Annotated in this window: 45 protein-coding genes and 2 tRNA genes (1 of these 47 running past the window's edge); 32 read left to right on the plus strand and 15 right to left on the minus strand. The window is 71.2% G+C overall.

The annotated features are described in order from the left end of the window. Window positions 1–129: 129 nt before the first annotated feature. Window positions 130–1161 carry an aspartate-semialdehyde dehydrogenase gene (locus tag ACWC9R_RS18240; RefSeq protein WP_450732687.1) on the minus strand — a complete coding sequence of 344 codons (1032 nt, stop codon included), beginning with the start codon at window positions 1159–1161 and terminating at the stop codon, window positions 130–132. A 550-nt stretch (window positions 1162–1711) separates the two neighbouring features. Between ACWC9R_RS18240 and ACWC9R_RS18245 the strand changes: the two genes are divergently transcribed. Next, the gene (locus ACWC9R_RS18245; RefSeq protein WP_450732689.1) at window positions 1712–3451 is read left to right on the plus strand and encodes a TIGR03767 family metallophosphoesterase; all 1740 of its coding nucleotides are present in this window, start codon (window positions 1712–1714) and stop codon (window positions 3449–3451) included. Window positions 3452–3469: 18 nt separating this feature from the next. On the opposite strand, the gene ACWC9R_RS18250 is transcribed toward ACWC9R_RS18245, so the two are convergent. Together ACWC9R_RS18250 and pepN are read right to left on the minus strand one after the other, a co-directional pair. Next, window positions 3470–4492 carry a hypothetical protein gene (locus ACWC9R_RS18250; protein WP_450732691.1) on the minus strand — a complete coding sequence of 341 codons (1023 nt, stop codon included), beginning with the start codon at window positions 4490–4492 and terminating at the stop codon, window positions 3470–3472. A 124-nt stretch (window positions 4493–4616) separates the two neighbouring features. Further along, on the minus strand, window positions 4617–7205 hold the full coding sequence (pepN, locus tag ACWC9R_RS18255) for an aminopeptidase N (RefSeq protein ID WP_450732693.1): 2589 nt from the start codon (window positions 7203–7205) through the stop codon (window positions 4617–4619). A 123-nt stretch (window positions 7206–7328) separates the two neighbouring features. On the opposite strand from pepN, the gene ACWC9R_RS18260 reads away from it, so the two are divergent. Beyond that, window positions 7329–7964 (plus strand): mycothiol-dependent nitroreductase Rv2466c family protein, encoded by a 636-nt coding sequence (locus ACWC9R_RS18260; protein ID WP_450732694.1) that lies wholly within the window; start codon window positions 7329–7331, stop codon window positions 7962–7964. Between the two features lie 120 nt (window positions 7965–8084). Here ACWC9R_RS18260 and ACWC9R_RS18265 read toward each other — a convergent pair whose 3' ends face one another. From ACWC9R_RS18265 to ACWC9R_RS18275, 3 genes are all read right to left on the minus strand, one after another. After that, window positions 8085–8726 (minus strand): superoxide dismutase, encoded by a 642-nt coding sequence (locus ACWC9R_RS18265; RefSeq protein WP_109889760.1) that lies wholly within the window; start codon window positions 8724–8726, stop codon window positions 8085–8087. A 174-nt stretch (window positions 8727–8900) separates the two neighbouring features. Further along, the gene (locus tag ACWC9R_RS18270; protein ID WP_450732696.1) at window positions 8901–10343 is read right to left on the minus strand and encodes an amino acid permease; all 1443 of its coding nucleotides are present in this window, start codon (window positions 10341–10343) and stop codon (window positions 8901–8903) included. A 295-nt stretch (window positions 10344–10638) separates the two neighbouring features. Continuing rightward, a complete protein-coding gene (locus ACWC9R_RS18275; protein WP_450732697.1) occupies window positions 10639–12051 on the minus strand; it encodes an amino acid permease in 1413 nt (470 codons plus the stop codon). 326 nt (window positions 12052–12377) lie between these two features. Between ACWC9R_RS18275 and ACWC9R_RS18280 the strand changes: the two genes are divergently transcribed. Further along, window positions 12378–12974 carry a biotin transporter BioY gene (locus tag ACWC9R_RS18280; protein ID WP_450732699.1) on the plus strand — a complete coding sequence of 199 codons (597 nt, stop codon included), beginning with the start codon at window positions 12378–12380 and terminating at the stop codon, window positions 12972–12974. A gap of 73 nt (window positions 12975–13047) precedes the next feature. Here the strand turns inward: ACWC9R_RS18280 and ACWC9R_RS18285 are convergent, their stop codons facing one another. Then, window positions 13048–14502, minus strand: coding sequence for an amino acid permease (locus ACWC9R_RS18285; protein ID WP_450732700.1), 1455 nt, complete (start codon window positions 14500–14502; stop codon window positions 13048–13050). A 211-nt stretch (window positions 14503–14713) separates the two neighbouring features. On the opposite strand from ACWC9R_RS18285, the gene ACWC9R_RS18290 reads away from it, so the two are divergent. After that, on the plus strand, window positions 14714–15199 hold the full coding sequence (locus ACWC9R_RS18290) for a ribose-5-phosphate isomerase (protein ID WP_362606940.1): 486 nt from the start codon (window positions 14714–14716) through the stop codon (window positions 15197–15199). Window positions 15200–15270: 71 nt separating this feature from the next. Continuing rightward, complete coding sequence (locus ACWC9R_RS18295; protein ID WP_450732702.1) at window positions 15271–16092, plus strand: Fpg/Nei family DNA glycosylase; 822 nt, start codon at window positions 15271–15273, stop codon at window positions 16090–16092. 60 nt (window positions 16093–16152) lie between these two features. Here ACWC9R_RS18295 and ACWC9R_RS18300 read toward each other — a convergent pair whose 3' ends face one another. Further along, the gene (locus ACWC9R_RS18300) at window positions 16153–17382 is read right to left on the minus strand and encodes a GNAT family N-acetyltransferase (RefSeq protein ID WP_450732704.1); all 1230 of its coding nucleotides are present in this window, start codon (window positions 17380–17382) and stop codon (window positions 16153–16155) included. A 127-nt stretch (window positions 17383–17509) separates the two neighbouring features. Between ACWC9R_RS18300 and ACWC9R_RS18305 the strand changes: the two genes are divergently transcribed. Then, window positions 17510–18655, plus strand: coding sequence for a PP2C family protein-serine/threonine phosphatase (locus tag ACWC9R_RS18305; protein WP_450732706.1), 1146 nt, complete (start codon window positions 17510–17512; stop codon window positions 18653–18655). Between the two features lie 27 nt (window positions 18656–18682). Here the strand turns inward: ACWC9R_RS18305 and ACWC9R_RS18310 are convergent, their stop codons facing one another. Continuing rightward, window positions 18683–19846 carry an acyltransferase family protein gene (locus tag ACWC9R_RS18310; protein WP_450732708.1) on the minus strand — a complete coding sequence of 388 codons (1164 nt, stop codon included), beginning with the start codon at window positions 19844–19846 and terminating at the stop codon, window positions 18683–18685. Window positions 19847–20451: 605 nt separating this feature from the next. Here ACWC9R_RS18310 and ACWC9R_RS18315 point away from each other — a divergent pair. Continuing rightward, window positions 20452–20646 carry a hypothetical protein gene (locus tag ACWC9R_RS18315; RefSeq protein ID WP_159745942.1) on the plus strand — a complete coding sequence of 65 codons (195 nt, stop codon included), beginning with the start codon at window positions 20452–20454 and terminating at the stop codon, window positions 20644–20646. A gap of 37 nt (window positions 20647–20683) precedes the next feature. On the opposite strand, the gene ACWC9R_RS18320 is transcribed toward ACWC9R_RS18315, so the two are convergent. Together ACWC9R_RS18320 and ACWC9R_RS18325 are read right to left on the minus strand one after the other, a co-directional pair. Beyond that, window positions 20684–21061 (minus strand): arsenate reductase family protein, encoded by a 378-nt coding sequence (locus ACWC9R_RS18320; RefSeq protein ID WP_450732710.1) that lies wholly within the window; start codon window positions 21059–21061, stop codon window positions 20684–20686. A 108-nt stretch (window positions 21062–21169) separates the two neighbouring features. Beyond that, a tRNA-Gly gene (locus tag ACWC9R_RS18325) sits at window positions 21170–21240 on the minus strand. Between the two features lie 183 nt (window positions 21241–21423). On the opposite strand from ACWC9R_RS18325, the gene ACWC9R_RS18330 reads away from it, so the two are divergent. The 5 genes from ACWC9R_RS18330 to clpX all read left to right on the plus strand — a co-directional run bounded on the left by ACWC9R_RS18330 (window position 21424) and on the right by clpX (window position 26203). Further along, window positions 21424–21500 (plus strand) — tRNA-Pro (locus ACWC9R_RS18330). 228 nt (window positions 21501–21728) lie between these two features. Then, window positions 21729–23111, plus strand: coding sequence for a trigger factor (gene tig, locus ACWC9R_RS18335; protein WP_450732712.1), 1383 nt, complete (start codon window positions 21729–21731; stop codon window positions 23109–23111). A gap of 293 nt (window positions 23112–23404) precedes the next feature. Then, on the plus strand, window positions 23405–24007 hold the full coding sequence (locus tag ACWC9R_RS18340; protein ID WP_362606955.1) for an ATP-dependent Clp protease proteolytic subunit: 603 nt from the start codon (window positions 23405–23407) through the stop codon (window positions 24005–24007). Between the two features lie 65 nt (window positions 24008–24072). Then, window positions 24073–24750, plus strand: a complete 678-nt coding sequence (locus tag ACWC9R_RS18345; protein WP_328391389.1) for an ATP-dependent Clp protease proteolytic subunit — start codon at window positions 24073–24075, stop codon at window positions 24748–24750. A 169-nt stretch (window positions 24751–24919) separates the two neighbouring features. Further along, window positions 24920–26203: an ATP-dependent Clp protease ATP-binding subunit ClpX gene (gene clpX / locus ACWC9R_RS18350; RefSeq protein ID WP_450732714.1), complete on the plus strand. Its 1284-nt coding sequence runs from the start codon at window positions 24920–24922 to the stop codon at window positions 26201–26203. A gap of 81 nt (window positions 26204–26284) precedes the next feature. On the opposite strand, the gene ACWC9R_RS18355 is transcribed toward clpX, so the two are convergent. Next, the gene (locus ACWC9R_RS18355) at window positions 26285–26569 is read right to left on the minus strand and encodes a hypothetical protein (protein ID WP_450732715.1); all 285 of its coding nucleotides are present in this window, start codon (window positions 26567–26569) and stop codon (window positions 26285–26287) included. A gap of 131 nt (window positions 26570–26700) precedes the next feature. Beyond that, on the minus strand, window positions 26701–27657 hold the full coding sequence (locus ACWC9R_RS18360; protein WP_450732717.1) for a hypothetical protein: 957 nt from the start codon (window positions 27655–27657) through the stop codon (window positions 26701–26703). A 164-nt stretch (window positions 27658–27821) separates the two neighbouring features. Here ACWC9R_RS18360 and ACWC9R_RS18365 point away from each other — a divergent pair, with 164 nt between their 5' ends. The 10 genes from ACWC9R_RS18365 (at window position 27822) to rodA (ending at window position 41284) form a co-directional block, all read left to right on the plus strand. Beyond that, window positions 27822–30470 carry a valine--tRNA ligase gene (locus ACWC9R_RS18365; protein WP_450732718.1) on the plus strand — a complete coding sequence of 883 codons (2649 nt, stop codon included), beginning with the start codon at window positions 27822–27824 and terminating at the stop codon, window positions 30468–30470. A 199-nt stretch (window positions 30471–30669) separates the two neighbouring features. After that, window positions 30670–32124 (plus strand): peptidoglycan D,D-transpeptidase FtsI family protein, encoded by a 1455-nt coding sequence (locus tag ACWC9R_RS18370; protein ID WP_450732719.1) that lies wholly within the window; start codon window positions 30670–30672, stop codon window positions 32122–32124. Between the two features lie 133 nt (window positions 32125–32257). Next, the gene (gene folC, locus ACWC9R_RS18375) at window positions 32258–33772 is read left to right on the plus strand and encodes a bifunctional tetrahydrofolate synthase/dihydrofolate synthase (protein WP_450732721.1); all 1515 of its coding nucleotides are present in this window, start codon (window positions 32258–32260) and stop codon (window positions 33770–33772) included. Window positions 33773–33774: 2 nt separating this feature from the next. Continuing rightward, window positions 33775–34140: a DUF4233 domain-containing protein gene (locus ACWC9R_RS18380; protein ID WP_450732723.1), complete on the plus strand. Its 366-nt coding sequence runs from the start codon at window positions 33775–33777 to the stop codon at window positions 34138–34140. Between the two features lie 112 nt (window positions 34141–34252). Then, the gene (ndk, locus tag ACWC9R_RS18385; protein WP_450732724.1) at window positions 34253–34666 is read left to right on the plus strand and encodes a nucleoside-diphosphate kinase; all 414 of its coding nucleotides are present in this window, start codon (window positions 34253–34255) and stop codon (window positions 34664–34666) included. 294 nt (window positions 34667–34960) lie between these two features. Next, window positions 34961–35980, plus strand: a complete 1020-nt coding sequence (locus ACWC9R_RS18390) for a rod shape-determining protein (RefSeq protein WP_003985182.1) — start codon at window positions 34961–34963, stop codon at window positions 35978–35980. A gap of 244 nt (window positions 35981–36224) precedes the next feature. Then, on the plus strand, window positions 36225–37157 hold the full coding sequence (mreC, locus tag ACWC9R_RS18395) for a rod shape-determining protein MreC (protein ID WP_450732726.1): 933 nt from the start codon (window positions 36225–36227) through the stop codon (window positions 37155–37157). Window positions 37158–37160: 3 nt separating this feature from the next. Next, window positions 37161–37874: a rod shape-determining protein MreD gene (gene mreD / locus ACWC9R_RS18400; RefSeq protein WP_450732728.1), complete on the plus strand. Its 714-nt coding sequence runs from the start codon at window positions 37161–37163 to the stop codon at window positions 37872–37874. Window positions 37875–37922: 48 nt separating this feature from the next. Continuing rightward, entirely contained in the window at window positions 37923–40073 is a 2151-nt protein-coding gene (gene mrdA / locus ACWC9R_RS18405) for a penicillin-binding protein 2 (protein ID WP_450732730.1), read from the plus strand. Continuing rightward, complete coding sequence (rodA, locus tag ACWC9R_RS18410; RefSeq protein ID WP_450732732.1) at window positions 40070–41284, plus strand: rod shape-determining protein RodA; 1215 nt, start codon at window positions 40070–40072, stop codon at window positions 41282–41284. Before mrdA ends, rodA begins: the two co-directional genes overlap by 4 nt. 7 nt (window positions 41285–41291) lie before the next feature. On the opposite strand, the gene ACWC9R_RS18415 is transcribed toward rodA, so the two are convergent. Beyond that, on the minus strand, window positions 41292–41738 hold the full coding sequence (locus tag ACWC9R_RS18415) for an ATP-binding protein (protein ID WP_450732734.1): 447 nt from the start codon (window positions 41736–41738) through the stop codon (window positions 41292–41294). 180 nt (window positions 41739–41918) lie between these two features. Between ACWC9R_RS18415 and ACWC9R_RS18420 the strand changes: the two genes are divergently transcribed. The 9 genes from ACWC9R_RS18420 to obgE all read left to right on the plus strand — a co-directional run bounded on the left by ACWC9R_RS18420 (window position 41919) and on the right by obgE (window position 54922). Beyond that, the gene (locus tag ACWC9R_RS18420) at window positions 41919–43529 is read left to right on the plus strand and encodes a CYTH and CHAD domain-containing protein (protein WP_450732736.1); all 1611 of its coding nucleotides are present in this window, start codon (window positions 41919–41921) and stop codon (window positions 43527–43529) included. 157 nt (window positions 43530–43686) lie between these two features. Further along, entirely contained in the window at window positions 43687–45609 is a 1923-nt protein-coding gene (locus tag ACWC9R_RS18425; RefSeq protein WP_450732737.1) for a TIGR03960 family B12-binding radical SAM protein, read from the plus strand. 154 nt (window positions 45610–45763) lie between these two features. Beyond that, window positions 45764–46318 carry a GNAT family N-acetyltransferase gene (locus ACWC9R_RS18430; RefSeq protein WP_450732739.1) on the plus strand — a complete coding sequence of 185 codons (555 nt, stop codon included), beginning with the start codon at window positions 45764–45766 and terminating at the stop codon, window positions 46316–46318. Between the two features lie 48 nt (window positions 46319–46366). Further along, complete coding sequence (locus ACWC9R_RS18435) at window positions 46367–47593, plus strand: hypothetical protein (RefSeq protein WP_450732741.1); 1227 nt, start codon at window positions 46367–46369, stop codon at window positions 47591–47593. 48 nt (window positions 47594–47641) lie between these two features. Next, window positions 47642–48442: a TIGR03936 family radical SAM-associated protein gene (locus ACWC9R_RS18440; RefSeq protein WP_450732743.1), complete on the plus strand. Its 801-nt coding sequence runs from the start codon at window positions 47642–47644 to the stop codon at window positions 48440–48442. A gap of 217 nt (window positions 48443–48659) precedes the next feature. Further along, on the plus strand, window positions 48660–52427 hold the full coding sequence (locus tag ACWC9R_RS18445; RefSeq protein ID WP_450732745.1) for an Rne/Rng family ribonuclease: 3768 nt from the start codon (window positions 48660–48662) through the stop codon (window positions 52425–52427). A gap of 279 nt (window positions 52428–52706) precedes the next feature. After that, window positions 52707–53027, plus strand: coding sequence for a 50S ribosomal protein L21 (gene rplU, locus ACWC9R_RS18450; protein WP_006605648.1), 321 nt, complete (start codon window positions 52707–52709; stop codon window positions 53025–53027). A 14-nt stretch (window positions 53028–53041) separates the two neighbouring features. Continuing rightward, a complete protein-coding gene (gene rpmA / locus ACWC9R_RS18455; RefSeq protein ID WP_018088248.1) occupies window positions 53042–53299 on the plus strand; it encodes a 50S ribosomal protein L27 in 258 nt (85 codons plus the stop codon). Between the two features lie 186 nt (window positions 53300–53485). After that, the gene (gene obgE, locus ACWC9R_RS18460) at window positions 53486–54922 is read left to right on the plus strand and encodes a GTPase ObgE (protein ID WP_450732747.1); all 1437 of its coding nucleotides are present in this window, start codon (window positions 53486–53488) and stop codon (window positions 54920–54922) included. A 123-nt stretch (window positions 54923–55045) separates the two neighbouring features. On the opposite strand, the gene ACWC9R_RS18465 is transcribed toward obgE, so the two are convergent. Then, the gene (locus ACWC9R_RS18465) at window positions 55046–57133 is read right to left on the minus strand and encodes a hypothetical protein (RefSeq protein WP_450732749.1); all 2088 of its coding nucleotides are present in this window, start codon (window positions 57131–57133) and stop codon (window positions 55046–55048) included. A gap of 434 nt (window positions 57134–57567) precedes the next feature. Here ACWC9R_RS18465 and proB point away from each other — a divergent pair, with 434 nt between their 5' ends. Then, window positions 57568–57671, plus strand: the 5' portion of a protein-coding gene (gene proB, locus ACWC9R_RS18470; protein ID WP_450732751.1) for a glutamate 5-kinase. The gene runs 1015 nt beyond the window's last position; the window shows 104 of its 1119 coding nt (coding positions 1–104); the start codon lies at window positions 57568–57570; its stop codon lies off the right edge, out of view.

Below are 57671 nucleotides of genomic sequence, written 5' to 3' on the forward strand. Positions count from 1 at the left end.
GGGGGGGCGCTCGTGGGGGCGGGGGTTCCGGGGTGCTTCCTTTTCGCGCCCGGGCGGCCCTCACCCCCCAACGGGCGGGTGCCCGTACGGAGACTCCGTACGGGCACCCGCCGTTTCGCCGGGGTGCGGTCAGCCGCGCAGCTCGGCGGCGACCAGCTCCGCGATCTGGACGGCGTTCAGCGCCGCGCCCTTGCGGAGGTTGTCGTTGGAGACGAACAGCGCCAGGCCGTTCTCGGCGGTCTCGTCCTCGCGGATGCGGCCCACGAAGGACGCGTCCTGGCCGGCGGCCTGGAGCGGGGTGGGCACCTCGGAGAGGGTGACGCCGGGGGCGCCGGCCAGCAGCTCCTGGGCGCGCGCGGGGCTGAGCGGACGCGCGAAGCGGGCGTTGACCTGCAGCGAGTGGCCGGTGAAGACCGGGACGCGGACGCAGGTGCCGGACACCTTCAGGTCCGGGATCTCCAGGATCTTGCGGCTCTCGTTGCGGAGCTTCTGCTCCTCGTCGGTCTCGTTCAGCCCGTCGTCGACGATCGAGCCGGCCATCGCCAGCACGTTGAAGGCGATCGGGGCGACGTAGTTGTCCGGCTCCGGGAACTCCACGGAGGCGCCGGAGTGGGTCAGCTTGGTGGCGTCCTGCTCGATGACCTTGCGGACCTGGCTGTCCAGCTCCTCCACACCGGCCAGACCGCTGCCGGAGACCGCCTGGTAGGTGGCGACGACCAGCGAGACCAGGCCGGCCTCGTCGTGCAGCGGGCGCAGCACGGGCATCGCGGCCATGGTCGTGCAGTTCGGGTTGGCGATGATGCCCTTGGGCCGGTCGGTGATGGCCTGCGGGTTGACCTCGGAGACGACCAGCGGGACCTGGGGGTCACGGCGCCAGGCGGAGGAGTTGTCGATCACGACCGGACCGGCGGCGGCGACCTTCTCCGCCAGCGCCTTGGACGTGGCGCCACCCGCGGAGAAGATCACGATGTCCAGCCCCGAGTAGTCGGCGGTCGCCGCGTCCTCGACGGTGATCTCGGTGTCCTGCCACGGGAGGGTGCGCCCCGCGGACCGGGCCGAAGCGAACAGCCGCAGCTGCTCGACCGGGAAGTTCCGCTCGGCGAGAATGCCCCGCACCACGCCGCCGACCTGTCCGGTGGCTCCGACGATTCCGATCCTCATGGGACTCCTTCTTTCTGGCCTGGCTCGGGTGTCTGCTCGGAACACCTGCTCAGTACGGGCTCCATCATGTGTGTGATACCCGTCGCCTTGTCCAATCCGTTCCCTTCCGTGGAGCGTGCCGGGCGCCGGGCGGACGCCCCCGCGCGCGGCCTCCGGCCGGGTGTGCCGCTCCTCACGTCACCGGCCCGGCCCGGCCGCCGGAACATCCGGTTCCAGGGTACGGACCCATCTTTTCCCGATACATCCGCTTGCGCACGTGATAGCCGGTCTGTCCGGCGGGGTGCCACCCCGCCCCCGGGCCGCCGGCCACCTCGCCCCCGGCCGCCGCCCACCGCCCCCGCTGCCCCGCCGGATGAACTCCCGGTGACCGGCGTACGCCGCGGACCTCAGGGCGCGGTGACCGTCCGATGACGGGGAGATCCCTGTCCGGTGATGGGTTCTCCGCGTTGCGGTGGCGTTCACGCGGCGGTCACCCCCGGTGCCAACCATCCAGGGTGACAGGGCAGTTGTGCTGCCCGGCCGCCTTTGCGTTCACCCGGGGAGCCCGCGAATGTCCCGTATACGGTCCGCCGCCACTCTCGACCGCCGTACGTTCCTCGCCGCCACCGGAGCCGTCGGTGCCGCCACCGGACTCGGGCTGGCCTTCGGCCCGGACCGGACGGCCCAGGCCGCCACCGTCAGCCCCGGCCCGGCCCCGGCGGCGCCTGAACCGGTCGAGGCACCCGCCGTCCCCCGCGTCCCCTACACCCGGGGCACCACCCTCGCCGGGGTGTCGGCGCCGCGTGGCAGCGGAGGCTTCCGCCGGCTCGGCGACGGCCCCGCCTGGGACCGGGTGGTACGCGCCGAGCTGGCCGCCGCGCACGGCGGGCGGGACCGGCGGCGCACCGCGCTGGCCTCGTTCGTGCACTTCACCGACCTGCACCTGGTCGATGTGCAGAGCCCGCTGCGCTACGAGTACCTGCGCAGCGAGACCGCCAGCGCCTGGCGGCCGCAGGAGGCGCTGTCCGTGGCCGGGGTCGTCTCGCTGATCGAGCGGGTCAACGCACTGCCCGGCGGGCCCGCCACCGGCGCCCCGCTGTCCTTCGTGATGACCACCGGCGACAACACCGACAACAACTCCAAGCTGGAGCTGGAGTGGTTCCTGACCGCGATGAGCGGCGGCAGGATCACCCCCAACTCCGGCGACCGGCGCCGCTACGAGGGCGTCCAGGACAGCGGCCTGAAGCTCTTCTGGCAGCCGGACAGCCCGCTGCGCGACGCCGACAAGAAGCTGGGCTTCCCGGAGCTGGACGGCTTCCTGGACGCGGCGATCCGCACCGTCCACAGCCCCGGCCTGCGGATGCCCTGGTACTCGACGGTCGGCAACCACGACTCGCTGCCCGGCGGCTGCTACGCGCCCGGTGACCCCTTCTGGACCGAGATCGCCACCGGGGAGCGCAAGCTGGAGACGCTGCCCGCCGCCGAGGCCGCGAAGGTGTGGAAGGCGGTCAAGGACGGCCTCGACCCCAAGGGGGAGGACTTCAAGCGGCTGCTGAAGGGGCACGCCAAGCAGACCCGGCGGGTCACCCCCGACGAGCGGCGCGCCCCGTTCACCCGGGCCGAATACCTGCGCGCCCACCTGGACCCCGCGCACACCGGCCCCGGCCCACACGGCCACGGCTACACCGCCGCGCACCTCGACGGGAACCGCCTCTACTACACCTTCCGGATCTCCGACGACGTCCTCGGCATCAGCCTGGACACCACCGACCCCGGCGGCCACTACACCGGCTCGGTCGGCGACGCCCAGCTCCGCTGGCTGGAGCGGACCCTGAAGGAGAACGAGAAGGGCGACAAGGCGCATGTGCTGGTCTTCAGCCACCACACCGGCAAGACGATGAACAACACCCGCCCCGACCCGGCCCGGCCGCACGAGAAGCGGCACGGCGGCCCGGAGCTGATCGAGGTGCTGGCCGCGCACCCCGCCGTCGTCGGCTGGATCAACGGCCACAGCCACAAGAACGAGGTCATCCCGCACGGCGGCTTCTGGGAGATCTCCACCGCCTCGCACATCGACTTCCCGCAGCTGGCCCGGGTCATCGAGCTGGTGGACAACCACGACGGCACGCTGTCGCTGTTCACCACCCTGGTCGAGTCGGCCGCCCCGCACCGCACGGACTTCACCGACCTCTCGCAGACCGGCCTGGCCGCCCTCTACCGCGAGCTGTCCTTCAACGCCCCCGAGGCCCGCACCGACCTCGCGGGCACCGCCGGGGACCGCAACGTCGAGCTGCTGCTCAAGCGCCGCTGACGGCCGCGGGGCGTCCCGCTACCGCGGCAGCACCACCACGTACGCGCCCGGCTCCCGGTCCCCGGCCGCCATCAGGGCCGTACGCACTACGGCGGCCTGCTGCTCCGGGGACTGGCGCAGGGTGCGGGGCAGCACGCGGACCACGGTGATGCCCAGCCGCTCCAGATGCTCGCGCTTGTGGAAGAACGGGGACTGCAGCGGGTCCTCCTCGGCGCGCGGGGCCCGGGTGTCGATCTCCAGGGCCACCGAGTGCTCCGGCCAGAAGGCGTCCACACCGCCCAGCTGCGGCCCGCCCGGCAGTCGCAGATCGACGTTCCACAGCGGGTCCGGCAGCCCGTGCTCGCGCACCATGGCGTACAGCTGCTGCTCGGCCAGTGCCCGCCCCTCGGCGAGCAGGGTGTCCACCGCGTCGACCACGTGCGGCCGGGTCAGCAGCCGGGCCCGGCTCAGCTCCCGCACCACCGCGCTCGCCTCGCAGTGGCCGCCGCGCACCGCCTCGGTCAGCAGCCGGCGCACCGTCGCGGCGTCGGTGAGCGCGCCGATCGCGTCCGCCAGCGCCCGCGGCACCGGCGCGGCCGGCACCCCCGTGACGTCCTGCGCCACGGGCAGCTCCACCGCCCGCAGAATCCGCGCGAAGCCGGTGGAGCGCAGCCGCCGGGTGCGGGAGACCAGCACCTCGATACGGTCCAGGGCGGGCAGCGGCGGCGCCTCGGCGAAGCCGTGCAGGGCGAGCGCCGCCAGCCCGGTGATCATCGCCTCCGGGGCGTCCCCCGACGGACTGCTCTGCCGGGGGACGGTCGGCCCCCGGTGACTGGCGTACAGCAGCACCGCGTGCAGCCGCTCCTCGCTGGTGGCCGGACCCGGGTGCAGCAGGTAGATGCCCGGGAGCACCTGCTGCCAGCTGCCGCCGGGGCGGCAGCGTTCGGTGGTCTCCGCCGCGGGGACGCCGTGCTCGCGCAGCTGACGGGTGGTCATCACCCGGCGGCGGGAGGCGGAGAGGTGCTGGAGGGGGAGGGGGGAGAGCGGGGTGTCGTGGTTCATGCCGGGTCGATTCCCGCCCCCGCTCCACCCCCTAACCGCTGTTACACGCCCGTAGCGCAAACCGGACAACCCTGTACTAAAGTACGGGCGTTCGACTGCCGAATGGGGCTGGTCGTCACGGGGGTTACGGCCGCGCCCCGGCCGCCTCGTCACAAGCCTGTGCCCGCAGCGCACGGGCCAGGTCGTCCCGCTCCTCCAGCACCATCCGGCGCAGCGCCGGCGCCGCCCCCTCGTGCCCGGCCAGCCAGTGGTCCGCGGCGTCGAGCGTGGCCCGCTCCACCTGCCAGGAGGGGAACAGCCCGCGCACCACGTCCATGGCGATCTCGATGGACCGCTCCCGCCACACCCGCTCGATCTCCGCGAAGTAGCGCGCGGCGTAGGGGGCCAGCAGCTCCCGCTGCTGCGGCTGCGCGAACCCGGCGAGCGTCGCCTCCACCAGGGCGTTGGACAGCGCGTCGGACTCCACGACCGCCGCCCACGCCTGCGCCTTGACCCCGGCCGAGGGGCGGGCGGCCAGACAGCGCACCTGGTGGCGCTTGCCGGAGGCGGTGTCGTCACGGGCCAGTTCGGCGGCGAGCACCGCCTCGTCCGCGGCGCCGTGGGCGGCCAGCGGCTCCAGCAGCGTCCAGCGCAGCTCCTGGTCCACGTCCAGCCCGTCGATCTTCGCCGTGCCGTCCAGCAGGCCCTGGAGCAGCTGGAGATCGGCGGGGGTGGTGGCCAGGGCGGCGAAGTGCCGGGCCCAGGTGAGCTGATGGCCGCTGCCGGGTTCGGCCAGCCGCAGCTCGCGCAGCGCGCCCTCGGCGAGCTCCCGGGCAGCGGACTCCCGGCGGTCCGGCGCCGAGTAGTACTCCAGCGCCGTCAGCGCCTGCCCGTGCAGCGACTGCAGCACCCCGATGTCGCTCTCCCGGCCCGCGAACCGCCGCACCAGATCGAGGTAGTCACGGGCCGGCATCAGCCCGTCCCGGGTCAGCCCCCACAGCGCGGCCCAGCACAGCGCCCGCGCCATCGGGTCGGCCAGCTCGCCGAGCCGGTCCCGCAGGGTGGCCAGCGAGCCCTCGTCGAAACGGACCTTGCAGTACGTCAGGTCGTCGTCGTTGACCAGGACCAGCTCGGGCCGCTCGGCACCGGCCAGCTCCGGCACGGCCGTCCGCGGCCCGGAGACGTCCACCTCGGCGCGGGCGTAGCGCACCAGCGCCGGGTCCGCGCCCTCGCGCCGGTAGAGCCCCACCGCGACCCGGTGCGGGCGCAGCTCGGGCCGCTCGGCGTCCGCCTCCTGGAGGATGCTCAGCTCGGTGATCCGGTCCCGGGCGTCATAGGTGACCTGCGGGGTCAGGGAGTTGACGCCCGCGGTCTCCAGCCAGGCACGCGACCAGCTCGCCAGGTCCCGCCCGGACGTCTCCTCCAGTACGGCCAGCAGGTCGGTCAGCCGGGTGTTGCCGTAGGCGTGCCGCTTGAAGTAGCGCCGGGCGCCCTCCAGGAACGCGTCCTGCCCCACGTACGCCACCAGCTGCTTGAGGACCGCGGCGCCCTTGGCGTAGGTGATGCCGTCGAAGTTGAGCTTGGCGTCCTCCAGGTCACGGATGTCGGCGGTGACCGGGTGGGTGGAGGGCAGCTGGTCGGCGCGGTAGGCCCAGGACTTGCGGCGGTTGGCGAAGGTGATCCAGCCGTCCCGGAAGCGCGTCGCCTCCACCAGCGCGAAGGCGCCCATGAAGTCCGCGTAGGACTCCTTGAGCCACAGGTCGTCCCACCACTGCATGGTGACCAGGTCGCCGAACCACATGTGCGCCATCTCGTGCAGGATGACGTTGGCCCGGCGCTCGTAGGACGCCTCGGTCACCTTCCCGCGGAAGATGAACTCCTCGCGGAAGGTGACGCAGCCCGGGTTCTCCATCGCCCCGAGGTTGTACTCCGGGACGAAGGCGGTGTCGTACTTCCCGAAGGGGTACGGGAAGTCGAAGTGGTCGTGGAAGAAGTCCAGGCCCTGCCTGGTGACGGTGAGGACGTCGTCCGCGTCGAAGTGCTTCGCCAGCCCCTTGCGGCACAGCGCGCCCAGCGGGATCTCCAGCTCCGTGCCGTCCTCGAAGGTCCGGCGGTAGGTGTCGGAGACGTAGTGGTACGGGCCGGCGACGACGGCCGTGATGTACGTCGAGATCGGCTTCGTGGTCGCGAAACGGTGCCGGCCGCCCTCGGCCTCGCCCTCCTGCGCGCCGTTGCTGACCACCAGCCAGCCCTCGGGGGCGGTCACCTCGAAGGTGAACGGGGCCTTCAGGTCGGGCTGTTCGAAGTTCGCGAAGACCCGGCGGGAGTCGGCCGGCTCGTACTGCGTGTAGAGGTAGACCTCGCCGTCCTCGGGGTCCACGAAGCGGTGCAGGCCCTCACCGGTCCGGCTGTAGGCGCACTGCGCGTCGACGACGAGGGTGTTCTCCGCGGCCAGCCCGTCCAGCGTGATCCGGGTGCCGTCGAACACCGTCCGGGGGTCCAGCTCCCGGCCGTTGAGGGTGACCGAGGTGACCGCGGGGGCCAGCAGGTCCACGAAGGTCGAGGCGCCGGGCTCCGCGCAGCGGAAGCGGAGGGTGGTCAGGGAGCGGAAGGTCCCGGCCGACGCGTCACCGGCGACCGCTGAGCGGACGTCCAGCGCCACGTCGTAGGCGTCGACACTCAGCAGCCGGCCCCGCTCACGTGCTTCGTCCCGGGAAAGATTCTCACCTGGCACGCCGTGACTCCCTCGTCCTCGTCTCGAATATCGAACACGGGGAATCATGGCACGCCCGCCGCTGGTTGAACCTTCCAGGAACAGCACCGTGACCGACGTGCACAGCCGTGAAGAGGAGACCCCGTGTCCGAGAGCGCGAAGACCCCCGCAGACTTCTGGTTCGACCCGCTGTGCCCCTGGGCGTGGATGACCTCCCGCTGGATGCTGGAGGTGGAGAAGGTCCGCCCGGTCGAGGTGCGCTGGCATGTGATGAGCCTGGCGGTGCTGAACGAGGACCGGCTCGACGAGCTGCCCGAGGAGTACCGCGAGCTGCTGAAGACCGCCTGGGGCCCGGTGCGGGTGTGCATCGCCGCCGAGCAGCAGCACGGCAGCAAGGTGCTCGGCCCCCTCTACACCGCGCTCGGCACGCGGTTCCACAACCGCGGACTGGAGCGCACCCGCGAGACGATCCTGGACGCCCTGGCGGAGGCCGGCCTGCCCGCCGGGCTGGCCGACGCCGCGGACTCCGACGCCTACGACGCGGAGCTGCGCGCCTCCCACAAGGAGGGCATCGACCTGGTCGGCCAGGAGGTCGGCACCCCGGTCATCGCGGTGCCCGGCTCCGACGGCGACCAGATCGCCTTCTTCGGCCCGGTCGTCACCCCGGCCCCCAAGGGCGAGGAGGCCGCCAAGCTGTGGGACGGCACGCTGATGGTCGCCTCCATCCCCGGCTTCTACGAGATCAAGCGGACCCGGACCCAGGGCCCCGTTTTCGACTGACACCCGTCGGCACGCAGGGGAGCGCCCCCGCACGTATCCGACGTGCGGGGGCGCTCCGTCATTCCGCCCGCCAGGTGAAGGGTGAGAAGACGATCACGAGGCGGGACGTCTGTAACAGCGTTACGGCGCCAGCAGCAGGTTGTTCGCGCGCTGCTTGGCGGAGGCGTAGCGCTTGGCGACGTCCTGCCAGTTCACGACCTGCCACATGGCCTCGATGAAGTCCACCTTCTGGTTCTTGTACTGCAGGTAGAAGGCGTGCTCCCAGGCGTCGAAGACCAGGATCGGGACCGAGCCCTGGCCGACGTTGCCCTGGTGGTCGTAGATCTGCTCGACGATCAGCCGGCCGGTGACCGGCTCGTAGGCGAGCACGCCCCAGCCGGAGCCCTGCGTGGTGGCGGAGGCCTTGGTCAGCTGGGCCTTGAACTTCGCGAACGACCCGAAGGACTCGGCGATCGCGTCGGCCAGCTCGCCCACACCGTCCTTCTCCAGCGGCTCGCCGCCGCCCTCACCGGTCATGTTGTGCCAGTAGATGCTGTGCAGGATGTGGCCGGAGAGGTGGAACGCGAGGTTCTTCTCCAGGCCGTTGATGCTGCCCCACTGGTCCTTGTCGCGCGCCTCGGCGAGCTGCTCCAGGGTGTCGTTCGCGCCCTTCACATAGGCCGCGTGGTGCTTGTCGTGGTGCAGCTCGATGATCTCGGGGCTGATGACCGGGGCCAGTGCCGCGTAGTCGTAGGGGAGTTCCGGAAGTGTGTAGGTCGCCATGCCGATCCCGCCTCCAAGCTGCTAACCAGCAGTAGTTGCAAACAATGTGCAGAAGCACGCTATCAGCAGGAGTGATCACCGGCCGGTTGCGGGCACCGGCCTGGTCCCAAAGACGGAGGCGGGGCGGGACCTCGGAATGAGGTCCCGCCCCGCCGTCGGGGGAGTGGGGGAGCGCTACTCCTGGGACACGCCCGCGCCCCGGCCCAGCGACCGCTGCCGGAGCAGCCCGATCACCGCCAGCACCACCCCGAAGCCGCCGGTGAACAGCAGCTGGATGCGCTGGTTCTCGTCGCGCAGCATCAGCAGCAGCACGGCGACGATGCCCGCCAGCGCCACCCAGGTCAGGACCGGGAAGGCCCACATCTTCACCACGAGCTTCTCGGGCGCCTCGCGCTCCAGCATCCGGCGCATCCGCAGCTGGGCGGTGGCGATGAAGCCCCACACCACCAGGACGGCCGCACCGACCATGTTCAGCAGCCACTGGAAGAGCGTGTCGGGCCACAGGAAGCTCAGCACCACCGCGAAGAAGCCGAAGGCGGCGCACATCAGGACGGCGCGGCGCGGGACGCCCCCGCTGACCTTGCCGAGGAAGGCCGGGCCCTGGCCGCGGGAGATGAGCGAGTACGCCATCCGGGAGGAGCCGTAGAGGTTGGCGTTCACCGCGGAGAGCAGGGCGACCAGGATGACGACGTTCATGACCTGGCCGGCCGCCGGGATCTTGAGGTAGTCCAGCACCGCCACGTACGGGCCGCTCTTGGCGATGGCGGGGGCGCTCCAGGGGATGACCGTGACGATGACGGCCATCGAGCCGACGTAGAAGAGGGCGATCCGCCACATCGCGGTGCGCACCGCGCTGGCGACCCCGCGCACCGGGTCCTTGGACTCGGCGGCCGCGATGGTCACCGTCTCCAGCCCGCCGTAGGCGAACACCGAGGCCAGCAGACCGACCATCAGGCCGTCGACGCCCTTGGGCAGGAAACCGCCGTCGCCGGTGAGGTGGGTGGTGCCCGGCGCGGAGGTGCCCGGCAGCAGACCGAGGATCGCCAGCACGCCCAGGACCAGGAAGATGCCGATCGCCGCGACCTTCAGGGCGGCGAACCAGAACTCGAACTCACCGAAGTTGCTGACCGCGGCCAGGTTCGTCCCGGTGAAGATCACCATGAACAGCAGGACCCACATCCACGGCTCGGTGCCCGGGAACCACTGGAGCATCACATCCGCGGCGCCCAGCGCCTCGGCGGCCACCGCCACACACAGCAGCGCGGTGAACATCCAGCCGACCGTGAACCCGGCCCAGGAGCCTATGGAGCGCTCGGCGTGCACGGAGAAGGAGCCGGAGGCCGGATTGGCCGCGGCCATCTCGCCGAGCATCCGCATGATCAGCATGACCAGGGCGCCGGAGACGGCGTAGGCCAGCACGATGGAGGGGCCGGCCGCGGCGATGCCCTCGCGCGAGCCGACGAACAGGCCCGCGCCGATCACCCCGCCCAGGGCGATCATCGAGAGATGGCGCTGCTTGAGGCCGTTGGACAGCGTGGAGCCGCTGTCGGGGCCCGCGCCCTGAACCGCGTCGCTCTGCTCGCGCGCGGTGGCGGCGGACGAGGGTGTCCGATTCATGTCGTACCTGTCCCAGTAGGTGAGAGCGGAGCAAGGCGTTACTGCGTTCTCCCGGGGCCGCGACCGGTGCGACGGTGCTGCCGGGCCCCCTGGACCCCCGCCGGGGCAGCAGGTCGCGAAGGGCCTGCCGACGGCACAACTCCGGGGTCCTCGGCAAAGCGGGGCCCAGTTTGAGCGCCGGTGTCCGCTCAGGGCAACAGTTGTGCAGCGAATGTTCGGTATTCAGACGTGATCGTCACCGTGTGTACCTGAATCGTCGTCGATTACGACGCGGTGTGATCTCCGTCGCAGCGGGTCAGCGCCCCGCGCGGCGCGCCCGGAGCTCGCGTACGCCCGCGACGAGCAGCACCACACAGGTCGCCCCGGCCGACCACAGCAGCTGCGGACGGGCCGCTTCATCGGTCAGCATCAGCACCAGCACGCCGCCCATGGCCACCAGCGAAGCCCAGGTCAGATACGGGAACGCCCACATCCGCAGGGTCAGCTTCTCCGGCGCCTCGCGTTCGATACGCGGACGCAGCCGCAGCTGGGACACGGCGACCAGTCCCCAGACGAACAGCAGCACCGCGCCGACCGCGTTGAGCATGTAGAGGAAGACCGAATCCGGCCATTTCAGGTTCAGCAGCACGGAGACGAAGCCGAAGGCCACCGACGCCAGCACGGCCCGGCGCGGCACCCCGCCGCCCGACACCTTCAGCAGCGCCCGCGGCGCCTCGCCCCGCTCGGCGAGCGAGAACACCATCCGCGACGAGCCGTAGAGATTGGCGTTCAGCGCGGAGAGCAGCGCCACGAACACCACGATGTTCATGATCTGCCCGGCGCCCGGCACACCGATGCCGTCCAGCACCGCGACATACGGGCTCTTGCCCGGCTCCATCGACGACCAGGGCAGCAGCGTCACGATCATCAGCATCGAGCCGACGTAGAAGAACAGGATGCGCCAGACCGCGCTGCGCACCGCCCGGCCCACCGCACGCGCCGGATCGTCCGACTCGGCCGCGGCGATGGTGACGACCTCCAGGCCGCCGAACGCGAACACCACCGCGAGGACACCGGAGACCACCCCGGCCCAGCCGTGCGGCAGCAGACCGCCGTGCCCGGTGAGGTTCGTCAGCCCGACCGGCTCGGTGTCCGGCAGCACGCCGAGGACCGCCAGCAGGCTCAGCGCGAGGAACAGCACGATCGCGGTGACCTTCAGCGCCGCGAACCAGAACTCGAACTCGCCGAAGTTCTTCACCGCGGCCAGGTTGGCGACGGTGAAGACGGTCATGAAGAGCAGCACCCAGCCCCACTGCGGCACCGCCGGCACCCAGCCGTTGGCGATCTGCGCCGCACCGGTGGCCTCCACGGCGAGCACCACGACCAGCAGGAACCAGTACAGCCAGCCCACACTGAACCCGGCCCAGCGGCCGAGCGCCCGCTCCGCGTGCACGGAGAACGCGCCGGACGCCGGCATCGCCGCCGACATCTCGCCGAGCATCCGCATGACCAGCATCGCCAGCGTGCCCGCGATCAGATACGACAGCACGATCCCCGGGCCGGCCACCGCGATCCCCGCGCCGGAGCCCACGAACAGGCCCGCGCCGATCACCCCGCCCAGGCCCAGCATCGTCAGATGGCGCTGCTTGAGCCCCGCGGACAGCGGCTCTTGCGCACCGGTGTCCGCGCTGGGGGCGGGCACACCGGCTGGGGTGGTGGTGTCGTGCATGGGCTCGTACTCTCGCCAGGGCCGAGGCGGCGGGGGCCGTCGGCGGTATTGGGGGAACTCCACAGGTGACCGCGGGGCGGACACAGTGTCGCCGCACCCCGCGCGCTACCACAAAACCGGCGCCATGACGCGGTCCCGGCCGTGATGAGCATCACGTGACCTGCGAAGACGCCGAACACTCCGCCGGGTCCTGGCAGCGTGGCAGTTGTTCGGAAGTCTCCAAGCGGGCCGTTACGGCTTTGTCGCCGCCACACGATGATCGCCGGGCGCTCGCTGGACTAACGTCGTCGCGTCCCGTCATGTCCCTCTCACACCGCGGAGTCCCGATGAGCACTGCCGCTCTCTCCCGTCCTGGTTCGGTCCTCGCCGATCTGCTGCCGGCCGCCACCGCCTCGCGCGCCCGCGTCCGTGACGCGGCGCTGGTGCTCGGCGGCGCCGCGCTCACCGGTGTCGCGGCGCAGATCGCCGTCCCGGTCCCCGGCTCCCCGGTTCCGGTCACCGGCCAGACCTTCGCCGCCCTGCTGGTCGGCGCCTCCCTCGGCGCGAGCCGCGGTCTGCTGTCGCTGGCGCTGTACGCCCTGGCGGGTCTCGCGGGCATGCCGTGGTTCGCCGGCGGTGCCTCGGGCGCCGGCGGTGCCACCTTCGGCTACATCGTGGGCATGCTGCTGGCCGCCACCGCCGTGGGCGCGCTGGCCCGCCGCGGCGGCGACCGCGGAGTGCTGCGCACCGCCGCCACCATGGCCGCCGGCACCGCCCTGATCTACGCGGTCGGCGTCCCCTACCTGGCGCTGAGCACCGGCATGTCTTTCGGCAAGGCCGTCGCCGTCGGCATGGTCCCGTTCCTCCTCGGCGACGCCCTCAAGGCCGCGCTGGCCATGGGCGCGCTGCCCACCGCCTGGAAGCTCGCCGGGCGCCGCGGCTGAGAAGCTGAGAAGAGGGCGGGGCCCGCACCGGTTCGGTGCGGGCCCCGCCCTTTTCTCCTCTGCTGTTACGGCGTCACACGCCCTCGGCCTCGACCGCGTCCCGCTCCCGCGGACGACGGCGGTCCAGGATCAGTCCGACCGCCAGCACGACCACGGCCGCGACCACCGACAGCACCATCTGCTCGCGCCCGTCCGGGTCGTAGAACATGTAGCCGATGACGAAGACGATCAGCCCGATCGTCGCGTACGTCAGCCACGGGTACAGCCACATCCGCACCGTCAGCCGCTCCGGCGCCTCCCGCTCGATGATCCGGCGCATCCGCAGCTGCGAGAAGCAGATGACCAGCCAGACGAACAGCGCCACCGCGCCGGACGAGTTCAGCAGGAACTGGAAGATGGTGTCCTTCGAGGTATAGCTGAAGATCGTCGCGACGAAGCCGAAGGCCACCGACGCCCAGATCGCGACCGCCGGGACGCCGCCCTTGTTGACGGTGGCGAACGACTTCGGCGCATCCCCGCGCTGGCCGAGGGAGAACGCCATCCGGGAGGCGGTGTAGAGCCCGGAGTTCAGACAGGACAGCACCGCGGTCAGCACCACGACGTCCATCACGGTGCCCGCGTACGGGATCTCCAGCGACTTCAGCACGGCCACGTACGGGCTCTTGGCCACCGCCGGGTCGTCCCACGGCAGCAGCGTCACGATCACCGTGATCGAGCCGATGTAGAAGAGCGCGATCCGCCAGATGACGCTGTTGACGGCCTTGCGGACGGCCTGCACCGGGTTGGGCGACTCGCTCGCCGCCAGCGTGACGATCTCGCTGCCCATGAAGGAGAAGACCACCAGCAGCATGCCGGAGAGGATCGCCCCGGGACCGTGCGGCAGGAACCCGCCGTTCCCGGTCAGATGCGACATCCCGACCGGGTCACCGCCCGGCGGCAGCCCGAATATCGCCAGCGCGCCGACCACGATGAAGATCACGATCGCGACGACCTTGATCCCCGCGAACCAGAACTCGAACTCGCCGAACGAGCCCACCGAGACCAGGTTCGTACCGGTCAGCACGATCATCACCAGCAGCGCCCAGGCCCACTGCGGGACGGCCGGGACCCAGCCGGTGAGGATCGCGGCGGCCGCGGTCGCCTCGACGGCCAGCACGACCGACCAGAAGAACCAGTACAGCCAGCCGATCGTGAACCCGGCCCAGCGGCCCAGCGCCCGGTCCGCGTAGGCGGAGAACGACCCCGAGGTGGGAGAGGCCGCGGCCATCTCACCCAGCATCCGCATCACGAGCACGACCAGCAGGCCGGTCAGCGCGTACGAGAGCAGGATGCCCGGACCCGCGGCCGCGATCCCGGCGCCGGAGCCGACGAACAGGCCGGCGCCGATCACCCCGCCGATGGCGATCATCGACAGATGGCGGTTCTTGAGTCCTGCTTGCAGCCCGTCCTGCGACTGCCCCCCGGTCACACCGCCGCCGGGGTCACCGGCGGTGGGGACCACTTTGGTGGTAGGCGGGTGCGCGCCCATGTGCACCGTCCATTCGTGGTTCTTGGATGAATCCCCCGCATTAGATCTTCGTTAACCGTGGATTGGAAGGTCTGCAGCCGGATTGTTGTGTGAAACCCTGGACGGTTACGCGATGCGCTTGCGTACAGAAGGCGGGGGGTAGCTTTCCGTGCAGGAGTCCGGCGGAGACCCAGCCGCGCCTACCCGGCGGCAGCCGTGTCACACTCATCGCATGCGCGTGTACCTCGGCTCCGACCATGCCGGCTTCGACCTGAAGAACCACCTCGTCGAATGGCTCAAGGCCCATGGCCACGAGCCCGTCGACTGCGGACCCCACCTCTACGACGCCCAGGACGACTACCCGCCGTTCTGCCTGCGCGCCGCGGAGAAGACCGCCGCCGACCCGGACAGCCTCGGCATCGTGATCGGCGGCTCCGGCAACGGCGAGCAGATCGCCGCGAACAAGGTCAAGGGCGTCCGGGCCGCGCTGGCCTGGAGCGAGGAGACCGCCAAGCTCGGCCGCGAGCACAACAACGCCAACGTGATCTCCGTGGGCGGCCGGATGCACACCGAGGAAGAGGCGACGAAGTTCATCGAGATCTTCCTCGCCACCCCGTACTCGGGTGAGGAGCGCCACACCCGCCGCATCGAGATGCTCTCGGCCTACGAGACCACCGGCGAGCTGCCCGCCATCCCGGCGCACCACCCGCAGGGCTGACCCCCCGTTCATCCCGTCGCCCGCCCTCCCCGGCCGCCGGGGAGGGCGGGCGCGCCCACTGGAGGACCTCCGTGCCCGAGGGGCATACGATCCACCGCCTCGCCCTGGACCACCGCACCCGCTTCGAGGGCGAACCGGTCCGGGTGAGCAGTCCGCAGGGCAGGTTCGCGGACGGCGCGGCCCTCATCGACGGCCAGGTCATGACCGGCGCCGAGGCCCACGGCAAGCACCTCTTCCTGGGCTTCGGCCGGGACCGCTGGGTCCATGTCCACCTCGGCCTGTTCGGCAAGCTCGGCTTCGGCGCGGCCCCCGCGCCGCCGCCCACCGACACGGTGCGCCTCCGTCTCACCGGCGCCGCCGCGTACGCCGACCTCCGCGGCCCCACCACCTGCGCGCTGATCACCGGGGACGAGAAGCGCGCGATACACGACCGGCTGGGCCCCGACCCGCTGCGCCCCGGGGACGACGGCGGCCGCGCCTGGCAGCGGATCTCCCGCAGCCGTACGACCATCGCGGCGCTGCTGCTCGACCAGAAGGTCGTCGCCGGCGTCGGCAACGTCTACCGCGCCGAGGTCCTCTTCCGCCATGGGATCGACCCCTACCGCGCGGGCCGCGACCTCACCCGCGCCGAATGGGACGCCCTCTGGGCCGACTTGGTGTTCCTGATGGCCGAGGGCGTCCGGGACAACCGGATCGACACCGTCCGCCCGGAGCATCTGCCCGAGGCCATGGGCCGCGCGCCCCGGGTCGACGACCACGGCGGCGAGGTGTACGTCTACCGCCGCGCCCACCAGCACTGCCACATCTGCGGCAGCGAGATCCGCACCGCCGGCCTCGCCGCCCGCAACCTCTTCTGGTGCCCGGGCTGCCAGCCCGGCAGCGGCGGCGCCTGACCGTTCAGGGGCCGCCGCACCCCGCCCGTCCCCGCACCGGGCCCGGGGGCGGGCCGTAGGTCAGAACCCGTGCGGCAGCCAGGGCGCCACCTCCGACCCGAACGCCGCCGAGGCCGCCGCCAGCGCCCCGGGCCGCAGCTCCCGTACCCGGCCCGCCGCCGCCAGCGCCGTCAGAGTGAACCCGCCCAGATACACCGACCCCAGCTCCCGTACGGACAGGGCCAGCCCGGCCGGGTCCGTGGTCCGCGTACAGGACGCGCCCGCGCCGTCGCCGGTCAGCCGCCAGCGCCCCTCGTTCCACGGGCAGAACGGGTCGGTGACCTCCAGCACCACATCCACCGGCGTCCGGTACGTCCGCGCCGCCAGCGCCGCGCCCACCTCCACCGGCCGCACGAACAGCGCATCGCGCAGCACGGGACGGCAGCGCCGCATGTCCCCGACCAGATGGAGCAGGGGCTCGTCCACCGGCCGGGTGCGCACCGACACCGACGAGGTCAGATCGATCCCGAACAGAAAGCGCCACAGCGCCGCGTACACCACCGGGTCCAGCGCCTCGATGTGCCGCACCCGCACCACACCCGCCGGCCCGGCGTCGTCCCAGACCGGCCGGATCGCATAACGGGCATAGCCCCGCACCTCGCCGTCCACCTCGGCCAGCACACACTGCAGCTCCCCGGCCCCGTCCCGGTCGGCCGGCAGGTCCAGCACCGCGATCCGCTCCCAGCCGGGCAGCCTTGCCGGCATCCCCGGCCGGCCCGGCACCAGCCGGGCGTAGACCCGCTCGCACTCCGGCAGCGCGGCCGCCGGGTCCGCCAGCCGCAGCCGAACCCCGTCCACCCCGGGCAGCTCGGGGGCGGGCAGCCGCACGGTGTCCACCGTCAGCTGCAGCTCCTGGGTCGCCGGGCCGTAGCCGAACCGTCCGTAGATCGCCGGCTCCGAGGCGGTCAGCACCGACAGCGGCTCCCCGCGCTCCCGGGCGTCCGTCAGGTGGTGCCGCATCATGGTCCGCAGCAGCCCGCGGCGGCGGTGCGTCGGCCGCACACTGACCATCGTGAGCCCGGCCGCCGGCACCCCGGCGGCGCCCGGGACGGTGAGCTGGAACGAGAGCGCCCCGGCCGTGGCGACACACTCGGCACCGTCCCAGACACCCGTCGAGCGGTCGATCTCGGTCGCCTCCCGCCGGAGGGCCCGGTGCTCAGGACCGGTGGGCACCTCGCCGAACGCCCGGTCCAGGGCGTCCGACCAGACGTCCCATTCGATGTCCCGCACCCTGCGTAATTCCGTCGCCATACCCCATCCCTAGCAGCACCCTCCATAGCGGCGCGACCGCATTTCCCACGGGGTTTTCCGGGAATTTCCCGGGCTGACGTGCGGCGAATCGACGCACCGCCGAACGGGTGGATAAGGTCCGAGAGCGATGACCAGCGGCCAGGGAACGGAAACCCTGTCGGCCCGGATGCACAAAGGACTGCACCGGGCCCGCATCGGCGTGCGCAAGGCCGGTGTCGACTACTTCCGCGGCGAGGGCTCCGACCGGTTCGCGCTGGCCGCGCTGCTCCTGGCCATACCCGCCATCGCCGCGGGCACACTCTGGTGGCCGGAATGGATCGCCCCGACGGCGCTGGTCCTCCCGGTCATCGCCGGCGGACTGCTGCTGCGGCCGGCCAACCTCCTCGTCCTGTACGGCGCTTCGGCGACCGCGCTGGTGGTGGAGTCCGCGCTGTTCGGCCCGTACGACGAAGGGCCGGAACGGATCACCCCGGGCACGGTCCTGGTCGTCGCCGCGGTCGGGCTCTTCGGGCTGCTGATCGCGCAGTTCCGCAGCCGGGTCGGAGTGCCCTGGCGACGCGGCGGCACCATGCTCTTCGACCTGCGCGAACGCATCCGCGTACAGAGTGAACTGCCCAGGCTGCCGCAGGGCTGGCACCACGAGATGGCGCTGCGCCCGGCCGGCGGACAGTCCTTCTCCGGCGACTTCGTGGTGGCCTCCCGCACCCACGGCGGCACCATCCTCGAAGTGGTGCTGACCGACGTCTCCGGCAAGGGCATGGACGCGGCCTCCCGCGCGCTGCTGCTGTCCGGCGCCTTCGGCGGCCTCCTCGGCTCGCTGCCGCCGCACGGCTTCCTGCCCGCCGCCAACGGCTATCTGCTGCGCCAGGACTGGGACGAGGGGTTCGCGACCTCCATCCACCTCGTCCTCGACCTGGAGTCCGGCGACTACGAACTCCTCTCCGCCGGCCACCTTCCGGCACTCCAGCTCAGCGCCGGGACCGGCCGCTGGGAGGAGAAGTCGGGGGACGGGCCGCTGCTGGGCGTCTACGACGGCGCGCAGTTCCACCCGGTCAAGGGCACGCTGCGCACCGGCGACGTCCTGATGCTGTTCACCGACGGCCTGGTCGAGGCCGCCGACCGCGATATCGCCGAGGGCATCGACCGGCTGACCGGCGAGGCCGACCGCTATGTCACCGGTGGCTTCGCCGGCGCCGCCTGGCATCTGATCGAGGCGGTCGCCAAGGACGTCAACGACGACCGGGCGCTGCTGCTGATCTGCCGGGACGCCTGACCGGGACGGGCCCGGCGGGCCGGGCGCTCAGGCGCTGACGCGCGCCCGTGCCGTGTCGGCCGGGTCCTTGCGGAACGCCCAGGCCATCGTCGGCTCCATGGCGAAGCGGAACACCTTGCGGACCGGCGGGGTGCACAGGGCCGTCACGATCCCGCCCGCGATCAGCGTGACCGCGATCTCGCCGAGCGGGGTGTGCAGCCAGGCGTAGTCGTCGAACCAGCCCCAGAACCGTGAGCCCTTGGCCAGGAAGCCGTGCAGCAGGTAGCCGTAGAGGGTCCCCGCGCCCAGCGCCGTGAACCACGTCTGCCGCGTCGGCACCCAGGCGAAGAAGCAGGCCACCAGCACCAGCGAGCAGCCGAAGAGCGCCGGGGTCATCACCGCGCCGATCCACCAGGTGGTGCCCAACTCCTGGGCGCTGTCCCGGTGGTAGAACCACGCCGAGGACATCCGGGGCGCCGCCCAATAGGCCATCACCAGCGCCGCGGCGAAGATCGGCAGCGAGGCGATCCGCACCGCCCGCCGCTGCACCAGCTGGAAGTGCTCCGGCTTCAGCAGCAGCCCCAGGACGAAGAACGGCAGGAACTGCAGCACCCGCTGGAGGTCCAGGTCGTCACCGATGTCCGGGGACACGGAGGCGAGGACGGCGATGGCCACCGCGAGCGGGATCGGCCAGCGCACGATCTTCCACAGCGGGGTCGTCAGCCGCCAGATGAACAGGGCCACCAGGAACCAGGTGAGGAACCACGGGTCGAGCAGGCTGATGGGGTGCCCGGGGTCGTCGTCCGCCCAGCGCTTGAAGAAGGCATAGGCCGTCTCGAAGAGGACATAGGGGACCGCGACCCCGGTGACCAGCCGCTGCAGCCGGTCCTTGCGCATGTCGAAGCTGCGCGAGAAGTAACCGGAAATGATGATGAAGGCCGGCATGTGGAAGGTGTAGACGGTCATGTAGAACGCCTCGGCCGTCCGGCTGCCGTCGGTCAGCGGTTCCCAGACGTGCCCCATCGCCACCAGCACGATGGCCAGGTACTTCGCGTTGTCGAAGAAGGGGTTACGGCTGCCGGACTTCGGCGCGGCCGCCGCCGTGCCCTCCGGCGCGCCGGACGGCGGAGCCGTGGGCCCGGTCCGGTCCGCGCCCGCCGCCTCCTGGGCAGGGGGCAGGGCGCTTCGGGGGGTCGAGGCAGCGGGAAACATTTGAGGCACGATAGCGGCGGTCGGCGGGCCCGTAAAACCGTGTGGCGGGCCTTCGTTATTTCGCCGGGTGCCGCTCGGGAGGGCACCCCGATAAAATCCGCAATCGTCGGGCCAGGACACCCTTCACGCCGCCCGTTTCATGCCCCTTCATCCCCCCAAATCGGGCGGTATCCCCCGCAAGTGACTCTGGGGGAATGTCCCATTCCTTAGTCTTATGTCCGAATGCTAATAAGCCTTCGAATCGCCCCGCAGGGCAGTGACGGATGCCACGAATTTCAAATTCCCACGAGCCTTATTAATGATCAGAGCGCCGCGGTGAATGATCGGCGGGAATTGCCGATGCGGCGTCAGGCGGGGAAATTCCCGGGCCGTCGGCCGGCCTCGCGCGACCGGTCGCCCGCCCTCCGCGCGACCCCTGCACGACCCCCTCGCGTCACTCCTTCGTGGCCCCTCGGCCGCCAGCGGCGGGAATCGGGCAAAGCGTTGGCCGATGATTCGTCACCGGCCTGCAGTGGGCATGGAGTTGGTGGCACGATGGGTGCCGGGGGGTGTGCGCGGCATGCTCCCGGGCCGGTGAGGCGTTCCGACCAAGGGTGTGATCAGTTGTGGCTCTTTCGCTGTCAGTTGTGCTGCTGTTGGGGATCATCCTGATCGTGCTGATCAGAGGGAAGTCGCTGAAGGGCGGCCCGGCGCTCGTCGCCATACTGTTCGGCTTCTTCCTCGCCTCCACGGGCGTGGCGCCGTCGATCAACAAATTCCTCAACTCGCTGGCGGACACCATCAACCACATCACCTTCTAGGTCGTCCGCCGGCCCTCGTGCCGCCCGAGGTAACGCCCTACGAGGCCTCGTCCCCGGTCCGCGACACCGCCTCGCGCACGGCGTCCTCGCTGCGTCCCACCAGCGCCGATCCGTCGTCCGCCGTGATGATCGGCCGCTGGATCAGCCGGGGGTGTGCCGCCAGCGCCGCGATCCACCGCTCCCGCGCGGCGTCGGTGCGCTCCCAGTCCTTCAGGCCCAGTTCCCCGGCCTCGGCCTCCTGGGTCCGGGTGATGTCCCAGGGCTCCAGGCCCAGCCGCGTCAGCACCTCCCGCAGGTCCCCGGCCGTCGGCGGGTCGTCGAGGTACCGGCGCACCGTGTAGTGGGCGCCCTCCTCGTCGAGGATCTCCACGGCGGAACGGCACTTGGAACACGCGGGATTGAGCCAGATCTCCATGCCGGCCACCTTATTGACCCGCGTCCGCGCGGCGAAGAGGCGGGCCCGCGACGCCCCGTCCCGGACAGCGGAAAGCCCCGGACCGCCGGTCCGGGGCTTCCTCGTGAGAGCGGGCGACGGGAATCGAACCCGCGTAGCCAGTTTGGAAGACTGGGGCTCTACCATTGAGCTACGCCCGCAAGCGCCACAGGTCGCACGGACCTCGGCACGCAGTGCATCCTAGCGGGTCGCGGCGGTGTGCCGCACATCCCTTTCCGAGGACGGCGCGCGGCGCCTCTCACGCCCCCGTGTCCCGCCACCGGGCGCCCCGGATAACTGGCAGCCGGAGCGTCGGCGGCCATGTACCCTACGTGTCGCACCGACGGGGTGTGGCGCAGCTTGGTAGCGCGTCCGCTTTGGGAGCGGAAGGTCGTCGGTTCGAATCCGGCCACCCCGACCAGCAGAGAGGCCGGCCCGGCGACAGCGGCCGGGTCCGGCCCACCGAGGCGCTGCCGCTTGAGCGGCTCCCGATCAAGATCGCGTTGTGGGCGTCAACCTCCTTGCGGTTACTATGCAAGCTGCGTGCCCGTGTGTCTGTGTACCGGGCGTGATCGGCCGGTAGCCGGAAAGCCGGATACGGGCGGATCTCAAGCAGAACCCCAGAAGTCAGCCCCAAGGAGACCGAACCGTGAAGAGCGCCGTGGAGACCCTGAACCCGACTCGGGTTCGGCTCACTGTCGAGGTGCCCTTCGAGGAGCTCAAGCCCAGCCTCGACGCGGCGTACAAGAAGATCAACCAGCAGGTCACGGTGAAGGGCTTCCGTAAGGGCAAGATCCCTGCCCGGGTCATCGACCAGCGGTTCGGCCGTGGCGCCGTGCTGGAGGAGGCCGTCAACGACGCGCTCCCGAAGTTCTACACCGAGGCGGTCAACGAGGGTGAGCTCAACGTCCTCGGCCAGCCCGAGGTCGACATCACCGAGCTGAAGGACGGCGAGCTGCTGGCCTTCACCGCCGAGGTCGACATCCGTCCCGCCCTCGAGATCCCGGACTACTCCGGCATCGAGGTCGAGGTCGACGCCGTCGAGGTGTCGGACGAGGACATCGACAAGTCCGTCGAGCAGCTGCGTGAGCGTTTCGCCACGACCGCCCCGGTCGAGCGCGCCGCCCAGGACGGCGACGTCCTGACGCTGAACCTCGAGGCCAAGGTCGACGGCGAGGTCCTGGAGGACGGTGTCGCCGAGGGCGTCACCTACACCGTCGGCTCCGGTGAGCTGCTCGACGGCATCGACGAGGCCGTCAAGGGCGTCGAGGCCGGCAACTCCGCCACCTTCACCTCCGAGCTCAAGGGCGGTTCCGCCGAGGGCAAGGAGGCCGAGGTCAAGGTCGAGGTCACCGAGGTCAAGTCCCGCGAACTGCCCGAGCTGGACGACGACTTCGCGCAGCTGGCGAGCGAGTTCGACACCTTCGAGGAGCTGCGCGCCGACAGCCGCAAGCGCCTCGAGCAGATGAAGAAGTACGACCAGGCCACCCAGGCGCAGGAGAAGGTCCTGGACGAGCTGCTCCAGCTCGTCGAGGTGCCGATCCCCGAGAAGCTGCTCGCGGACGAGGTCGAGACCCGCAAGCACAACCTGGTCAACCACCAGCTCGGTCAGATGGGCCTCGACCTCGCGAAGTACCTGGAGATCCAGGGCAAGAGCGAGGAGGAGTTCGACGCCGAGACCAAGGAGCAGGCCGAGAAGGGCATCAAGACCCAGTTCATCCTGGACGAGCTGGTCAACAAGGAGAAGCTGAACGTCAGCCAGGAGGAGCTCACCGAGCACCTCATGCGCCGCGCACAGTCCTCCGGCATGTCCCCCGACCAGTTCGCCCAGGCCGTCGTCGAGGGTGGCCAGGTGCCGATGCTCGTCGGTGAGGTCGCCCGCGGCAAGGCCCTCGCGGTCGTCGTCGAGGCCGCCACGGTCAAGGACAGCAACGGCGAGGTCATCGACCTCGACGACGAGGACGAGACCGCCGAGACCGTCGAGGCCGAGGGCACCGAGGACGAGGCCGCCGACGAGAAGCCCGAGGCCTGAGCCACGGCCGCCTCGCGCCTTCCCGGAGAGCGCTGATGACGGGCCCGGACACGCACGCCCGCGTGTCCGGGCCCGTCTTCGTACCACCCGGTGAGCCTGCGCTCACAGCGAACAGTTATCGATGCGGGATGGCGTTGTCCGACCTGCGCGTTAGGGTCCGTAGATACGAGGGCAGGGGAGTCCCTGAAACCGCGCCGGGGCGACACACGGCGCCGATCCCCGCGCCCCAGAAGACGACGCTGAGACGGCCCCAGGCCGTCCGACAACGAGCAGGTGGACACGTGACGATCCCGATGCCTTCCGCCGCCGCTGAGCCGACCTTCGGTGGCCTCGGCGACCAGGTCTACAACCGGCTGCTCGGCGAGCGGATCATCTTCCTCGGCCAGCCGGTCGACGACGACATCGCCAACAAGATCACGGCGCAGCTGCTGCTCCTCGCCGCTGACCCGGACAAGGACATCTACCTCTACATCAACTCCCCGGGCGGCTCGATCTCGGCCGGCCTCGCGATCTACGACACCATGCAGTACATCAAGAACGACGTGGTGACGATCGCGATGGGCCTCGCCGCCTCCATGGGGCAGTTCCTGCTGAGTGCCGGCACCCCGGGCAAGCGCTTCGCGCTGCCGAACGCCGAGATCCTCATCCACCAGCCCTCCGCGGGTCTGGCCGGCTCCGCGTCCGACATCAAGATCCACGCCGAGCGGCTGCTGCACACCAAGAAGCGGATGGCGGAGCTGACCGCCTTCCACACCGGCCAGACCGTCGAGCGGATCACCCAGGACTCCGACCGCGACCGCTGGTTCTCCGCCGATGAGGCCAAGGAGTACGGCCTGATCGACGACGTCATGACTTCTGCCGCCGGCGTTCCGGGCGGGGGCGGCACGGGCGCCTGAGCCCCGTACCACTCGCCCTACAGCCCCCAGCCCACTTGATCGCCACCAGGACGGTGAACACCACGATGAACAACTACCCCGGCAGCGGCCTCTCCCAGGGCGCGGAGTCCGAGTTTTCCGGCCCGCGCGCCGAGTCCCGCTACATCGTCCCGCGCTTCGTCGAGCGCACCTCGCAGGGCGTGCGCGAGTACGACCCGTACGCGAAGCTGTTCGAGGAGCGCGTGATCTTCCTCGGCGTGCAGATCGACGACGCCTCGGCCAACGACGTGATGGCGCAGCTGCTGTGCCTGGAGTCGATGGACCCGGACCGGGACATCTCGATCTACATCAACTCCCCGGGCGGTTCCTTCACGGCGCTCACCGCCATCTACGACACGATGCAGTTCGTGAAGCCGGACATCCAGACGGTCTGCATGGGCCAGGCGGCCTCCGCCGCGGCCGTGCTGCTCGCCGCCGGCACCCCCGGCAAGCGGATGGCGCTGCCGAACGCCCGTGTGCTGATCCACCAGCCGTACAGCGAGACCGGCCGCGGCCAGGTCTCCGACCTGGAGATCGCCGCCAACGAGATCCTGCGGATGCGTTCGCAGCTGGAGGAGCTGCTGGCCAAGCACTCCACCACCCCGATCGAGAAGATCCGGGACGACATCGAGCGTGACAAGATCCTGACCGCCGAGGAGTCCCTGGCGTACGGTCTGGTCGACCAGATCGTCTCGACGCGGAAGTCGTCCGTGTCGATCGGTTAGCGATCTCCGCTGAATGAGCCGGAGCGCTGCCCCCTTGGACCGGGCCGGGATCGAGTGAACCGAGTCCGTCCAAGGGGGGCCCGAACGGGGGGCCCGGCAAGGTACCGTCGATAGGCAAGCACCCGGGTCCGTGGAGCAATACGGATCCCAGGCGAAGGGGAAGCACCTCGTGGCACGCATCGGTGACGGCGGCGACCTGCTCAAGTGCTCGTTCTGTGGGAAGAGCCAGAAGCAGGTGAAGAAGCTCATCGCGGGACCTGGTGTGTACATCTGCGACGAGTGCATCGACCTCTGCAACGAAATCATCGAGGAGGAGCTCGCCGAGACCTCCGAGGTGCGGTGGGAGGAACTCCCCAAGCCGCGGGAGATCTACGAGTTCCTGAACGGCTATGTCGTCGGGCAGGAGCCCGCCAAGAAGGCCCTGTCGGTCGCCGTCTACAACCACTACAAGCGGGTGCAGGCGGGCGAGAACGGCCCCGGCCGCGGCGAGGAGGGCATCGAGCTCGCCAAGTCCAACATCCTGCTGCTGGGCCCCACCGGCTCCGGCAAGACGCTGCTGGCGCAGACCCTGGCCCGGATGCTCAACGTCCCCTTCGCGTTCGCCGACGCGACGGCGCTGACGGAGGCCGGCTATGTCGGTGAGGACGTCGAGAACATCCTCCTCAAGCTGATCCAGGCCGCGGACTTCGACATCAAGAAGGCCGAGACCGGCATCATCTACATCGACGAGATCGACAAGGTCGCCCGCAAGAGCGAGAACCCGTCGATCACCCGCGATGTCTCCGGCGAGGGCGTCCAGCAGGCGCTGCTGAAGATCCTGGAGGGCACCACCGCCTCCGTTCCGCCGCAGGGCGGCCGGAAGCACCCGCACCAGGAATTCATCCAGATCGACACCACGAACGTCCTCTTCATCGTCGGCGGTGCCTTCGCCGGCCTGGAGAAGATCATCGAGGCCCGGTCCGGCGCCAAGGGCATCGGCTTCGGTGCCACGATCCGCTCCAAGCGGGAGATCGAGTCCAAGGACCAGCTCCAGGACGTCATGCCGGAGGACATGGTGAAGTTCGGGATGATCCCGGAGTTCATCGGCCGGCTCCCCGTCCTCACCTCGGTCCACAACCTCGACCGTGAGGCCCTGCTGCAGATCCTGGTCGAGCCGCGCAACGCGCTCGTCAAGCAGTACAAGCGCCTCTTCGAACTCGACGGTGTCGAGCTGGACTTCGACCGCCCGGCCCTGGAGGCCATCGCCGACCAGGCCATCCTCCGCGGTACCGGCGCCCGTGGTCTGCGCGCCATCATGGAGGAGGTCCTCCAGGCGGTGATGTACGAGATCCCGTCCCGCAAGGACGTGGCCCGCGTCGTCATCACCGAGGACGTCGTCCACTCGAACGTGAACCCGACCCTGGTCCCGCGGGGCCGCGGCGAGTCGGGGGAGCCGCAGGAGAAGAGCGCCTGAGCCGCGGCACGTAGCGGCCCACCGAAACCGAACCGCCCGGCAGCGGGAACGCTGCCGGGCGGTGGTGTGCTCCGAGGCGGGTCAGGACTGCGCGCGGTTGCAGGCTTCCTCGGCGTGCGACGCCTTGACGCCGAGACGCTGCAGAGGCTGCATGCACGGAAGGGGCGGGATCGCGCCCCCGATGCTGGTCGCCCAGTCCTCGCAGATGGTGAGCACCTTCTTTCCCACCACGTAGCCCTTGCTGCTCAAGTAGGCCGTGCAGTCCGCTGTACTGGCCTGGGCCGGAGCGGTGGCGACGAGCGGAAGCATGGCTCCCGCCAGCAGCACCCCGGTCGCCGCCGCTGTGCGGCGCATGGACTTGCGCATGGCAGTTCCCCCTGAAGTGAAAAAAATCTTGGTCGGTCGCCGGTCAAGTTACCAGTGCGGCAAGCGGAAGGCGCTCGACGAGCGTTCCTCGTCGAGCGCCTCGGTGCCTCGTGGGGCCGTGCCGGCCGGGGTTACTTCTCCTTGCGGACCTCGGTGCGGATCTTGGCGGTCTTCTCGGACAGCTCCTCGGCGCCGGGCGTCGACGCGGTGGCGGGTCCGGAGGCGGAGGGGGCGGCCATCATCTGGACGGCGCCGATGGCGCTGCTGTCGCCCCAGATGCAGGTGGATGCGGTGATCGGCACGGAGACACCGCCCTGGGTGACCGTGATCTTCTGCGTCCGGCACTTCATCACCGCGCCGTCGAAGTCCTCGGGGGAGTACGAGGTCGTCGGCGTGACGTCCTCGATCTTGGCGTTCCGGGTCGCCGCGGACTTCTTCTGGTTCTCGTCCATCTTGGCGAACATCTGGCCCACCGTGCCCTCGGGGTCGGCCACCTCGCCGTACACGCCGATGACCTGTGCCGTCAGACCGCCGTCGGCCTTGTAGGCCCCCTGGACACCCTTGCTGTTGGTGATGCCCATCGCCTTGGCCTCTTTGTCGTTCGTGAGGTCCTCGGTGCCCGAGCCGCCGCCGGTGCTCGCCTTCTGGAACTGCCCGCTCAGCAGGCTGTTCGGCAGCGAGATCGTGTAGGGCTTCACATCCCCGCCCGAGCCGAACACGAAGTACGCGCCCACGCCGATCGCCGCGACGACCGCGACCGCGCCGACGATCAGGCCGACCTTCTTGCCGTTGCCGCCGCTCTCCTCCGGGCCCTGCGGGATCGTGCCGTAGGGCGTCTGCTGGCCGCCGTACGGGGCCTGCTGGCCGTAGGGCTGGCCGGCCTGCTGGGGGTAGCCGTATCCCTGCTGAGGGGGCGCCTGGCCGGCCTGCTGCGGGTAGCCGTAGCCCTGCTGCGGAGGCACCGGACCGCCCTGCTGCGGGTAGCCGTAACCGGGCTGCGGGGCCGGTGGCTGCTGCGGCTGGCCGTACGGGCCCGGCTGCGGGGGCTGCTGGCCGTACGGGCCGGGAGGCGGCTGGTTGAAGCTCATGGAGCGGTTCCCCTCGTGACAACTGAATTCAGTTGAGTTCTGCGTGTGAAGTTCTGCGTGCTGCTTGTGCGCTGCCGACATCCTGTACGACGCCGCTGACATCCGTTGCTCCGGGGGCGAAACCGATTCGAAGCTGCTACATGCGCGCCCGTACACTGTCCGTCGTGACCGAGAACACTCAGCAGAGCAACCACAGCGCCCCCGAACTGCCGACTCAGTACACGCCGGCCGACGTAGAGGGGCCGCTGTACGAGCGCTGGGTAGAGCGGGGCTACTTCGAGGCGGACGAGAAGAGCGAGAAGCCGCCGTACACCATCGTCATCCCGCCCCCGAACGTCACCGGCTCCCTGCACCTGGGGCACGCCTTCGAGCACACCCTCATCGACGCGCTCACCCGCCGTAAGCGCATGCAGGGCTACGAGACCCTCTGGCAGCCGGGCATGGACCACGCCGGTATCGCCACCCAGAACGTCGTCGAGCGCGAGCTGGCCAAGGAGGGCGTCTCCCGGCAGGACCTGGGCCGTGAGGAGTTCGTCGAGCGGGTCTGGCAGTGGAAGGGTGAGTCCGGCGGACAGATCTCGGGCCAGATGCGCCGCCTGGGCGACGGTGTCGCCTGGTCGCGCGAGCGGTTCACGATGGACGAGGGCCTGTCCAAGGCCGTCCAGACGATCTTCAAGCGGCTCCACGACGACGAGCTGATCTACCGCGCCGAGCGCATCATCAACTGGTGCCCGCGCTGCCTGACCGCCATCTCGGACATCGAGGTGGAGTACCAGGACGACGACGGCGAGCTGGTCTCCATCCGGTACGGCGAGGGCGAGGCCTCGATCGTCGTCGCCACGACCCGGGCCGAGACGATGCTCGGTGACACCGCGGTCGCCGTCCACCCGGAGGACGAGCGCTACGCCCACCTCATCGGCACCGAGATCGAACTCCCGCTGACCGGCCGCCGTATCCCGGTCGTCGCCGACGAGCACGTCGACCCGGAGTTCGGCACCGGCGCGGTCAAGGTCACCCCGGCCCACGACCCGAACGACTTCGAGATCGGCCGCCGGCACGAGCTGCCCAACCTCGCCGTGCTCGACGAGCGCGGTGTCATCACGGCGCACGGCCCCTTCCAGGGCCTGGACCGTTTCGAGGCCCGTTCCGCGATCGTCGGCGCACTGCGCGCCGAGGGCCGGATCGTCGCCGAGAAGCGCCCGTACACCCACTCCGTCGGGCACTGCTCGCGCTGCAAGACCACCATCGAGCCGCGACTGTCGATGCAGTGGTGGGTCAAGGTCGGCCCGCTGGCCCAGGCCGCTGGCGACGCGGTCCGCGACGGCAAGGTCAAGATCCACCCCAAGGAGATGGAGTCCCGCTACTTCGGCTGGGTCGACAACCTCCACGACTGGTGCATCTCGCGGCAGTTGTGGTGGGGCCACCGCATCCCGGTCTGGTACGGCCCGGACGGCGAGGTCGTCTGCGTCGGACCGGACGAGGAGCCGCCGAGCGGCGAGGGCTGGCACCAGGACACCGACGTCCTGGACACCTGGTTCTCCTCCGGCCTGTGGCCGTTCTCCACGCTCGGCTGGCCCGAGCAGACCCCGAGCGTCGAGAAGTTCTATCCGAACTCCGTCCTGGTCACCGGCTACGACATCCTCTTCTTCTGGGTCGCCCGGATGATGATGTTCGGGCTGTACGCGATGGACGGCACCCCGCCGTTCCACACCATCGCGCTGCACGGCATGGTCCGCGACCAGCTCGGCAAGAAGATGTCCAAGTCCTTCGGGAACGCGGTCAACCCGCTGGACTGGATGGACGAGTACGGTTCGGACGCCGTCCGGTTCACGCTCGCCCGCGGCGCCAACCCCGGTGTCGACGTCCCGATCGGCGAGGCCTGGGTCCAGGGCTCCCGCAACTTCGCCAACAAGATCTGGAACGCCACCCGGTTCGCGCTGATGAACGGTGCGACGGTGGAGGGCGAACTCCCGCCCGCCGAGCAGCTGTCGGCGACCGACCGGTGGATTCTGTCCCGGCTGAACTCCGTCGTCGCCGAGGTCGACGCGTACTACGACGACTACCAGTTCGCGAAGCTGTCGGACGCCCTCTTCCACTTCGCCTGGGACGAGGTCTTCGACTGGTACGTCGAGCTGTCCAAGACCACCTTCATGGCGGGCGGCCCGGCCGCCGACGCCTCGCGCCGGGTGCTGGGCGAGGTCCTGGACGTCACCCTGCGGCTGCTGCACCCGATCGTCCCGTTCGTCACCGAGACCCTGTGGACGGCGCTGACCGGCCGTGAGTCGGTCGTCATCGCCGAGTGGCCGGCCGCCGTGGCCGTTCCCGGGGCGGACGCCCCGGGCGGCTTCCGGGACGCGGCGGCGGAGCGGGAGATCGAGACCGTGCAGCAGGTCGTGACCGAGGTCCGCCGGTTCCGCTCCGACCAGGGGCTCCAGCCGGGCCAGAAGGTCCCCGCCCGGCTGGACCTGTCCGGCACGGAGCTGGCCGCGCACGAGGCCGCGATGCGCTCGCTGCTGCGGCTCCAGCCGGCCGGTGACGGCTTCAGCGCCACCGCCTCGCTGCCGGTCGCGGGCGCCACGGTCGCCCTGGACCTGTCCGGCACCATCGACGTCGAGGCGGAGCGCAAGCGCCTGACGAAGGACCTGGGCGCGGCCGAGAAGGAGAAGGCGCAGGCCACCGGCAAGCTCGGCAACGAGGCGTTCCTGGCCAAGGCGCCGGAGAAGGTCGTGGACAAGATCCGCGGCCGGCTGGAGACCGCGGAGGCGGACATCGTCCGGATCACCGCGCAGCTCGCGGCGCTGCCGAAGGCGTAACGGCGGCGGACTCCGCAGGCCCCTCGTCCGTACGGGCGGGGGGCCTGCGCCGTTCCCGGGCGGGGGCGGCCGGGCCGCGGAGGGGCTCCGCCCCGTGCTCCGGCCGTTCTCATCGGGCTCTCATCTGGCCGAGGCACGGTGGGGCGGAAGCCGTCGTTCCGGCGGCGCCGCACGTCCCGTCTTGGAGGAGCCGCGCCCGATGAACAAACCCCTGCGACGGGCCGCGGTCTTCTGTCTGGCCCTGATCGTCGCGCTGATGGGCTGGGCGACCTGGCTCCAGGGCGCCAAGGCGAGCGACTACAAGGACGACCCGCACAATCCGCGGGTCGCCATCGGCAAGTACTCCGCGCCCCTGGGCAACATCCTCGTCGACGGGGAGCCGGTCACCGGCTCCGCCGCCACCTCCGACACCCTGAAGTACAAGCGGACCTCCAAGGACGGCCCGCTGTACGCGCCGGTCACCGGCTTCAGCTCGCAGATCTTCGGCAGCAACCAGCTGGAGAACCTGTACGGCGATGTGCTGGACGGCTCCGACAGCCGGCTGCAGAGCCCCGCCGACGCCCTCTCCCGCAGCCGGCCCAAGGCCGGCGACGTGGCCACCACCATCGACGCCCGGGTGCAGAAGGCGGGCTACCGGGCGCTGGGCGGCAAGAAGGGCGCCGCCGTCGCCATGGACCCGGACACCGGGCGGATTCTGGGCATGGTCAGCACCCCGTCGTACGACCCGGGGGCGTTCGCCGGGTCCGGTTCCGGCGACCAGAAGGCGTGGCGGAAGATGTCCGGCGACGCCGACCACCCCGAGGTCAACCGGGCGCTGCGGCAGCCCCTGCCGCCCGGCTCCACCTTCAAGCTGGTGGTCGCCGCGGCCGCGCTGGAGGACGGGCTGTACTCCTCGGTGGACGAGCCCACCAAGAGCCCCGACCCGTACACCCTCCCGCACACCCGTACCGAGCTCACCAACGAGAACAAGGCCGCACCCTGCAAGAACGCGGACATCCGCACCGCGCTCCAGTACTCCTGCAACACCGTCTTCGCGAAGATGGCCGTCGACCTGGGCAAGGACAAGGTGAAGGCGCAGGCCGAGAAGTTCGGCTTCAACGACGGCGAGGTGGACACCCCGGTGCGGGCCGGCAAGAGCGTCTACCCCAAGGACATGGACCAGGCGCAGACCGCGCTGTCCGGAATCGGGCAGTTCGACGACCAGGCGACCCCGCTGCAGATGGCGATGGTCACCTCGGCCATCGCGAACGGCGGCGAGCTGAGGACCCCGCAGCTGGTCGACAAGCTGACCGACGGCGGCGGCAACACCGTCCAGGACTTCGGCCCGAAGAGCTACCGCGACGGCCGGACCATGTCGGGGCGCACGGCCGGGCAGCTGCGGTCGGCGATGCAGACGGTGGTGGACAAGGGCACCGGTTCCGCCGCGAAGATCGGCGGACTGACCGTCGGCGGCAAGACCGGCACCGCCCAGCACGGCGTCGACAACAGCGGTACGCCCTACGCCTGGTTCGTCTCGTACGCCGAGGACGGCAAGGGGCACCGGGTGGCGGTGGCCGTGATGGTCGAGGACGGGCACGCCGCCCGCAACGAGGTCTCCGGCAACGGGCTGGCGGCCCCGACCGCGCGGGCGATGATGAGGGCGGCCCTGCCGTAGGCGCCGGCCGGGCCCCGGCGCGGGGGCGCACGCCGGGGCGCGGGCCCGGCGTGCCGCCGCCCGGCCACGGCTCCGGACCGGCAGGGGGCAACGCAGCGCACCGCTGTCACAGGTGCCTCGTAGACTGGTCGGCGTGAGCGAGCGCCCCCAGAACGACGACCCCGACCCGAACGACGCCTTCGACGACATGGTCGAGGCCGAGACCGACCGTGACCCCGATCTGGCGGTGATCGAGGCCGGCAGCCGGACCCTGCGCGCCCAGGCCGGGCCGCCGCAGGGCGACGGGATTCCCACCCGGCCGGCCGACCCCGAGGTCGACCGCGCGCTGCGCGCCGTCGAGGAGGAGCTGGCGGGCCGCTGGGGTGAGACCAAGCTCGACCCGTCGGTGCAGCGCATCGCGGCGCTGCTGGACATCCTCGGCTCGCCGCAGCGTGCCTACCCGTCCATCCACATCACCGGCACCAACGGCAAGACCAGCACCGCCCGCATGATCGAGGCCCTGCTGACCGCCTTCGACCTGCGCACCGGCCGCTACACCAGCCCGCACGTCCAGTCCATCACCGAGCGGATCAGCCTGGACGGCGGCCCGATCTCCGCCGAGCGCTTCATCGAGACGTACCGGGACATCGCCCCGTACGTGGAGATGGTCGACAGCCGGGAGGAGTTCCGCCTGTCGTTCTTCGAGGTGCTGACGGCGATGGCGTACGCCGCCTTCGCGGACAGCCCCGTGGACGTCGCGGTCGTCGAGGTCGGCATGGGCGGGACCTGGGACGCGACGAACGTCATCGACGGCGATGTCGCCGTGGTCACCCCGATCTCGCTGGACCACACCGACCGGCTGGGGGAGACGCCCGAGCAGATCGCCGGGGAGAAGTCCGGGATCATCAAGAAGGACGCCACGGTCGTGCTGGCCCAGCAGCCGGTGGACGCGGCGTCGGTGATGCTCAAGCGCGCGGTCGAGGTGGATGCCACGGTCGCCCGTGAGGGCATGGAGTTCGGGGTGCTCTCCCGTGAGGTCGCGGTCGGCGGGCAGATGCTGACGCTGCGCGGGCTGGGCGGCGAGTACCCCGAGATCTTCCTCCCGCTGTACGGCGCCCACCAGGCGCACAACGCCGCGGTGGCGCTCGCCGCGGTGGAGGCGTTCTTCGGCGTCGGCTCGGAGCACGCCCGCACGCTCGACATCGACACCCTCCGCTCCGCGTTCGCCGCCGTCAGCTCGCCCGGCCGGATGGAGGTCGTGCGCCGCAGCCCGACGGTCGTGCTGGACGCGGCGCACAACCCCGCGGGGGCGCGGGCCGCGGCCGAGGCGGTCACCGAGGCATTCGGGTTCAGCCGGCTGGTCGGCGTGGTCGGCGCCAGCGGCGACAAGGACGTACGGGGCCTCCTGGAGGCCTTCGAGCCGGTCTTCGCCGAGGTCGTGGTGACGCGCAATTCCAGCCATCGTGCGATGGACCCGGACGAGCTGGCGGCCGTCGCCGTCGAGGTCTTCGGCGCCGACCGGGTGCAGGTGGAGCCGCGGCTCGACGACGCCCTGGAGGCGGCGATCACCCTCGCCGAGGAGGAGGGCGAGTACTCCGGCGCCGGTGTGCTGGTGACCGGCTCGGTGATCACCGTCGGCGAGGCCCGACTGCTGATGGGAAGGGGCTGACCGTGCGCACGCTGTGTGCCAGCACTCTGATAGGCGAATTCTTCGTGATCGGCTTCGCCGGTCTGGTCGCGATGCAGATGACCGATCTGCCGGCGGTCACGGTCTGGACGGTCAGCGGGATCGCGATGCTGCTGAGCCTGCTGCTGTGCGGGATGCTGGCCCGTCCGGGTGGCGTCGCGATGGGCTGGGCGCTGCAGGCCGCCCTGATCGCGAGCGGCTTCGTGGTGCCGACGATGTTCTTCCTGGGTGCGGTCTTCGCCGCCCTGTGGTGGGCGTCGGTCCACTTCGGCCGCAAGATCGATGAGGCGAAGGCCCGTTGGGCGGCGCAGTCCGAGGCGTCCGGCGAGCCCGCCGGCGAGCCGGCCTGACACCCGGTCCACGGGGCGTTCCGCGGGCCGGGGGCTGCGCCGTACGGTGCGGTGTCCCCCATGTAGCCTCAGTGCACCCGCTGACCATTGTTCATATTCAGGGAGTCCCTTCGTGAGCCAGCGCACCCTCGTCCTCCTCAAGCCCGACGCCGTCAAGCGGGGTCTGATCGGCGAGATCATCGGCCGTATCGAGAAGAAGGCCGGCTGGACGATCAGCGCGCTGGAACTGCGCGGCCTGGACCGCGAGCTCCTGGAGCAGCACTACGGGGAGCACGTCGGCAAGCCGTTCTACGAGCCGCTGGTCCAGTTCATGTCCTCCGGTCCGGTCGTCTCGATGGTCGTCGAGGGCGAGCGGGTGATCGAGGGCGTCCGGACGCTGGCCGGTCCGACTGACCCGATTGCCGCGCCGAGTGGGTCCATTCGTGGGGACTTCGGAACGATCACCCGGGAGAATCTGATCCATGCATCGGATTCCGAAGAGTCCGCAGAGCGCGAGATCAAGATTTTCTTCCCGGGCATTTCCTGACACATCATCAGCTGCACACCCCCCGTGACCTGGGGCGACCGAAGAAATCATCGGTCGCCCTTTGGTGTATACGACACGATCGGGGGAACGCATCACCGCGACACGACGTCACCATTGAGGGGGGCGGGTGCGTGTACGGCTGACAATGGCGGAACAGCCTCCCGACGTGTTCGAGTGGGCCTACTACGAACTACGATGGAGGCTTCCGCGCCTCACAGCGCATCACCTCCTGCCGACCTCCAGTAAGCATTCGCTCCAGTTGGGAAGGCCAGACGTATCCTCATGGGGAACAACATGTCGTTCATCGGCCGTGACATGGCTGTCGACCTCGGGACCGCCAACACGCTGGTGTACGTCAGGGGCCGCGGAATCGTCCTCAACGAGCCGTCGGTCGTGGCCATCAACACCAACACCGGCGGGATTCTCGCGGTGGGTGCTGAGGCGAAGAAGATGATCGGGCGCACGCCCGGCAACATCGTCGCCGTACGGCCCCTGAAAGACGGCGTGATCGCCGATTTCGAGATCACCGAGCGGATGCTCCGCTACTTCATCCTCAAGATCCACAAGCGGCGCTACCTGGCCCGTCCGCGGGTCGTCGTGTGCGTCCCCTCCGGTATCACCGGAGTTGAGCGCCGCGCGGTGATCGAGGCCTCGACCCAGGCCGGCGCGCGCCAGGTCCACATCATCGAGGAGCCGATGGCCGCGGCGATCGGCTCCGGTCTGCCGGTCCACGAGGCCACCGGCAACATGGTCGTGGACATCGGCGGCGGCACCACCGAGGTCGCGGTCATCTCGCTCGGCGGCATCGTCACCGCGCAGTCCATCCGGGTGGCCGGCGACGAGCTGGACAACGCGATCATCCAGCACATCAAGAAGGAGTACAGCCTTCTGCTGGGCGAGCGCACCGCCGAGAGCATCAAGATCACCATCGGCTCGGCGTACGACCTCGAACAGGACGAGCACACCGAGATCCGCGGCCGCGACCTGGTCTCCGGCCTCCCGAAGACCGTGGTCATCTCGGCCGCCGAGGTGCGCAAGGCCATCGAGGAGCCGGTCAACTCCATCGTCGACGCGGTCAAGACGACCCTCGACAAGTGCCCGCCGGAGCTGTCCGGTGACGTCATGGACCGCGGCATCGTGCTCACCGGTGGCGGCGCCCTGCTGCGCGGCCTCGACGAGCGGCTGCGCCGCGAGACCGGTATGCCCATCCACATCGCCGAGGACCCGCTCGACTCCGTCGCGCTCGGTTCCGGCAAGTGCGTCGAGGAGTTCGAGGCGCTCCAGCAGGTCCTCGACTCCCAGCCGCGCAGGTAGCACGGCCGGGGGAACCGGCCCGTACCGCCGCCGCCAGGCGGTGGACGGGACAGCCGGCGACCCCGGCGGCAGCGGCCGGTCCGTCCGCCGGACCGGCCGAGGGACAGCAGAAGGTCCCGACAGACACGGTGACTGACGCTCCACCGCCCGGCACCGTCACATCAGGCACAACGCTCAACTCCCGAACGAGACCGGCGGGGCCCGCAGCCGGCCGGTCCTACGAGGAAGGACACGGCCGCCGCACGTGAGGGACACACGAGAGAGCCGGCTGCTGCTGGTGCTGCTGGTCGCGATCGCGTTCGCGCTGATCACGGTCGATATCCGCGGCGGCGAACAGTCCCCGCTCGATGGTGCCCGGCAAGCCGCCGCCTCCGCCTTCGGCCCGGTCGAGAGCGGCGTCGCCCGCGTCGTCGACCCGGTCGGCCACGCGGTCGGTGCCGTACGGGACTCCGGCCGCCGGCACAACCGGATCAGCAAGCTGGAGCACGAGAACGAGGCGCTGAAGGCCAAGCTCGGCTCCTCCGACCGGAACCGCAGCCGCGCCGCCGAGCTCGACAAGATCCTCAAGACCGCGGGCACCGGCCAGTACGCCATCAAGGGCGCCCAGGTCATCGCCATCGGCTCGGCCCAGGGCTTCTCCTGGACCGTCACCATCGACGCCGGCAGCCGTGACGGCATCCGCCGTGACATGACCGTGCTCAACGGCGACGGTCTGGTCGGCCGGATCACCACCGTCGGCGCCGACACCTCCACCGTCCTGCTGGCCGCCGACCCGGACTTCACCGTCGGCACCCGCATGGAGAAGACCAACGAGATCGGCTTCGCCAACGGGCAGGGCGTCCGCTCGATGCGGGTGCAGCTCCTCAACGGCCGGGCCAACATCAAGAAGGGCGACCGCCTGGTCACCTTCGGCTCCAGCAGGGACAAGCCGTTCGTGCCCGGCGTGCCCGTCGGCCGGGTCGTCCGGGTCGAGCCGTTCAACGGCGATCTGACCCGCACCCTCCAGGTCCGGCCGTTCGTCGGCTTCTCCCAGCTCGACATCGTCGGCGTCGTCGTCCAGCCGCCCCGGGAGGACCCGCGCGACACGGTGCTGCCGCCCCAGCCGGCCAAGCCCAAGCCGACGCCGACGGTCACCGTCACGGCCACCCCCTCCGCGAGCGCCTCCCCCAGGAGCTGACCGATGCGCATCAACCGGATTCTGCTCTCCGCCCCGCTGGTGGTCGTCGCCCTCGTCATCCAGGTCACCATCCTCGCCAGACTCCAACTGCCCGGCGCCGTACCCGATCTGCTGCTGCTCGTGGTGGTCGGCCTGGCGCTGGTCTACGGCCATGTCGGCGGCGCGCTCATCGGCTTCTTCGCCGGGCTGCTGGCCGACCTCGCCCCGCCGTCCGACCACGCCGTCGGCCGCTATGCGCTGGTGCTCTGCGTCATCGGCTACGCGGCGGGCCTGACCAGGCCGGAGTCCGGGCGGCACCGCTCGGCGACGCTGCCGCTGATCGTCGTCATCGGCGCCGCGATCGGCTCGACGCTGATGTACGCGGGCGTCGGCGCGCTGGTCGGCGACACCGCCGCCCGGCACGTCGGCATCGTCGGACTGCTGCTCAGCGCCACCCTCTACGACCTGCTGCTGGCCCCGTTCGTGGTCCCGCTGGTGATGGCCGCGGCGCGCAGAACCGAGGGCGATCCGCTGACCGGCGACGGCACCAGCGGCGCCGGCGGTTCCGGCGGCGGCTCCGGCTACGGCTGGCTCACCACCGGCACCGGCCTCAAGGCCAGCCGCGGCGCCATGAAGTCCGTCCGCTCGGGGGCCCGCATCGGCAGCCAGCGCGGCGGTCTGCTCGGCAAGTCGGCCCGCGACAAGGTGGGCCGTATCAAGGGGGTCAAGCGGCTGTGACGCTCTCCCGCCCCTCGACCACGACCCCTCATGGAGGCGCGGCGCGCCATGAGTAATCTCCCGGAATCCCGGACCTCCCGGGTCAGCGTCCGGCTCATCGCGATCCAGATCCTGGTCTTCTCGCTGCTGCTCACCCTCGGCGGCCGGCTCTGGTACCTCCAGATCCGCAACGGCCAGGAGTACGCGACCGAGGCGAGGAACAACCACGTCCAGCAGGTCATCGAGCCCGCCACCCGCGGCTCGATCCTCGACGCGCGCGGCGTGCCGCTGGCCGACAACCAGACCCGTCTGGTGGTGTCGGCCAGCCGTACCGAGCTGCTGAAGATGAAGGACGACGGCAAGGCCGTGCTCGGCCGGCTGGCCAAGGTGCTCGGCCTGTCCGGGAAGGAGATCCGCAACAAGGTCCGGCTCTGCGACGCCAAGACGCCGCAGCCCTGCTGGAACGGCTCGCCCTACCAGCCGATCCCGATCACCGACGAGGCCACCACCCAGCAGGCCCTCCAGATCCGCGAGCGCTCCGAGGACTTCCCCGGCATCAGCGCCGAGCCCACCGCCGTGCGCCGCTACGCCGCCCCGGGCAAGGCCAACACCGCCCAGGTCCTCGGCTACCTCTCACCGGTCACCGACGCGGAGATCAAGAAGGCCGAGCACAGCCGTTCACCGCTGCTGCGCTCCGACCAGATCGGCCGGTCCGGTCTGGAGCGGACGTACGACGACGCGCTGCGCGGCAAGGCCGCCGTCACCCGCTACGAGGTCGACAACCTCGGCCGGGTCATCGGCCAGGCGAAGAGCGAGAAGGGCCGGGCCGGCGCCAGCGTCGTCACCAGCATCGACGCCCGGGTGCAGGCCCTGGCGGAGAAGCAGCTGGACCAGGCCATGAAGGACGCCCGCAAGGAGCACGACAAGAACACCGGCACCAACTACAAGGCCGACTCCGGTGCCGTCGTCGTCATGGAGGCGAAGACCGGCCGGGTGGTGGCGATGGCCTCCAACCCCTCCTACGACCCCAACGCCTGGGTCGGCGGGATCTCCGGCAAGGACTACGGCCGCCTCACCGGCAAGGACTCCAACTACCCGCTGCTGAACCGCGCCATCCAGGGCCAGGCGGCCCCCGGCTCGATCTTCAAGGTCATCTCGACCGCGGCCGCGGTCAACGCGGGCTACGACTTCAACGGCCACTACCCCTGCACCAGCTCGTACAGCATCGGTGGCCAGACCTTCAAGAACTTCGAGTCGCAGAGCCACGGCGCGATCAGCCTCGGCCGCGCGCTGGAGGTCTCCTGCGACACCGTCTTCTACCGGCTCTCGCACGACGAGTGGAGGAAGGACGGCGGGGACAAGCCGAAGAAGGACGCCAAGAACTGGTTCTACAAGACGGCCCACCAGTTCGGCCTCGGCAAGGAGACCGGCATCGACCTCCCGAACGAGGTCACCGGCCGGGTCCCCGACCGCAAGTGGAAGAACGACTTCTGGAAGGCCAACAAGGCCGGCTGGTGCGAACAGGCCAAGGCCTGGCCGAAGAAGAAGGACTTCGGCACCAAGCTCGCCCGGGAGGGCTGCCTGGAGGGCATGAAGCTGCACGCCTACGACTCGATCAACTACGCCATCGGCCAGGGTGACACCCTCGTCACCCCGATCCAGATGGCGGCCATCTACGGCGCGATCAGCAACGGCGGCACGCTCTACGACCCCACCGTCGGCAAGGCCGTCGTCAGCCCCGACGGCAAGCACATCCAGCGGATCAGGCCCCAGTCGCACGGCCGGCTGCCGGTGACGCAGAAGACCCTCGGGCAGATGGACGGCGCCCTCGCCGGTGTCGCCACCCGCGGTACCGCCGCCTGGCGGTTCGGCGGCTGGCCGCAGGACAAGATCCCGATGCACGCCAAGACCGGTACGGCCGAGGTCTACGGCAAGCAGACGACCTCGTGGTTCGCGACGTACACCAAGGACTACACGATCGTCATGACCATCGCCCAGGGTGGTACCGGCTCCGGCGCCTCCGGGCCCGCCGTGCGCAACATCTACAACGCCCTGTACGGAGTCGACGAAAAGGGCGGCATCGACCCCAAGGCCGCGCTGCTCCCCAAGCCGGAGGCCAAGCTGCCCAAGATCGAAAGTGATGGCGCCATCCAGTCCCAGCCCATCAAGCCCTATGTCCCGCCGTCGCCGTCGCCGTCCGCATCGGAGAGCCCACGATGACGACCAGCCACACCTCCCGGGCGTTCTCGATCCGGCGCTACACCCCCGAGCTCGGCACCTGGGGCAAGCTGACGGCGCGTGACTCGGTGCTGCGCAAGCTGGACTGGATACTGCTGCTGTCCTGCCTCATGCTGTCGCTGATCGGCTCGCTGCTGGTGTTCTCCGCCACCCGCAACCGCACCGAACTCAACAAGGGCGACGAGTACTACTTCTTCCTGCACCATCTGCTCAACCTCGGCATCGGCCTCGCGCTGGCCGGCGGCACCATCTGGCTCGGTCACCGGACGCTGCGTGGCGCCGTCCCCGTGATGTACGCCCTCTCAGTCGTGCTGGCGCTGCTGGTGCTGACCCCGCTGGGCGCCACCATCAACGGCTCCCGCTCCTGGCTGGCGATCCCCGGCGGCTTCTCCCTCCAGCCCGCCGAGTTCGCCAAGATCACCATCACGCTGGGCATGGCGATGCTGCTGGCGTCCCGGGTCGACGCGGGGGACCGCCCGCACCCCGACCACCGCACCGTCGTCCAGGCCCTCGGGCTCGCCGCCGTCCCCGTGGCCGTCATCATGCTGATGCCCGACCTGGGCTCGGTGATGGTGCTCGGCGCCGTCATCCTCGGTGTGCTGCTCGCCTCCGGTTCCTCCAACCGCTGGATTCTCGGCCTGGTCGGCACTGGAGTCGTCGGCTGTGTCGCGGTCTGGCAGCTCGGACTGCTCGACGACTACCAGATCGCCCGCTTCGCCGCCTTCGCCAACCCGAGCCTCGACCCGGCCGGCGTCGGCTACAACACCAACCAGGCCCGGATCGCGATCGGCGGCGGCGGACTGACCGGCTCGGGCCTCTTCCACGGCAGCCAGACCACCGGCCAGTTCGTCCCCGAACAGCAGACGGACTTCATCTTCACCGTCGCCGGTGAGGAACTCGGCTTCCTGGGCGCGGGCCTGATCATCGTGCTGCTCGGCATCGTGCTGTGGCGCGCCTGCCGGATCGCCCGCGAGTCCACCGAGCTGTACGGCACGGTCGTGGCCGCCGGCATCATCGCGTGGTTCGCCTTCCAGGCCTTCGAGAACATCGGCATGACCCTCGGGATCATGCCCGTCACCGGCCTCCCGCTGCCGTTCGTCTCCTACGGCGGCACGTCCATGTTCGCGGTCTGGATCGCGATCGGGCTGCTCCAGTCGATCCGGGTGCAGCGCCCGCTGTCCGCCTCCCGCTGACGCCGTCTCATCCTCCCAGGCGCAGCTCGAACCAGAGGGAGGCGGACCGCGGCACGCCGCCGAACGGCGTCGTGCCCCAGTCGTCGGCGAGCCGCCCGGTCAGCAGCAGCCCGTGATCGTCCTCCGGCTCCCCGGGCGCCGCGGCCGGCCGGGGAATCCGCACCGGCGCCTCGTCGTGCACGCTGATCCGCAGCCCGTGCCCGGTGGTCAGCATCCGCAGCAGGATGTCGGCGGACCGCGGCGTCCGCAGATGGGAGCTGGTCACCGCCTCCGAGGTGAGCAGCACCGCGGTGTCGAGAAGCGGGGCGAGGGGGGTGCGGCGCAGCACCGCGCGGACGAAGTCGCGGGCCGCCTTCGGGGCGGTGGGGCTGCTCGGTGTGGTCAGCAGATGCGAACGGGCGCCTGCCGGGACGCGGATGGGTGTCCGGGTGACGGGTGCGGTCTGGGGGTGCACGGATGTCTCCCTCCCCGAAGGGGTCGAGTACGCCCGATACCACTCAGCGTGGCGGGCTCATCACGCACCGTAAGTCACGCCGTACGGCGCGTGCCACCCGCTCCGGCGGATTCCGGCCCCGTGACAGCTGCCCGCTCCGGGCGGGTGGTGGCGGCCGGGAGACGTGACTAGATTCGATGCATGGCGGACACCGTGCGGGAGATCGAGCGGAAGTACGAGGCCGACGACGGCACCCGGCTGCCCGACCTGACCGGCGTCGACCGGGTCGCCGCCGTGGAGGAGGCGGGCACCGAGGAACTCGACGCCGTCTACTACGACACCGCCGGCCGGCACCTCGCCGCCGACGGCCTCACCCTCCGCAGGCGCACCGGCGGCAAGGACGCCGGCTGGCACCTGAAACTGCCGGTCGCCCCGGGGGTGCGCGACGAACTGCGGGCACCGCTCTCCGAGATGCCCCCCGCCGAACTCACCGCCCTCGTCCGCTCCCGCACGCTGGACCGGGAACTGCTCCCACTCGTACGGCTGCGCACCCGGCGCACGGTCCGGGTGCTGCGGGACGCCGCGGGCGCACCGCTCGCGGAGGTGGCCGAGGACGTGGTGCGCGCGTGGCGGCTCGACGGCGCGGCGGGGAAGACCGGCCCGGGGCCCGCCAAGGCCCGCTGGCGCGAGATCGAGGTGGAGCTGCTCGGGCAGGGCGACACCGGGCTGCTGGACGAGATCGGCCGGGCCCTGGCCGCTGCGGGGGTGCGCCCCGCCTCCGCGGCGTCGAAGCTGGCCCGCGCCCTGGCCGAGACGGGGCAGGGCGCGGGCAAGGCCAAAGCCAAGGGCAAGGGCGCGGGCGGGAAGGGCCGGAAGAAGGCGAAGGAGCCGGAGAAGCCGAAGAAGGCGGAGGAGCCGCAGAAGGGCCGGACCGCCGGGGACGTCGTTCTGCGCTACGCCCGTGACCAGATCCGGGCGATCATCGAGCTGGACCCCGCGGTGCGGCGCGATCTGCCCGACGCGGTGCACAAGATGCGGGTCGCCACCCGCCGTCTGCGCAGCGCCTTCCGCTCGTACGCCAAGGTCCTCGACCGCGCCGCCACCCGCCCCCTCGGCGTCGAACTCAAGTGGCTGGCCGCGGAGTTGGGGGTGGAGCGGGACCGCGAGGTGCTGACCGGACGGCTCCGGGCGGCGCTGGACGAGACGCCCGCCACGCTCCGGCTCGGCCCGGTGGACGCCCGGCTGCGCATCTGGTCCGAACGGCGCCGGGCCGGTGCGCGGGACGGCCTGCTCGCCGCCCTGGACGGACCGCGCTATCTGTCCCTGCTGGCGGCTCTGCACGCCTTCCTGGCGGACCCGCCGCTGCGCGGGGCCGCCGGCCGTCCGGCGCCCGAGGCGGTGGCCGCCGCCGTGCTCAAGGACCACCGGCGGCTGGCCCGCCGGATGGAGACCGCGCTGACCGCACCGGCAGGGCGGGAACGGGACGAGGCGCTGCACGGCGCCCGCAAGGCGGCCAAGCGCACCCGCTACGCCGCGGAGGCGGCCCGTCCGGCACTCGGCGGCCCGGCGAAGAAGTTCGCCAGGCGGACCAAGCGGGTGCAGCAGCTGCTCGGCGACCACCAGGACAGCGTGGTGGCGCGCGGCGCCCTGCGCGAGTTGGCGACCCAGGCGCAGCAGGCCGGAGAGGGCGGCTTCACCTTCGGCCTGCTGTACGGGCGCGAGGAGGCGCTGGCGGCGGACCGGGAGCGGGCGCTGCCGGACGTGTGGCGGAAGGCCTCGCGCCGCAGGCACCGGGCCGCGCTCCGGCCGTGACCTGCCGGGGGCCGGTCGCCTGACCGGTGCACGGCAGCGCGCCGCCGGCGCCGGGGTGCTTCCCGCGGCCGCGGGGCCGTCCGGCCGCCGTGCGAGAGGGGTGGCTGGAAGCAGTTACGCTTGAGAGTCGCCCCCTGCCAGCTCACGAAGGTACGAGATGTCTGCCGAGTCGGTCTTTCCGCAGCTCGAGGCCCTGCTCCCGCATGTGCAGAAGCCCATTCAGTACGTCGGCGGTGAGCTGAACTCCACCGTCAAGGACTGGGACTCCTGCGATGTCCGCTGGTCGCTCATGTACCCGGACGCGTACGAGGTCGGTCTGCCCAACCAGGGCGTCATGATCCTCTACGAGGTCCTCAACGAGCGCGAGGGCGTGCTGGCGGAGCGCACGTACAGCGTGTGGCCGGACCTCGAAGCGCTGATGCGGGAGCACGGCGTCCCCCAGTTCACGGTCGACGCGCACCGCCCCGTCGGCGCCTTCGACGTGCTCGGCGTCTCCTTCTCGACCGAGCTGGGCTACACCAACCTCCTCACGGCCCTGGACCTCGCCGGTATCCCCATGGAGGCCAAGGACCGCACCGAGGACCACCCGATCGTCCTGGCGGGCGGCCACGCGGCGTTCAACCCCGAGCCGATCGCGGACTTCCTGGACTGCGCGGTGGTGGGCGACGGCGAGCAGGCGGTGCTGGAGATCACCGAGATCATCCGCGCCTGGAAGGCCGAGGACCGGCCCGGCGGCCGTGACGAGCTGCTGTTCCGCCTCGCGCGGACCGGCAGCGTCTACGTCCCCAAGTTCTACGACGTCGAATACCTGGCCGACAAGCGGATCTCCCGCGTCGTGCCGAACCGCTCCGGCGTCCCGTGGCGGGTGTCCAAGCACACCGTCATGGACCTCGACGAGTGGCCCTACCCCAAGCAGCCGCTCGTTCCCCTGGCCGAGACCGTCCATGAGCGGATGTCGGTCGAGATCTTCCGTGGCTGCACCCGCGGCTGCCGTTTCTGCCAGGCCGGCATGATCACGCGCCCCGTACGGGAGCGAAGCATCACCGGCATCGGCGACATGGTGGACAAGGGCCTGAAGGCCACGGGATTCGAGGAGGTCGGCCTGTTGTCGCTGTCCTCCGCGGACCACACCGAGATCGGCGACATCGCGAAGGGGCTCGCCGACCGGTACGAGGAAGACAAGATCGGCCTGTCGCTCCCGTCGACCCGGGTCGACGCGTTCAACGTCGACCTCGCCAACGAGCTGACGCGTAACGGCCGTCGCTCGGGCCTGACCTTCGCGCCCGAGGGCGGCTCGGAGCGGATGCGCAAGGTCATCAACAAGATGGTGTCCGAAGAGGACCTGATCAGGACCGTCTCCACGGCCTACGGCAACGGCTGGCGGCAGGTGAAGCTGTACTTCATGTGCGGTCTGCCGACCGAGACCGACGAGGACGTGCTCCAGATCGGCGACATGGCGGTCAGGGTCATCGCCGAGGGCCGCAAGGCCTCCGGTCAGAACGACATCCGCTGCACGGTCTCCATCGGCGGCTTCGTCCCCAAGCCGCACACCCCCTTCCAGTGGGCGCCGCAGCTGTCCGCGGAGGAGACGGACGCCCGTCTCGAGAAGCTCCGGGACAAGATCCGCGGCGACAAGAAGTACGGCCGCTCCATCGGCTTCCGCTACCACGACGGCAAGCCCGGCATCGTCGAGGGCCTGCTCTCGCGCGGCGACCGCCGCGTCGGCTCGGTCATCCGTGCCGTCTACGAGGGCGGCGGCCGCTTCGACGGCTGGCGCGAGCACTTCTCCTACGACCGCTGGATGAAGGCCGCCGAGGAGACGCTGCCCGGCTTCGGCGTCGACGTCGCCTGGTACACCACCCGTGAGCGGGAGTACGAGGAGGTCCTGCCCTGGGACCACCTGGACTCCGGCCTCGACAAGGACTGGCTCTGGGAGGACTGGCAGGACGCCCTCGACGAGACCGAGGTCGAGGACTGCCGCTGGACCCCGTGCTTCGACTGCGGCGTCTGCCCGCAGATGGACACCGAGATCCAGATCGGCCCGACGGGCAAGAAGCTGCTCCCGCTGATGGTGAAGTGACCTCGGCCGGAGCGGGACGGTCGTTCCCCGCGGACGCGGGGGCGAGCCGCTGCGGCTGACCGCCGTCAAGTAGCGCTCTCCGTACGCCTTTTCGGCCCGGCCCTCCGCATACTGCGGGTGGCCGGGCCGTGGCGTGCTCACGCACAATGAGGCGATGTCAGCACAGCTCATCGCCCCCACCGTCGCCGTCCACGCCTCCTTCCTCGCCGCGATGGACGAGTTCCTCGCCGAGGGCGCGGACTCCACCCCGCACTCGAGCATGGCCCACGAGCTGCGGACCTGGCGCGGCCGCTGGGCGACCGCGGACGGCTTCGCGGAGTACGTCGGCACGGTCGGCGGGGTCATGGACCACGAACGCGCCGACGGCGTGGTTCCGCTGAGCACCCGCTGGTGGGTGGACGGCGACACCTACCTGGGGCGCGTCGCCTTCCGCCACCGGCTCACCCCGTCCCTCCTCACCTGGGGCGGACACATCGGCTACGGGGTGCGGCCCGGGGCCCGCCGCCGTGGCCACGCCACCGCGATGCTGCGCGCCGCACTGCCGGTGGCCCGTGACGAGCTGGGCATCGACCCGGTGCTGGTCACCTGCGATGACACCAACACCGCCTCACGTAAGGTCATCGAGGCCTGCGGCGGGGTCTTCGAGGACCAGCGGGACGACAAGCTGCGGTACTGGATTCACCCGGACGCGGCCACCGCCGGGCCGTAGCCACCACGGCGCGTCCGGCGTACCGAAGCGCACAAGGGGGAGGGCCCGATGGAGCCCATGGAGAAGAACCGGCGGGAGCCCGAGCGGTACGAGCCGGGCGAGGGCTGTCTGACCACCGCGGTCCGGCTTCCGGTACGGATCGTGGTGCTGGTGCTCGTGGTGCCGGTGCGCCTGGTGTGGGACGCGCTGGCCGCCCTCGGCCGCGCCGTTCACCGCAGCGTGCTGCGCCCCGTCGGCCGCGGCCTCGCCTGGCTGGGGCACACCCTCGTCGTCCTCCCCGTGGCATGGGCCTGGCGCACGCTGGTCGTCGCACCGGCGGTCTGGTTCGGCCGGTATGTGCTGACGCCGGTGGGGCGCGGGATCGCGTGGCTGGTGCGGGGGTTGGGGCTGGTGTTGGGGTGGTTGGGCAGGGCGTTGTTCGTGTGGCCGTGGGTGGCGTTGTGGCGGTATGTGCTGGCGCCGGTGGGTCGGGCGGCTGTTGTGGTGGTGGCGTGGTTGGTGCGGTATCTGGTGGTGGTGCCGGCCCGGTGGCTGTACGCGGCGGTGCTGACGCCGGTGGGGCGGGGGATCGCGTGGCTGGTGCGGGGGTTGGGGCTGGTGTTGGGGTGGTTGGGCAGGGCGTTGTTCGTGTGGCCGTGGGTGGCGTTGTGGCGGTATGTGCTGGCGCCGGTGGGCCGGGCGGCTGTTGTGGTGGTGGCGTGGTTGGTGCGGTATCTGGTGGTGGTGCCGGCCCGGTGGCTGTACGCGGCGGTGCTGACGCCCCTGGGGCGCGGGATCGCCTGGCTGGTGCGGGGTGTCGGCGCCGTGCTCGCCGCCCTCGTCCGGTGGACCGTGATCGTGCCGCTGGCCGCCCTGTGGCGCTATGTGCTGCGGCCGGCCGGGCAGGCGCTGGTCACCGTGGTGACGGTCCTCGTCCGCGAGACCGGGGCGGCGTTCGGACACTGCTGGCGGGTCGCCGGGATGATCTCCCGGGCCATCGGCCGGTTCCTCGGCGCGGTGCTGCGGTGGCTCTTCGTCAAGCCGGTGCGCTGGGTGTACCGCACCGTCCTCACCCCGCTCGGCCACGCCCTCCGCGACGGCATCTGGCGACCGGTCCGGCAGGCGCTGCGCACCGCCCGCGAGACGGTGCGGCAGACCCGCAGAGAGCTGCGGCACGCCCTGTTCGGCGCGCCCCGTGAGCCGCAGCGGGCCGCCGCCGGTCCGCCCCGGCGGGAACCGGGGACGTCCGGGGCACGTACTCTTGGTAGCAGTACGACCGCACTCACGAAGGACTGAACGACACTGGGCAAGCGACAGCCCGAAGGCCCGCCGCCCGCACCGGCGGTGCAGCGCATCCGACTGCGCTACACCAAGCGCGGCCGCCTCCGGTTCACCAGCCACCGCGACTTCCAGCGCGCTTTCGAGCGGGCGCTGCGCCGCGCCGAGGTCCCCATGGCCTATTCGGCGGGCTTCACCCCGCACCCCAAGGTGTCGTACGCCAACGCCGCCCCGACCGGTACGGGCAGCGAGGCCGAGTATCTGGAGATCCAGCTCGCCGAGCACCGAGACCCCGGCAAGCTGCGCGAACTCCTCGACGCGTCGTTGCCGGACGGGCTGGACGTGACCGACGCCGTCGAGTCCCGCACCAGCGGCCTGGCCGACCGGCTGGAGGCCTCGGTGTGGGAGATCCGGCTCGACGGGGTCGCGCCGGAGGTGGCCGGGCGCGCCGTCGAGGCGTTCCTCGCCGCGGACGAGGTACAGGTCGAGCGCCGTACGAAAAGCGGCATGCGGACCTTCGACGCACGGGCCGCGGTGACGCGTCTGGAGGTCACCGGTCGCGAGAGCGATAGGCCCGACGGCAATGCCTGTGCGATACTGCGGCTGGTTGTTCGGCATCTGACACCTGCCGTTCGACCCGACGACGTCCTGTCCGGCCTCCGAGCTACGGCCGACCTGGCGCCGCCGGTCCCCGCTGCGGTGACCAGGCTGGCGCAGGGGCTGCTCGATGAGGAGACCGGCGCGGTGACTGACCCGCTAGCGCCCGACCGCGACGCTGCCACGGCCGCCCCACCCACGGCCGCCGGGCTGAGTGCCGCGAAGGCGACGAGTGGGGCCTCCCCGGCAGCCGGGGACGGTACTGCGTAGGACCGCCGTCGTCGCGTCGCCGATCAACCAGGGAGCCACCCCGGTCCGGCAGGCGCACTGACCAGGAGACTTTCGCCGGTCCCGCCCAACCGGGGCCGACGAGCGAGACGACAGCTCCCGTGCGGCGCCCGCGCCCCGGAGCGGGACCGCGCTCATCACGCGGACCGCGGCCGGAATCAGGCGCGGCGCCCGGGAGCGTGACGGGAGAACCGCCCGCATGCTCGAGCCCATTGAGCCCACCCGATCCACGCATTCCCAGGATCGCGGTGCCGCCGACAACGACAACCACTCACCCAGTGACACGCTGCCGCCGCGCCGCAGGCGCCGCGCGGCCTCCCGGCCGGCCGGTCCGCCGTCGGCCGGTGCCGCCGAGGCCGCGGTGGTGAGCACCGAGACCACCGCCCCGACCGTGGCCGATCCGGCCCTGGCCGAGGAGACCACCGCCGCCGCGGTGACCACCGGCGACGAGGCCAAGCCGGCCCGTACCCGCCGCCGCGCGACCCGTAAGGTCACCGCTCCGGCCGGTGCCCCGCAGCCGGATTCCGGTGAGCCGGAGGACCTGGCCGCCGAGGAAACCGCCGAGGAGACCGCCGAGGTTCCGGCCGCCGTCGTGGAGGCGCCCGCCGAGGCGCCGCAGGACGAGGACGCCGCGCCGCGCCGTGCCCGCCGCCGCGCCACCCGTAAGGCGACCGCTCCGGCCGGCTCCCCGCAGCCCGTGACCGCCCCGGAGCCGGTGGCCGCCGAGGCGCCCGCCGCCGAAGCCCCGGCCGCCGTCGTGGAGGCGCCCGCCGAGGTGCCGCAGGACGAGGACGCCGCGCCGCGCCGCAGCCGCCGCCGCGCCACCCGTAAGGCCACCGCTCCGGCCGGCTCCCCCCAGGCGAGCGCCGTCGAGGAGACCGTGACCGCGGACGAGAACGCCGCACCGGCCGCTCCGGCCGCCGAGGAAGCGGCCCCCGCGCCCGCCGAGGACGCCAAGCCCGCCCGGACCCGTCGCCGCGCCACCCGTAAGACCACCGCTCCCTCGGAGGCCCCGCAGGCGGCCGAGGAGCCCGCGGCCGAGCCCGAGGAGGCCCCGGCCGCTGAGGACAGGACCGCCGAGGACAAGACCGCCGAGGCGCCGCGCCGCCGGGCCCGCCGCCGTGGTGAGCGTGCCGCGGAGCCGGCCGCCGAGGCGCCCCGTGCCGAGGAGGAGCCCGCGGCGGAGGAGCCGCCGCGCGGTCGCCGCCGTGCGCAGCGGCCCCCGACCGCCGTCTTCCAGCCGCCGGTCTTCACCGAGCCGATGTTCCAGACGCCGGAGACCGCGGCCGCCGCTGCCGCCGCGGCCCGCCAGGACGAGACCCCCGCCGAGCCGGCCGTGGAGGAGCAGCCCGCCACGGGTTCGCGCCGCCGTCGCCGCCGTGGCGCCCCGGCCGAGCCCGAGCAGGTGTCCGCCGCCCCGGCCGAGGAGCCGGCGGCCGAGGAAGCCGCGGCCGAGCCGGAGACCGAGTCGGCCGAGAACGGCCAGGGCGAGGACGAGTCCGCCGAGCGCCCCTCGCGCCGCCGCCGCCGTGGTGGCCGCCGCCGTCGTCGCGGTGAGGCCGCCGAGGGCGCCGACGAGCAGACCGCCGACGAGCGGGACGCCGAGGCGGAGTCCGAGGACGCCGAGGACCACGCCGGGCAGCCGGACCAGGAGGAGGCCGAGGAGTCGTCGGCCGGCGGTTCCAGCAGCAGCCGCCGTCGCCGTCGCCGCCGCCGTCGTACCGGTGAGGGCGTCGAGGGCGAGGCCGGCAACGGCGACGACCCGGAGCGCACGGTCGTCAAGGTCCGTGAGCCCCGGAAGAAGGACGAGGGCACCAGCGCCGACGAGGTGCAGTCGATCAAGGGGTCGACGCGTCTGGAGGCCAAGAAGCAGCGCCGCCGTGAGGGGCGTGAGCAGGGCCGCCGCCGGGTGCCGATCATCACCGAGGCGGAGTTCCTGGCGCGCCGTGAGGCCGTCGAGCGGGTCATGGTCGTCCGCCAGAGCGGTGAGCGCACCCAGATCGGCGTCCTCGAGGACAACGTGCTCGTCGAGCACTTCGTCAACAAGGAGCAGGCGACCTCGTACGTCGGCAACGTCTACCTCGGCAAGGTGCAGAACGTCCTGCCGTCGATGGAGGCCGCGTTCGTCGACATCGGCAAGGGCCGCAACGCCGTGCTGTACGCCGGTGAGGTCAACTTCGAGGCGCTGGGCATGGCCAACGGGCCGCGCCGCATCGAGACCGCGCTGAAGTCCGGCCAGTCCGTGCTGGTGCAGGTCACCAAGGACCCGATCGGCCACAAGGGCGCCCGGCTCACCAGCCAGGTCTCGCTCCCCGGCCGCTACCTGGTCTACGTGCCCGAGGGCTCGATGACCGGTATCAGCCGCAAGCTGCCCGACACCGAGCGGGCGCGGCTGAAGCAGATCCTCAAGAAGATCGTTCCCGAGGACGCGGGCGTCATCGTGCGCACCGCGGCGGAGGGCGCGAGCGAGGAGGAGCTGGCGCGCGACGTCCAGCGGCTGCAGGCCCAGTGGGAAGAGATCCAGAAGAAGGCCAAGAGCAACAGCTCCAGCGCGCCGACCCTGCTCTACGGCGAGCCGGACATGACCGTCCGGGTCGTCCGCGACATCTTCAACGAGGACTTCTCCAAGGTCATCGTCAGCGGTGACGACGCCTGGGAGACCATCCACGGCTATGTCGCGCATGTCGCCCCGGACCTCGTCGACCGGCTCCAGAAGTGGACCTCGGACGTCGACGTCTTCGCGACGTACCGCATCGACGAGCAGCTGATGAAGGCGCTGGACCGCAAGGTCTGGCTGCCCAGCGGCGGTTCGCTGGTGATCGACCGGACCGAGGCGATGGTCGTGGTCGACGTCAACACCGGCAAGTTCACCGGCCAGGGCGGCAACCTGGAGGAGACGGTCACCAGGAACAACCTGGAGGCGGCCGAGGAGATCGTGCGCCAGCTGCGGCTGCGCGACCTGGGCGGCATCATCGTGATCGACTTCATCGACATGGTGCTGGAGTCCAACCGGGACCTGGTGCTGCGGCGTCTGCTGGAGTGCCTGGGCCGGGACCGGACCAAGCACCAGGTCGCCGAGGTCACCTCGCTGGGCCTGGTCCAGATGACCCGTAAGCGGGTCGGCCAGGGCCTGCTGGAGTCCTTCTCCGAGCCGTGTGTGCACTGCAACAGCCGTGGCGTGATCGTCCACATGGACCAGCCGACGACCGCCGGCGGCGGTGGCAAGCGCAAGAAGAAGGGCAAGGGCGCACCGTCCGAGCCGCAGGTCCAGGAGGCCGAGGCGGCCCAGCAGGCGCCGGAGACCGCGCCGGAGCTGGAGCCCGTCACCGTGACGGAGGCCGAGCTGCAGCCCGCGGTGGCCGAGGCCGACGAGTGGTTCAGCAGCCCGGCCGAGGCCGAGGCGGCAGCCGGGCGGGGCCGTGGCCGCCGCCGGGCGAGCCGGAAGGCGTCCGCGCCGGCCGGTGCCCCCAAGGCGACCGAGGAGGCCGCCGAGATCGTGGTGCCCGCCGAGCCGGTGGCGGCACCGGAGCCGGAGCCCGCTCCGGAGCCGGTCGCCGAGGCGCCGGCCGCGGAGCCGGAGCCCGCGCCGGCCCGTCCGCGCCGCCGGGTGACCCGTCGGGTGACCGCCCCGGAGGTCTCCGACGACTCCGCGGCGACCGTCGTGATCACCGCCCCGGCGGCGGAGCAGGCCACCGAGCCGGCGCCGGCCGAGGAGGCCGAGGCCGGAGCGGAGGAGCCCGCGGCCAAGAAGACCGCGAAGAAGGCGACCACGAAGAAGGCCGCGGCCAAGAAGACCACGGCGAAGAAGACCACGGCCAAGAAGGCGGCGGCGAAGAAGACCACCACCGCCAAGAAGGCCACGGCGAAGAAGACCACCACGAAGAAGGCGACGACGAAGAAGGCGGCGGCCAAGAAGACCGCTGCCGACGGGGAGCCCGCGGTGGCACAGGCGGAGGGCGCGGCGTAAGCCGTTCCCGCGGAGCCCGGTGTACGCACCGGGCTCTCCTCCACGGAGGACCGAGCACGCAGGCCGTGCCCCGGACCCAGGCGGTCCGGGGCCGGTTTGACCCCCTGGTCAAGGCCCCGTAACCTTGACCGTCGGTGTCTAAGACACCAAACCCCTGAGCAAACACCTCTCGGTCCGCCGAGGGAGGCCGCTCATCCACTCGGATTTCACGGGCCCCATCCCGCGCCCGTGTGAGCGGCTGGCATCAGAGGACCCGTTTCTAGCGAAAGAGAGTTCCGCGTGTACGCGATCGTGCGCACCGGCGGGCGCCAGCAGAAGGTTGCTGTTGGCGACGTCATCGAGGTTGACCGCATTTCCACCAGCAAGGTCGGCGACACCGTCGAGCTCTCCACGCTGCTGGTCGTTGACGGCGACTCGGTCACCAGCGACCCGTGGGTCCTGGCCGGCGTGAAGGTCCAGGGCGAGGTCGTGGACCACCACAAGGGCGACAAGATCCGGATTCAGAAGTACAAGAACAAGACCGGTTACAAGAAGCGGATCGGCCACCGCCAGCTCCACACGGCGCTGAAGATCACCGGCATCGACGCTCCGGCGAAGTAAGGGACTGAGGAGACATGGCACACAAGAAGGGCGCATCGTCCACTCGGAACGGTCGCGATTCCAATGCTCAGCGGCTCGGCGTGAAGCGCTTCGGCGGTCAGGCCGTCCTCGCCGGTGAGATCCTGGTCCGCCAGCGTGGCACCCACTTCCACCCGGGCACGGGCGTCGGCCGCGGCGGCGACGACACCCTGTTCGCCCTTGCTGCCGGTGCGGTGCAGTTCGGCACCCACCGTGGCCGCAAGGTCGTGAACATCGTCCCGGTCGCCGAGTAATTCCGGCCCGGACGTAGTTCCACGCATCGCAGCATTCCGAGGGCGGACCGCCTTTCCCGCGAGAGCGGGAAGGCCGGTCCGCCCTTGGGCGTTGTCAGAGAAACACCGCAGTAAGAGAGACATCCGCGGTACGGCGCCCCCGCGCCCGGCCGCGACACCCCGCAGTTATCTGGAGGCACCCCCACCATGACCACCTTCGTGGACCGCGTCGAGCTGCACGTCGCCGCGGGTAGCGGAGGCCACGGCTGTGCCTCCGTTCACCGTGAGAAGTTCAAGCCGCTCGGCGGCCCGGACGGCGGCAACGGCGGCCGTGGCGGCGATGTGATCCTGGTCGTCGACCCGGACGTCACCACCCTCCTCGACTACCACCACCACCCGCACCGCAAGGCCACCAACGGCCAGCCCGGCGCCGGCGACAACCGTGAGGGCAAGAACGGCCAGGACCTGGTCCTGCCGGTCCCGGACGGCACGGTCGTGCTCGACGGGAACGGCGAGGTCCTCGCCGACATGGTCGGCCGGGGCACCACCTTCGTCGCGGGCCAGGGCGGCCGGGGTGGCCTCGGCAACGCCGCGCTCGCCTCCGCCCGCCGCAAGGCCCCCGGCTTCGCGCTGCTCGGCGAGCCCGGCGAGGGCCGCGACATCGTGCTGGAGCTGAAGACCGTCGCCGACGTGGCGCTGGTCGGCTACCCGAGCGCCGGCAAGTCCTCGCTGATCTCGGTGCTCTCCGCCGCCAAGCCGAAGATCGCGGACTACCCCTTCACGACGCTGGTGCCCAACCTCGGTGTGGTGACGGCCGGTTCGACCGTCTACACCATCGCCGACGTGCCGGGGCTGATCCCGGGCGCCAGCCAGGGCAAGGGCCTGGGTCTGGAGTTCCTGCGCCATGTCGAGCGCTGCGAGGTCCTGGTGCACGTCCTCGACACCGCGACCCTGGAGTCGGACCGTGACCCGGTCTCCGACCTGGATGTCATCGAGGAGGAACTGGCCCAGTACGGCGGCCTGGAGAACCGGCCGCGGGTGGTCGTCCTCAACAAGGTGGACATCCCCGACGGCCAGGACCTCGCCGACATGATCCGCCCCGACCTGGAGGAGCGCGGCTACCGCGTCTTCGAGGTCTCGGCCGTCGCCCACCAGGGCCTCAAGGAGCTGTCGTACGCCCTCGCCGACATCGTCGCGAAGGCCCGCGCCGCCAAGCCGGTCCAGGAGGCCACCCGGATCGTGATCCGGCCGCAGGCCGTGGACGACGCCGGCTTCACGGTGACGCAGGAGGGCGAGGGCTTCTACCGCGTCCGCGGCGAGAAGCCCGAACGCTGGGTGCGCCAGACCGACTTCAACAACGACGAGGCCGTCGGCTACCTCGCCGACCGGCTCAACCGCCTCGGTGTCGAGGACGCGCTGCTCAAGGCGGGCGCCCGCGCCATGGACGGCGTGGCGATCGGCCCCGAGGACAACGCGGTCGTCTTCGACTGGGAGCCGACCATGGCAGCCGGTGCGGAGATGCTCGGCCGCCGCGGTGAGGACCACCGTCTGGAGGCGCCCCGCCCGGCCGCCCAGCGCCGCCGGGACCGCGACGCGGAGCGGGACGAGGCCGCCGAGGAGTACGAGCGCTTCAAGCCCTTCTGAGGCCGCGCCGCCGGGGCCGCCCGGCGGTACGGAAAACGCGGTACGGAAACGGGGAAGGCCCCGGGAGGAGATCCTCCCGGGGCCTTCCCCGTGTGTGCCGCCGTGGGGCGGCCCGCCGCGGGCTCAGACGCCTGCGGTGGCGTCCGTGGTGCCGTTGGCCGGGTCCCCGGCCGTCTCGGGGGTGTCCGCGTCCTCCTGCGAGCGCTGGCCGGGGATACCGGACAGCCGGTTCTCCATCCGGACACGGCGCTCGTCGGCCTTGGTGCCCAGCGCCAGCGCGGCCTGGTTGAAGCGGACCGACGACGGCGGGTCCGAGGGGCCCAGCAGGTGCTCCTTCAGCTCGGCCCGCTCCGCGGCCAGGGTGTCCCGCTCCGGGTCGCGGACCGCGTCGAGGAGACCGGCGACCTGCGCCGCGTCCGGCGTGAGGATCGTCGCCGCCCGCACGGTCGGGAAGTTCGCCCGGAAGTCGTCCTCGCTCATCCCCGAGGTGTTGGCGACGGCGTACGGCTTCTCGCTCGTCAGGTAGTCGGAGACGACGCTGGAGACATCGCTGACCAGCACGTCGGCCTGGTTGAAGCAGCTGAAGATGCCGGGGCGGGCAGTGGTGATGACGCGGTGCTCCCACTCCGGGAAGGAGTTCCAGTAGGCCTCCTCCCAGGCGGTGACGGCCGCCGCGACGGCGGCGGCGCGGCCCTCCTGCGGGGTGCCCTGCAGCCGCATCCGCTCCAGCTCGTCCGCGCTCTTGCGGAACGCGGAGGTGGTCAGAGCGTTCAGCTCCTCGGTACGGCGGGCCAGTTCGGCGGCGGCCTCCGCGCCGGGCCGCTCCCCGCCGCGCCGGGAGTTCGCCTCGTTGATCATCGCCTGGATGCGGGTGTTGGCGGCGCCCGCACGCGGGTCCACGGAACCGGTCATCGGGTGCGGCTTGTACAGCAGCCGCACGTTCTCGTCGGCGAGCAGCTCGCGGACGATGTTCTCGCCCGCCAGGATCACCGAGGTGTTGCCCGGGTTGCCGTCCCAGCCCTCCCAGGTCGGGGCGTACAGCACGGTCGTCAGCCGGCCGGCCGGGGCGCCCGACTGCGGCCGGATCGGCGCCAGTTGCGGGCGGCCGACCTCGATGACGTCCTTGTCCTCGACGCCGATGTCGGCGAGCTGGTAGCGGTCACGGGCCGCCGGGCCCGCCACCCAGACCTCGTCGTACGCCTTCGCGTACGGGTTGCAGGAGGACAGCTTGTCGCTCTCACCGTGGTTGATGAAGGCGTGCTTGATGGACGGGATGCGCAGGATCTGCGAGGTCTTGCCGGAGTTCGCCGGGTGCAGCAGCACCTTGAGCGCGGAGTGCTCCAGGCGCATCAGGTTGGCGACCTTCGGGATGCACACGATCGGGATGTCGGTGGCCTCGATCTTCTGCACCATGAAGCGCTCGCGCAGCACGATGATCGGGTTGCCGTCCAGGTCGGCGAGGGTGCTCAGCCACATGTTGGCCTGGTAGGCGGAGGAGGCGCCGCCGGAGAAGTACATACCGACCGTCGGGCGGTACTCCGCCAGCCAGTTGTCGAGCCACTCCAGCGCCTGCTTCTCACTGGCCACCCGGTGCTTGGGCAGCAGCCAGGTGCCCAGGTAGAGGGTGCCGCCGGCGGACAGGGCCAGGGAGACGGCGAGGCCGATGCCGCCCCAGTACGCGTCGGTGGTGATCGCGGTGAGCATCATGCCGGTGGTGGTCGGCACCGAGAAGCGCAGCAGGCGGCGGCCCGTCTGGCGGGAGAGGATGCGCGGCGGGGCGTCGCACAGGCGCAGCGCGCTCGCGTCGATGTTGCGGGTGACGAACGGCATGCTGCGGGTCCGGCGGACCAGCACCGCGACCGCCTGGCACACGAAGTGGGTGCCGTAGAAGAGGAGCAGCGTGATGGTGAGCGGCGCCTGCTCCTCGAGCGGGTTGATGCCGTCGATGTGCAGCAGGCCGACCAGTATCAGCATGTCGCGCAGCAACTGGCGCACCGTGACGTCGAACCGAATCCGGCCGAGCACCGCGAGCAGGCCGGGCTGCTTGTGCTGGAGGACCAGGTCGAGACCCAGGTTGACCACGGATGCGGCGATGAACAGCGGGATGACGGGCAGCAGCGCTCCGAGGAGCTGCGCGGTGAACGCGACCATCATCGCGAAGAGGGCCGCGAGCTGTACGGCTCGGCGGGGGACGATTCCGGCGGAAGGCACGGGGGAGGGCTCCTGGCAGCACGAAAGGTCAGAGGGAGGCCGAGGGGGGCGGCCGGGTCCCGCGCTGCGACGCCGCCGGAGCGGCGATACGGGACCGATGGACACCCGACCGTATGACCTTGTTGGCCCCGGTGACAATCTGCTGTGGCTCTCATCACCGCGAAAGCGGATCAATCGAACGCAACCCGCCGGCCCCGGCTTCCCTCTTAGGAAAACCTCGTGGGTACGGGGCTAACGGGGGACGCGGCCTCCATTGTGCGGGTCGCCTCCGCGTGCCCGTGAACCGGCGTGGCGGGTCTCACCCGGCGTCCGCCAGGCGATATCACGGAGCGCCCGTGGTCCGTACTGCCGTAGATTGCGCCCGTAGGGCCGTGGTGCGGGGCGAACAGCGATCCCCGTGCGGCGGTGGGAACGGCGAGCACAGGGGTACGCAGGTGGCAGGCGCAAGGCAGGACGTGAAGGACGCCCGCCGGATCGTGGTGAAGGTCGGCTCGTCCTCGCTGACCACGGCCGCGGGGGGACTGGACGCGGACCGGGT

This window comes from Streptomyces sp. NPDC001219 (assembly GCF_053597915.1).

Excerpts from the sequence above, each read along its gene's own strand:
- ACWC9R_RS18390 (WP_003985182.1), top strand. The coding sequence starts at position 34,961 with ATGTCGTTCATCGGCCGTGACATGGCTGTCGACCTCGGGACCGCCAAC.
- ACWC9R_RS18270 (WP_450732696.1), bottom strand. The coding sequence starts at position 10,343 with ATGAATCGGACACCCTCGTCCGCCGCCACCGCGCGCGAGCAGAGCGAC.
- ACWC9R_RS18445 (WP_450732745.1), top strand. The coding sequence starts at position 48,660 with ATGCTCGAGCCCATTGAGCCCACCCGATCCACGCATTCCCAGGATCGC.
- ACWC9R_RS18425 (WP_450732737.1), top strand. The coding sequence starts at position 43,687 with ATGTCTGCCGAGTCGGTCTTTCCGCAGCTCGAGGCCCTGCTCCCGCAT.
- ACWC9R_RS18355 (WP_450732715.1), bottom strand. The coding sequence starts at position 26,569 with ATGCGCAAGTCCATGCGCCGCACAGCGGCGGCGACCGGGGTGCTGCTG.
- rodA (WP_450732732.1), top strand. The coding sequence starts at position 40,070 with ATGACGACCAGCCACACCTCCCGGGCGTTCTCGATCCGGCGCTACACC.
- ACWC9R_RS18435 (WP_450732741.1), top strand. The coding sequence starts at position 46,367 with ATGGAGCCCATGGAGAAGAACCGGCGGGAGCCCGAGCGGTACGAGCCG.
- ACWC9R_RS18290 (WP_362606940.1), top strand. The coding sequence starts at position 14,714 with ATGCGCGTGTACCTCGGCTCCGACCATGCCGGCTTCGACCTGAAGAAC.
- ACWC9R_RS18340 (WP_362606955.1), top strand. The coding sequence starts at position 23,405 with ATGCCTTCCGCCGCCGCTGAGCCGACCTTCGGTGGCCTCGGCGACCAG.
- ACWC9R_RS18345 (WP_328391389.1), top strand. The coding sequence starts at position 24,073 with ATGAACAACTACCCCGGCAGCGGCCTCTCCCAGGGCGCGGAGTCCGAG.
- ACWC9R_RS18250 (WP_450732691.1), bottom strand. The coding sequence starts at position 4,492 with ATGAACCACGACACCCCGCTCTCCCCCCTCCCCCTCCAGCACCTCTCC.
- ACWC9R_RS18300 (WP_450732704.1), bottom strand. The coding sequence starts at position 17,382 with ATGGCGACGGAATTACGCAGGGTGCGGGACATCGAATGGGACGTCTGG.
- ACWC9R_RS18245 (WP_450732689.1), top strand. The coding sequence starts at position 1,712 with ATGTCCCGTATACGGTCCGCCGCCACTCTCGACCGCCGTACGTTCCTC.
- ACWC9R_RS18265 (WP_109889760.1), bottom strand. The coding sequence starts at position 8,726 with ATGGCGACCTACACACTTCCGGAACTCCCCTACGACTACGCGGCACTG.
- rpmA (WP_018088248.1), top strand. The coding sequence starts at position 53,042 with ATGGCACACAAGAAGGGCGCATCGTCCACTCGGAACGGTCGCGATTCC.
- ACWC9R_RS18305 (WP_450732706.1), top strand. The coding sequence starts at position 17,510 with ATGACCAGCGGCCAGGGAACGGAAACCCTGTCGGCCCGGATGCACAAA.
- ACWC9R_RS18420 (WP_450732736.1), top strand. The coding sequence starts at position 41,919 with ATGGCGGACACCGTGCGGGAGATCGAGCGGAAGTACGAGGCCGACGAC.
- ACWC9R_RS18275 (WP_450732697.1), bottom strand. The coding sequence starts at position 12,051 with ATGCACGACACCACCACCCCAGCCGGTGTGCCCGCCCCCAGCGCGGAC.
- ACWC9R_RS18285 (WP_450732700.1), bottom strand. The coding sequence starts at position 14,502 with ATGGGCGCGCACCCGCCTACCACCAAAGTGGTCCCCACCGCCGGTGAC.
- ACWC9R_RS18430 (WP_450732739.1), top strand. The coding sequence starts at position 45,764 with ATGTCAGCACAGCTCATCGCCCCCACCGTCGCCGTCCACGCCTCCTTC.
- ACWC9R_RS18240 (WP_450732687.1), bottom strand. The coding sequence starts at position 1,161 with ATGAGGATCGGAATCGTCGGAGCCACCGGACAGGTCGGCGGCGTGGTG.
- ACWC9R_RS18320 (WP_450732710.1), bottom strand. The coding sequence starts at position 21,061 with ATGGAGATCTGGCTCAATCCCGCGTGTTCCAAGTGCCGTTCCGCCGTG.
- ACWC9R_RS18310 (WP_450732708.1), bottom strand. The coding sequence starts at position 19,846 with ATGTTTCCCGCTGCCTCGACCCCCCGAAGCGCCCTGCCCCCTGCCCAG.
- mrdA (WP_450732730.1), top strand. The coding sequence starts at position 37,923 with ATGAGTAATCTCCCGGAATCCCGGACCTCCCGGGTCAGCGTCCGGCTC.
- ACWC9R_RS18280 (WP_450732699.1), top strand. The coding sequence starts at position 12,378 with ATGAGCACTGCCGCTCTCTCCCGTCCTGGTTCGGTCCTCGCCGATCTG.
- ACWC9R_RS18370 (WP_450732719.1), top strand. The coding sequence starts at position 30,670 with ATGAACAAACCCCTGCGACGGGCCGCGGTCTTCTGTCTGGCCCTGATC.
- mreD (WP_450732728.1), top strand. The coding sequence starts at position 37,161 with ATGCGCATCAACCGGATTCTGCTCTCCGCCCCGCTGGTGGTCGTCGCC.
- ACWC9R_RS18360 (WP_450732717.1), bottom strand. The coding sequence starts at position 27,657 with ATGAGCTTCAACCAGCCGCCTCCCGGCCCGTACGGCCAGCAGCCCCCG.
- obgE (WP_450732747.1), top strand. The coding sequence starts at position 53,486 with ATGACCACCTTCGTGGACCGCGTCGAGCTGCACGTCGCCGCGGGTAGC.